Origin of the sequence: Nocardia sichangensis, from assembly GCF_047200615.1 — a bacterium.
GTDB lineage: Bacteria > Actinomycetota > Actinomycetes > Mycobacteriales > Mycobacteriaceae > Nocardia > Nocardia sichangensis.
The window spans coordinates 1-57671 of the sequence record NZ_JBJZOK010000005.1 but is presented as its reverse complement, the minus strand read 5'-3'; the positions used below and the strand labels follow the sequence as shown (position 1 = coordinate 57671).

Below are 57671 nucleotides of genomic sequence, written 5' to 3'. Positions count from 1 at the left end.
GGAGCGAGTTTTCGTTATCCTGACGGCTGCCGCCGCGCTGGCCGCGGCCCTCCGGCGGCGATCTGTTACCCGCGTGGACGAGCGAACCGGTCGTCGAGCCGTCGACGACCGATAGATCCTGTCGAACCAGCTTTTACCGAACACTCGGTTTGTTCTCGCCCCTACCGCCCCGAAAACGAAGGTGCGTAGTAAAGTTGCGCGCCGTTCGCCAGACAACTGAAGCGATCTGCGGAGTAGCATCGAACAGTCTGGTCAGGGCCCGTTTTGCTTCGGTTCGACCTAGTTGAGTCGCAATGTTTGCGGAAATGTAACCAACCAAAGTGGCCTTCTGCCAAGGACGTTGGATGTGAAACAAATCCAAAACGTCGGCAATCCGGCTGATGCGACGCTCCGAATCATAGGGCGTGGATTACGTCCTACGGCTGGCGCGCGTGCGCTTGCTGGGGCGGTGCTCGGGGAGTTGCGTCAACAGCGGCAGAACGGAGTGATTGATGAGTTCATTGGCCACGGATCGCGTCGACCAATGTTCATCCGGCGAATTCTCGGCCCAACCGTTTGCTCTGTCACCCGCGCAGACAGCTCTCTGGTACGCGCAGCGGATTCGCCCCGACGTACCGCTCACGATCTCTCAGTACGTCGAGATCCACGGCGACTTGGACGAGGGGCGGCTGCTGTACGCGATCGAGCGTTTCGGCGCCGAGACCCAGGTGGGTCAAGTGCGCCTGTTGGAAATAGATGGCACTCCGTATCAGATCGTCGACCCGGTGACACGGCCCGGCTGGCGCCGTATCGATCTGCGCGGCGAGGCCGACCCGCGCGCCGCGGCGCTGCGCTGGATGCACGAACACACGAGCTCGCCGATCGATCTGGAACGCGATCCGCTGACCTCCAACGCGGTTCTGCGGATCGGGGACTCCCATTACATCTGGTACTCGTTCGCCCACCACATCGTCATCGACGGCTACGGTGCGATGAACGCGCTCACCCGTACCGCGGAGATCTACACCGCGCTGGAGAGCCGGACCGAGCCGGTCGCGTCGCGGGCGACGCCGCTGGCCGAGATCTACGCCGACGAGGCGCGCTACCACGATTCCAGCCGTTTCCAGAGTGACCGCGAGTACTGGGCCGGGCAGCTGTCGGGCGTGGGCGAGCCGGTGAGCCTCGGCGGCGCCCGGCTCGGCGCCGCCACCCACGACGCGGGCCGCAGGCTGGCCACCGCCGTGCTCGACGACGAGCAGCATGCCGCGATCGACGCGGCGACCAGCGCGTGGAACACCACCGACTCGGCGGTGTTCGTCGCGGCGTTGGCCACCTACGTGCGTTCGGTGACGGGCAACGCGGACGTGGTGCTGAGCCTGCCGGTCTCGGCGCGCACCACGGTGTCGCTGCGCCGCTCGGCGGGCGTGATCTCCAACGTCGTGCCGATCCGGCTGCGTTTCGACGAGGCGACCACGATCGGCGACCTGGTGAAGGCGGCCGAGCTGCAGATCACCGGCGCCTTGCGGCATCAGCGCTACCGGCACGACGACATTCGGCGCGACAGCGGCTACTCCCGCGACGCGCGCGGATTCTTCGGCCCGATGGTCAATCTGATGCTGTTCCACGACGAGCTGCGTTTCGGCAGTCTGCTCGGCTCCATGCACGTGCTGGCCACCGGCCCGGTGGAAGACCTCTCGGTCAACGTCTACAACGGCGCGGGTGGCCGCCTGCACATCGACTTCGAAGCCAATCCCCGCCTCTACGGCGAGGCCGAAGTCGGCGTGCACCACGCACGCTATCTGGACTTCCTCGGCCGTTTCCTGGCCGCCGATCCCACGGTGCCCGCCGAGTCGCTCGGCGCGATCACCCACGCCGAGCGCGAGCAGGTCCTGCACGAGTGGAACGCCACCGCCGCGCCCCGGCAGGAGGGCACCCTCGCGAGCCTCTTCGCCGAACGCGTCGGGTCCGATCCGGACGCCATCGCACTCGAGTTCGGCGACGAGTCGCTGACCTACGCCGAACTCGACGGCCGCGCCAACCGCCTGGCCAGGCTTTTGATCGCGCGCGGCGCCGGGCCCGATACGACGGTCGCCCTGTGCCTGCGCCGCAGCCTCGACCTGGTGGTCGGCATGTACGCGATCGTGAAAGCGGGCGCGGCGTACCTGCCGCTGGACACCGAGCACCCGGCCGAGCGGATCGCGCAGATCGTGCGTCAGGCCGAGCCGTTGTGCGTGCTCACCGCCAGCCGGGACGACGTGGAGCTGCCCGCGACGGTCACCCGGCTGGACATCGACACCGCGCGGCTCTCCGGATTCGACGACGCGCCGGTCACCGACGCCGACCGCACTGGCGCGCTGCGCCCCGACCACCTCGCCTACGTCATCTTCACCTCCGGATCGACCGGAAAGCCCAAAGGCGTCGGCGTGACCCATGCCGCCATCGTCAACCGGCTGCGCTGGATGCAGCACGAGTATCCGCTCGGCCCCGACGACGCGGTGCTGCAGAAGACCCCGGCTACCTTCGACGTCTCGGTGTGGGAGTTCTTCTGGCCCTTGCAGGTCGGCGCGCGCTTGGTGATCGCCGCCCCCGACGGGCACCGCGACCCGACGTACCTCGCCTGGGTCATCGCCGAAAAAGGCATCACCACAGCGCATTTCGTGCCGTCCATGCTATCGGTGTTCGTCACCGAGGCGGATCTACGCGGTTGCGCCTGCCTGCACCGGGTGTTCTGCAGTGGTGAGGCGCTGCCTGCCGCCGCCGTGCGGGAGTTCTACGCGGCGCTGCCCGCCGCCGAACTGCACAACCTCTACGGCCCGACGGAGGCCGCCGTGGACGTCACCTACTGGGCGTGCCCACCCGATGCCGCCGCCGTGCCGATCGGCTCGCCGGTGTGGAACACCCAGACCTACGTGCTGGACGACCGCTTGCAGCCCGTTCCGCCCGGCGTGGTCGGCGAACTGTATCTCGCCGGAGTCCAGCTGGCCCGCGGCTACCTGAGACAGCCGCGGCTGACCGCCGACCGATTCGTTGCCGACCCCTTCACTCCCGGCGCGCGGATGTATCGCACCGGTGACCTGGCACGCTGGCAGATCGGCCGCTCCGGTGCCGAGCCAGGCGTGCTGGAATACCTGGGCCGCAGCGACTTCCAGGTCAAGATCCGTGGCCTGCGCATCGAGCTCGGTGAGGTCGAGGCCGCACTGCTCGAGGACGCGAAGGTGGCTCGCGCGGTATGCGTGGCGCACACCGGACGCGCGGGCGACGAGTTGGTCGCCTACGTGGTCGCGGCGAAGCAGGACGACGACGATGCCCCGCTGGACACGGCCGCGCTGTTGACCGCGCTGCGGCGCACGCTGCCCAGCTACATGGTGCCGTCCGCGCTGATGGAACTCGACGAGCTGCCGCTGAGCGCCAACGGCAAGATCGATCGGAAGGCGCTGCCCGTGCCCACGCCGGGCACGCGGTCGATCCGGCCGATCGCCGAACCCCGCACCGAGGTCGAGCGGGTGCTCGCGGGCATCTTCGCCGAGGTGCTCGACACCGAGGTCGGCATCGAGGACAACTTCTTCGATCTCGGCGGCAACTCGCTCATCGCCGCGCGGGCGGTATCCAGGATCAACGCCGCCCTCGGCACCGCGCTGACCATCCGTGACCTGTTCGAGTCCGGGACGATCGAGGCGCTCACCCGGCGATTTGCCATGCAGACCACCGACGTCGCCTCGCCGCGGCTGACGCCCGCCGAACGACCGGAGCGGATCCCGCTGTCGCAGGCGCAGCAGCGGCTGTGGATCCTGAACCGGTTCTCCGAACACGCCGCCGCGTACAACATGCCGCTCGCGGTGGAGGTGGAAGGCCCACTGGACGTGGCCGCGTTGCGTGCGGGCCTGGTGGACGTCATCGAACGGCACGAGAGCCTGCGCACCACCTTCCCGGAGTCGCCGGAGGGGCCCTACCAACTGATCCACTCGGCCGAGGCGATCCCGCTGACGCTCGACCCGATCGATGTCACAGCGGCCGACGTGGCGGACCTGGCGACCGAGTATGCCGGGTACGGCTTCGATCTGCGCAGCCAAGCCCCGATCCGGGTGGCGCTCTACCGCACCGGCCCGCAGCGCCACGTCTTCCTCGTCGTGCTGCATCACATCTGCGGTGACGGTTGGTCCATCGCACCGCTGGCCAAGGACCTGATGACGGCGGTGGCCGCGCGCGCGAACGGCGTGGAACCGCAGTGGACGCAGTTGCCGGTGCAGTACGCCGACTTCGCCCTCTGGCAGCGCGAGCTGCTCGGCGACGAGTCCGATCCGGCCAGCGCGCTCAGCCGTCAGCTCACGCACTGGCGCACGGCGCTGGCCGGGCTCCCCGAGCAACTCGATCTGCCGCTGGACCGCCCGCGCCCACTGCGCAGGTCGACCGTGGGCGGCCGGGTCGAGTTCACCATTCCGGCCGAGATCCGCCGCGCGGCGGTCGAACTCGCGGCCGGCCGGGGCGTGAGCATGTTCATGGTGCTGCACGCGGCGCTGGCGACCCTGCTGTCGCGGCTGTGCGCGAGCGGCGACATCGCGATCGGCACCCCGATCGCGGGTCGTTCCGATCCGGCGCTCGACGACCTGGTCGGCATGTTCGTCAACACCCTCGTCCTGCGCACCGCGGTCGACCCGGCGGCCGGGTTCGACCGGATGCTCGACGTGGTGCGCGAGACCGACCTCAACGCCTTCGCCAACGCCGACGTACCGTTCGAGCGGCTGGTCGAGGTGGTCAACCCGGAGCGTTCTCCGTCGCGGCATCCGTTGTTCCAGGTGATGCTGTCCTACGACCACGCGCCGGATCTGCGGATCGAGCTGCCCGGGGTCCGCGCCGCGGTGCTGCCGATCGCCTCGGACGTCGCCAAGTTCGACTTGCAGTTGGTCGTCCACGACGACTCCGGCGACGGACCGCTGTCGGCCGAATTCGGCTATACGACGGACGTTTTCGACCACTCCACTGTGCAGTCGTTCGCCCGCAGGTTCATCGCCGTGCTGGCGGGCGGCGTGGCCGCTCCCGAGCTGCCGGTCGGCGACCTGCCGATCCTCGACCGCAGGGAGTCCGAGAATCTGGTGCCCATCGGGGGCGCGCCCGCCGAGCCGTCGATCACGCTGGCCGCCTTGCTGTCCGGCACCGCGCGCAGGCTGCCGGACGCGGTGGCGGTTCGTTATCTCGGCGCCGACACCACCTACCGCGAACTCGACGAGCGATCGAACACGCTGGCGCGCGTGCTCATCGAGCACGGGGCCGGTCCCGAGACGGTCGTCGCGATCGCGCTGCCGCGCGGGCTCGACGCGATCACCGCGGTGTGGTCCGTCGCCAAAACCGGTGCGGCCTATGTGCCGATCGATCCCAGCTACCCGGGCGAGCGGATCGCGCACATGATCGGTGACTCCGGGGCGACGCTCGGCATCACCGACCCCGAATGCCTCGACGCCATGCCCGCCCTGCCCGCGACGCGGGGCAGGCACCGCAAGACCCAGGTCGACTGGCTGGTCCTCGGCTCGGGTGAACTGACCGCCGAGCTGGCGGGCCACTCGGCGGATCCGATCACCGACGACGAGCGGCACCACCCGATGCGGGTGAGCCACCCGGCCTATCTCATCTACACCTCCGGGTCCACCGGCACGCCGAAGGCGGTCGTCGTGACCCACGCCGGTATCGCCTCCCTCGCCGGCGAGCAGAACTACCTGTTCGGCATCTCGGACGCGGCGCGCACGCTGCACTTCTCCTCGCCCAGCTTCGACGCCTCGGTGCTGGAGCTGCTGCTCGGCTTCGCCGCGGGCGCGACAATGGTGATCGCCCCGCCGGGCATGTACGGCGGCGCCGAGCTGGCCGCGCTGCTGCGCGAGGAGCGGGTCACCCACGCCTTCGTCACACCGGCCGCGCTGGCCACCGTGCCGAGCGAGGGGCTCGACGAGCTGGAGACGGTCATCGTCGGCGGTGACGCCTGCTCGGAGGAACTCGTCGAGACCTGGACCGCCGGGCATCGCATGCACAACATGTACGGTCCGTCGGAGGCCACCGTCGCGGCGACCGCTAGCGGGCCCATGCGGCCGGGCCGGCCCGTGCCGCTCGGTGCGCCGGTGCGTGGCATGCGTCTGTTCGTGCTGGACAGTCGCCTGCATCCGGTGCCGCCGGGCACGCCGGGCGAGCTGTACGTGTCGGGTCCCGGCGTCGCCCGCGGCTACCACGGCCGTTTCGGCCTGACCGCGCAGCGATTCGTGCCCAACCCGCACGGCAGGCGTGGGGAGCGGATGTACCGCACCGGCGACTTGGTCGTCATGGAGCGGTCCGGACAGCTGCGGTTCCTCGGGCGCGCCGACGATCAGATCAAGATCCGCGGCTTCCGTATCGAACTGCGCGAGATCGACAACGTGCTGCGCCTGCATCCCGGCATCCGGTTCGCGCTCACCGTGGTGCACACCGACGAGCAGGGCCAGGTACGGCTGGCGTCGTATGTGACGGCCGATCGGCCGGTCGAGGCGCGGGCCGTGCTGGAGACCGCGCGGCAGCGGCTGCCCGGCTACATGGTGCCCGCGTCGGTGGCGGTGCTGGACGAGATCCCGGTGACGCCCGCGGGCAAGCTGAACCGAAAGGCGTTGCCGCAGCCCGTGTTCGAGGCCGCGGCGACGTCCCGTCCGCCGAGCACCGCACTGGAGTTGGGTGTGGCGGGCGTGTTCGGCGGGGTGCTCGGTCGCCCGGTGACCGGAGCCGAGGACAGCTTCTTCGATCTCGGCGGCAACTCGCTGCTGGCCACCCGGCTCGCCGCCGCGCTGCACGCGGAGTTCGGTGTGGAGCTGCCGGTGCGGTCGATCTTCGAGGCACCGACGGTCGCGGGAGTCGCCGAGCAACTGGACCGAGCGCCCCGGACGCAGCGGCAGGCGCTGGCGGTGCAGACGCCGCGTCCGGGACGCATTCCATTGTCGCTGCCGCAGCAGCGTTTGTGGTTCATCAACCGATTCGCGCCCGAATCGAGTGCGTACAACATCGCTTTCGTGATCCGCGTGGCCGGCGATCTGGACGTGCCCGCGCTACGCGAGGCGATCACCGACGTGGTGGGGCGGCACGAAGTGCTGCGCACCGTCTTCCCCGAGGACGCCGACGGCGCGCAGCAGGTGGTGCTGCCGGTCGAGCGGGCGGTGCCCGAGGTGGTGGTCACCGACATCGATGACTCCGGCGCGAAGGCCGCGCTGGAAGCTCTGGCGCACAGCGGTTTCGATCTCACCAGGCAGCCGCCGCTGCGTCTGTCGCTGTTGCGCACCTCCCCGGAGCGTTACCTGCTCGGCGTCGTGCTGCACCATATCGCCGCCGACGGCTGGTCGCTCGGTCCGCTGACCAAGGACTTGGCCGCCGCCTACGCGGCGCGGCACGAGGGTGCGGCGCCGTCGTGGACGCCGCTTCCGGTGCAGTACGCCGACTTCGGGCTCTGGCAGCGTGCCTGCCTCGGCTCGGAAGGCGATCCGGACAGCATCGCGGCGACCCAACTGGAGTACTGGCGCACCGCGCTGGCCGACATTCCCGACCAGTTGCCGCTGCCTTATGACCGGCCGCGGCCGGAGGAGCCGACGCAGCAGGCGGGAACGGTGCGTTTCACGGTGCCGGAGCAGGTGCGGCGCGGGCTCGCCGCGCTGGCTCGCGATCGAGGTGTCAGCAAGTTCATGGTGCTGCGTTCGGCGTTCGCGGTGCTGTTGCGCTGTGTCACCGGCGGTCGGGACATCGTGATCGGCACCCCGGTGGCGGGGCGTACCGACACCAAGCTCGACGAACTGGTCGGCATGTTCGTGAACACGTTGGTGCTGCGCTCCGACGTCGACCCGGACCGCAACTTCACCGACCTGCTGCGCGCCGACCGGGATACCGAGCTGGCCGCGCTGGCGCACGCCGACATCCCGTTCGAGCGCATCGTGGACGAACTCGGCGCCGAGGCCCGCGCCACGGGCCGTCATCCGCTGTTCCAGGTTGCGCTGAGCGTGCAGGACGGTCCGGTGCCCGCGCTGGAACTGCCCGGCCTCGCGTTGCGCGCGGAGCCGTTGGACATCGCGCTGGCGAAGTTCGACCTGGAGCTGCGGGTCGCGAACGACACCGGCGCACCGGGATCCGCCGCGGACGAAACCGACAGCGTCTACGAGTTCGTCTACGCCGCAGAACTTTTCGACGCGACGACGATCGAGACGTTGGCGGACCGATTCCTGCGCGTGCTCACCGCCGTCACCGCCGACCCGCGCGTGCCGATCCGCGACGTCGACGCGCGTACCGACCACGAGCGCCGCACACTCGCCCCGGCGCGGGGCGGGAAGGCGGCCGAGCCGTGCACGCTGGCCGCATACTTCACCGCCACCGCGCAGCGGTTCCCGCACAACACGGCGCTGTGCGCGGGGACGACCTCACTGACCTATGCCGAGCTCGACCGGCGCTCCAACCGCTTGGCGCGGGCACTCATCGCGCGCGGACTCGGCCCGGGAACGCGGGTGGCGCTGGGGCTCATCCGCTCGATCGATTCGGTGGTGGCGCTGCTGGCGGCGACGAAGGCAGGCGCGACGTTCGTCCCGGTCGACCCCAAGTACCCCGCCGAGCGCATCCGGCACATGCTCGCCGACTCCGGTTGCGCGACCGGCGTCACGATCACCGCGCACGCGGAGCAGCTGCGCGCGGGCTCCCCGGCCGGGCGGGAGATCGAGTGGTTGTTACTGGATCGTCCCGAATTCGCCGCGGAACTCGACGGCCACGACGACGCGCCGATCCACGACCACGAACGCTCGCGCGCCAACCAGGTGGCCGACCTGGCCTACCTGGTCTACACCTCCGGATCGACCGGAACGCCCAAGGGCGTCGCGGTGACCCACGGCGGTCTGTCCAACCTGGCCGACGAGATCCGCGACCGCATCGGCGTCGACGAGCGTTCCCGCACACTGCACTTCGCGACGCCGAGTTTCGACGCGGCGATCCTGGATCTGCTCATCGCGCTGGGCGCGGGCGCGACGATGGTGATCTGCCCGGCCGACATCTACGGCGGTGACGAGCTGGCCGCGCTGCTGGAACGCGAGCGCGTCTCCCACGGCTTCATGACCCCGGCCGCGCTCGCCACGATCGACCACGAACGCTGGCCGCTGCCGCACCTGCGTGCGCTCATGGTCGGCGGCGAGGCGGTTGCGCCGGATCTGGTGGCGCGCTGGGCGCCGGGACGTGTGCTGTGCGATGTGTACGGACCGACCGAGACCACCGTGGTCATCACGATCTCCCGCCCGATCCGCTTCGGCGATCCGATTACGATCGGCAGCCTGGTGCGCGGAGCCAGGGCGTTGGTGCTCGATGAGCGACTGCGCCCGGTGCCGGTCGGTGTTCCCGGCGAGCTGTACCTCGCGGGGCACGGCCTCGCGCGCGGGTACTTCGACCGGTTCGGGCTCACCGCAACGCGTTTCGTGGCCGACCCGTGCGGGCCCGCGGGCGCCAGGATGTACCGGACCGGTGACGTGGTGCGCTGGAACGCCGCCGGCGAGCTGGTCTACCTCGGGCGCAGCGACCACCAGGTGAAGCTGCGCGGGTTCCGGGTCGAACTCGGCGAGATCACCACCGTGCTCGGCGAACACCCGTCGGTGCGGTTCGCGCACACCGAGGTGCGCCGCATCGCCGGCGCCGACCGGATCGTCGCGTTCGTACAGCCCGCCGACCGGGCGGCCGGGGTGGACACCGAGGAGGTGCGCGCCTTCGTCGCGGGCAGGCTGCCCACGCACATGGTGCCCTCCGGGCTCACCGTGCTGGACGCCATTCCGCTGACTCCGGTCGGCAAGCTGGACGTCAGCGCACTGCCCGAACCGCAGTTGCTCGGGGATTCGCCCGGCCGTGCGCCGCGGACCGACGCGGAGCGCTTGGTGGCCGCGGTGATGGGTGAGTTGATCGGGGCCGACGGCGTGCGTGCCGAGGACAGCTTCTTCGACATCGGCGGCAACTCCTTGCTGGCGACCCAGCTCGTCGCGCGGCTGGCCGCGGCGACGAACGTACGGCTCGCCGTGCGCACCGTGTTCGCCACGCCGACGGTCGCCGGGCTCGCCGAGCTGCTGGACGCGGGCGCGGCGTCCGATGCGGACCGCCCGGCGCTGGTGCGCCGGGAGCGCCCCGAGCGCATCCCGCTGTCGGCCGCTCAGCGGCGGCTGTGGTTCCTCAACCGGTTCAACGCCGGGTCGGGCGCCGGGCAGTCGTCGGGCGCCTACAACGTCCCGCTCGTGCTTCGGATGACCGGTGCCCTCGATGTCGGCGCGCTGGTCTCCGCACTGCACGCGGTGCAAGCCAGACACGAAACCCTGCGCACGGTGTTCCCGGAGACCGACGGCGCACCCGCGCAGGTCGTGCTCGACCCGGCCGAGGCGGCCATCTCGCTGTCGCGGATGACGGTGCGCCCGGACGAGGTCGAGACCGCCGTGCGTCGTTTCGCCGCACCGGGATTCGATCTGGCCACCACCGTTCCGATCCGCGCGGCGTTGGTCTCGGTGCAGACCGGAGAGGCCGCGGAGCACGTGCTCGTCGTCGTGGTGCATCACATCGCGATGGACGGCTGGTCGCTCGAACCGATGGCCGCCGACGTCGCCGTCGCCTACCGCGCCGCCTGCGGTGGCGGCGCGGCGGAGTGGGCGGAGCCCGAGGTCCAATACGCCGACTACACCCTGTGGCAGCAGGAGGTGCTCGGCAGCGAGGACGACCCGGACTCGGCGGTAACCAGGCAGCTGGAGTACTGGCGGCGCACCCTGGACGGCATCCCGGAGTTGCTGACCGTGCCCGCCGACCGGCCGCGTCCGCCCGCCCCGTCCTATCGGGGCGGCACCGTGGAGTGCGCGGTGGACCCGGTCACGCACCGCGAGTTGCAGATGATCGCCGGTAGCAACAACGTCAGCCTCTTCATGGTCCTGCACGCCGCGCTCGCGGTGCTGCTGCACCGGATGACCGCCACCGACGACATCACCGTCGGCACCCCGATCGCGGGTCGCGGTCATCCCGCGCTGGACCGCCTGGTCGGCATGTTCGTCAACACGCTGGTGCTGCGCACGCGGATCGACCCGGGCGCCCGGTTCACCGACCTGCTGCACGCCGTGCGCGAAACCGACCTGGACGCCTTCGCCCACGCGGACCTGCCGTTCGAACGTCTGGTGGAGGTGCTCAACCCGGCCAGGTCCCAGGCGCACCATCCGATGTTCCAGGTGATGCTCTCGGTCCGCAACGAGCCGGTCGGCGGTTTGGACCTGCCGGGGCTGCGCATCGAGGCGGCCGACATCGACACCGGGATAGCAAAGTTCGATCTCCAATTCACCCTGACCGAAACGCAGACCCCGCAACGTGATCCGGCCGGCATCACGGTGGCGGTGAACTACGCGAGTGACCTGTTCGACGAGCCGACCGCGCAGCGGCTGGGCAAGCGCCTGGCCCGCTTGCTGGCCGCGATCGCCGCGAACCCGACCACCGCGGTGGGCGATCTGGAGGTGCTCGATCCCGCCGAGTGGTCGGGGCTGGCTCCGGTGCGCGGGGCCAAACCGGACCGGCCGATCACCTTCCCCGAAGTGTTCGAGCTGGCGGCGAGCGTCGACCGGGCCGGCATCGCCCTGGTGGCCGACGGCACCGAGGTGACCTACGACGCCCTGGATCGCTGGACCAACCGGCTGGCGCGCGTACTCATCGCCCGTGGCGTCGGCCCGGAAACACTAGTGGCACTCGGCATCCCGCGGTCGATCGAGTCGGTGGCGACGGTGCTCGCGGTGGCCAAGGCCGGAGCGGCGTTCGTGCCGGTCGACCCGCTGTACCCGCGGCAGCGCATCGCGCACATGCTGTCGGATTCCGGTGCGTCACTGGGCATCACGCTGGCGGGCTACCGCGGCGAGCTGCCCGACGGCGCGGAGTGGATCGTGCTCGACGACCCGGCGTTCCGCCGCCTGGTGCTCGCCGCGCCGGACGCGCCGATCGCCGACGCGGAGCGCCTCGCCCCGCTGCGAATCGACAATCCCGCGTACGTGATCTACACGTCCGGCTCCACCGGCACGCCGAAGGGCGTGATGGTCACCCACGGTGGATTGTCGAACTTCGCCGCCGAGACCGCCCACCGGTTCGACGTCCAGCCGGGGTGCCGGGTGCTGCATTTCGCCACGCCGAGCTTCGACGCCGCGATGCTCGATCTGCTGCTGTCCCTCGGCGGCGCGGCGACCCTGGTGATCACGCCCAGCGGCGTGGTCGGCGGCGACGAACTGCGGCAGGTCTTCGCCGCGGAGGGAATCACCCACGCGTTCATCACCACCTCGGCGCTCGGCACGGTCGACCCGCATGGCCTCGCGGAGTTGCAGCACGTGCTGGTCGGCGGTGAGGCGCTGCCGCCGGACCTGGTGACCCGGTGGGCGCCGGGCCGCAATCTGTACAACGTCTACGGCCCGACCGAGACCACCATCGTCACGGTGATGTCGCAGCCGATGACGCCCGGCGAGCCGATCACCATCGGCGGACCCATTCGCGGCGTCAACGCGGCGGTCCTGGACGCGCGGCTGCATCCGGCTCCGCTGGGGGTGACCGGCGAGCTGCACCTGTCCGGAGACGCGCTGGCCCGCGGTTACCTGAACCGTCCTGGTCTGACCGCGCAGCGGTTCGTCGCCAACCCGTTCGGCAAACCGGGGGAGCGGATGTACCGCACCGGCGACCTGGTGCGCTGGTGGGCCGGGTCGCGCGAGCACGGGTCGTCGGCGGACGCCGCGCCGGAGATCCAGTACGTGGGCCGTACCGACCATCAGGTCAAGATCCGCGGCTTCCGTATCGAACTCGGCGAGATCGACGCCGCGCTCGCGCGCCACGGCGGGGTGGCGTTCTCCACCACCATCGGGCATCGCACCCCGGCAGGCGCGACAGCGCTGGTGTCGTACGTGAAGGCGCGCGACGGAGTGTCGCTCACCGCGGCCGAGCTGACCGGGCATGTGGCCGGACTGGTACCGAATTACATGGTGCCGCAATCGATCATGCTGCTCGACGAGGTTCCACTGAGCCCCGTGGGCAAGCTGGATCGGGCGAAGCTGCCGGAACCGGTGTTCACCACAGGTGAGGGCTATCGGGCCCCGTCCACCCCGACGGAGGAGGCGCTGTGCGCGGCCTTCGCCGAGGTGCTCGGCGTGGAGTCGGTGGGCGCGGACGACGGTTTCTTCGAACTCGGCGGCAACTCGCTGCTGGCCACGAAAGTCGTCGCGCACGTGCGGGAGACGGGCATCGACCTGCCGGTGCAGTTGATGTTCGGCGACGCGACGCCCGCCGCCATCGCGGCGCGGCTGGACGACGCGGGCGCGACCGCGGGCGCCGCGGTGGCGGCGATGCTGGCGCCGGTGCTGCCGATCCGGCCGGGTACCGCGGCGAGCCGGGCGCCGCTGTTCTGTGTGCATCCGGCGATCGGTCTGGCTTGGTGCTACTCGGGATTGCTCGCGCACCTGCCGGGGGACCGGCCGGTGTACGGGTTGCAGGCGCCGCACGCCGCCGGGCAGGACGGCTACGCGTCGATCGACGAGGCCGCGAGCCACTACGTGGCCGCGATCAAGGAGATCCAGCCCGAGGGGCCCTACCACCTGCTCGGCTGGTCGCTCGGCGGATTGATCGCACAGGAGATGGCCGTGCAGTTGCAAGAGGCGGGCGACGAAGTCGCGCTGCTGTCGATGATGGACAGCTACCGCCTGTCCGACGAACTGCTCGACCAGGCGACGCCGAGCGTCGCCGAGATCGTCGGGGAGTTCGGCAGCGACGAACTCGGTGCGGAGATCGATCCCGGCATGAGTCTGCGGGAGGCGGCCGAACTGCTGCGCGCCCGGTCCGGACCGTTCGCGGCGCTGACCGTCGAGCATCTGGAGCGGCTCTACGCGGGCTACGACAACGGCGCCGTGCTCGCACACAGCTTCCGGCCCCGCCCCTTCGACGGCGACCTGCTGTTCTTCAGCGCGGGCGACGACCCGATCAACCGGGCCGATCCCGACCGGCGCGCCGACGCCTGGGAGCCGTACGTCACCGGCGCCGTCCACGACCACGAGCTGCGCTGCGCGCACTCCGCGATGACCACCCCGGAGGCACTGGCGGTGATCGGGCCGGTGCTGCGGAGGTGGCTGGAGACGAAGGAGACGCACAGGTGAGTTTCGCGGTGGAAGTGACCGGCCTGGTGAAGAACTACGGCCGGGTCCGCGTGCTGGACGAGATCGACCTACGGATTCCCACGGGCACCGTGATGGGTCTGCTCGGCCCCAACGGCGCGGGCAAGACGACGACCGTGCGGATCGTCACCACGCTGCTGAAGCCGTCCGCCGGGTCGGTGCGCGTGGCGGGCGTCGACGTACTGCGCGACCCCGCGGCGGCGCGCAAACGGATCGGCCTGTCCGGTCAGTACGCCGCCGTCGACGCCAATCTGTCCGGCTACGAGAACCTGCGCATGGTGGCCAGGCTGTACGGGATGTCGCCGCGGCAGGCGACCGCCAGGGCCACCGAACTGCTCGGCGCCCTCGGGCTCGACTACGCCGCGCACCGCAGAGCGGGAACCTACTCCGGCGGCATGGCCCGGCGGCTGGACCTCGCGGGCGCGCTGGTCGCCCGGCCCACCGTGGTGGTGCTGGACGAGCCGACCACCGGTCTGGACCCGCGCGGCAGACTGGACATGTGGGGGGTGATCGGCGACCTGGTCGACGACGGCACCACGGTGCTGCTCACCACGCAGTATCTGGAAGAGGCCGACCTGCTGGCCGACCGCATCACCGTCATCGATCACGGGCAGGTCATCGCGCGCGGCTCGGCCGACGAACTGAAGACCTCGATCGGCGGCGACCGGCTCACCGTCACCTTGGCCGCCGGACAGGCCGCCGCGCCCGCGCTGGCCGTGCTGGCGCAGGTCGGCGTCGGCGAGCCCGGCCACGAGGCGGGCACCGACGAGGTATCGGTGGTGGTCGGCGACGGTTCGCGCACGATGGTGGAGGCGCTGCGCAGGCTGGATGACGCGGGCGTCTGCGTGGTCGACGCCAACGTGCACCGGCCGAGCCTCGATGACGTATTCCTTTCCCTCACCGGCAAACCGAGCGGAGCGACCGTCACGGAACCGGAGACCGACGACGTACAAGAGGAGATCATGTCGTGAGCACGGCAATCGTTGGGGAGGCCGCCGCGAAGGCGGAACAGGAGCCGAAAAAGGCCATGACGCAACCGAATTCCGCCCCGCGGCTGCGGTTGTTCCGGGACAGCGCGATCGTCGCGCACCGCAATCTGCTCACCATTCTGCGCGTGCCGACGCTGCTGGTGACGGCCACGATCCAACCGCTGATGTTCGTGTTCTTGTTCGCCTACATCTTCGGCGCCTCGCTGGGCGGCGGCCAATACCGCGAATTCCTGCTCGCGGGCATCTTCACCCAGACGGTGGCGTTCAACGCCGCGTTCACCACGGTCGGCCTGGCCGGGGACCTGCAGAAGGGCATCATCGACCGGATGCGCGCGCTGCCGATGTCGCGGCTGGCCGTGCTGATGGGCCGCACGCTGTCGGACCTGGTGGTCAACATCCTGAGTTTGGCGGTGATGGTCGGGTGCGGGTACATCGTGGGCTGGCGCATCCACGGCAGCGTCTCCGACGCCGTGCTGGCGTTCGCGGTGATCCTGCTGTTCGCCTTCGCGATGTCCTGGGTCGGCGCGCTGACGGGCCTGATGTCGCCGACCGTCGAAGTGGCACAGAGCGCCGGACTGATCTGGCTGTTCCCGCTGACGTTCATCTCCTCGGCGTTCATCTCGGCCGAGACGCTGCCGGGTCCGCTGCGCACGATCGCCGAGTGGAATCCGATCACCGCGGTCTCGGCGGCGGGACGAAAGCTGTTCGACAACGACTCGCCGCCCACCTTCGTCCCGCCCAGCGGCTGGGCCGCCGACCACAGCGTCGAATACGCGGCAGCCTGCTCGGTGGCGATCCTCGTGGTGGCCGTGCCGCTGGCGCTGCTGCGCTACCGCAAGGTGGCCAGTCACTGACCCGCACGACCACGCGAACAGCGAACGGCCGCCGCATCCGGACGATGCGGCGGCCGTTTCAGTATTCGCGAACCGTCAGGCGCGGCGGCGGGTCTTGAGCAGCTCCAAGCGCTCCTTGAGCAACTCCTCGAGCTCCTCCTTGCTGCGGCGTTCCAGCAGCATGTCCCAGTGCGTGCGCGGCGGCTTGACCTTCTTGGTCTCCTGGCTGGTGCCTTCGACCAGCACGCCCTCCTGGCCGTTGCGGCACAGCCAGGTCGGCGGGATCTCGGCGTCGTCGGCGAAGGGAACGTCGAATTCCTCGCCGTTGTCGGTCCGGTACCGGGCGATCCGACGCGGAGCCAGGTCGTGGTCGCGATCGGTCTCGTAGCTCACCGCTCCGAGCCGACTGCCTCGGAGTACGCGATCTGCCATGGTGTGCCTCTCCCTGTGTGCTCGAGTCTTCGTGCGCTGCGACCGTGTCCGCGCGAGTGCGCGGGGCACCCGCCGGACCTGATGTACAACGATCGGGCCTGCGCCGATAGTTCCCGACGCGGCCGCGGTGAACCGTTCCATTGTAGTGCCCGCGGCGCACAGGACTCGTCGCGCCCGATGGCGGGTGATTCGCCGGGGGTCGCTGAGTGGACCGCGGATGGCGAGCTATTAGTGTTCTGCGTCATGTCGCGCCGCTTGTCCTGCCAGTGGTGTGGGCGGGAGATCGTGGAATCGGAGGCCGGCCGCCGTCGCCGGTACTGCCGCCAGTCCTGTCGCCAACGCGCCTACGAACACCGCAACAGTCTGAAGGGAACGGGGATTCCCGACGACGCGGTGGTACTCAGTGCCCAGGAGGCCGCCGACTTGGCCGATCGCTGGTTCGCTGCCCGCTGCGCCGCCGAGGACGTCGCCACCGCCATCGCGGAGGGGGCGACGCCCGATGAGCTGGCCGTGCTCGGCAAGACGCTGGTCGCGCTCACCCGTGACGCGGAACGTCTGCGCTGACCGGGTCCGCCGGGTTCGCGTGTGCGGCGCGGTCGCGGTGGCGTAGATACACCGCGGCGAGCAGCGCGACGACGGTCGCGGCGAGTCCGCAGCCCGCCGACCAGGTGGCGGTGTCCGGGTGGACCAGCGACTGGCCGCGCATCGCCTGCCAGAAGACCAGCGCCAGCAGGCCGGCGTAGCCCGCCGCGAGCACACCCACGACGGCCGCGCGGGCGCGTTCGGGGCGCAACCAGCGGTACCGGGGAGCGAGCCAGGCGAGCGCGACGGCCACCAGCAGCAGCACCTGGATGCCGTGCAGCCCGACGAAGTGCGGAACGCGCAGGTCACCGCCGACCGTGCTCCAGTGCGTGATCGGCATGCCGCGCATGGCGTCGCGCGCGGCGAGATCGCCCGCGCCGGACAGCACCGTGTGCCCGGCGGCCAATTCGACGATTCGTCCGTCACTGTCGCGGACGAGTTGCTTGCCGGTGAAGCCCATCAGGTAGCCCAGCGCCATGCCCGCCACGGCCAGTGCCAGTCCGGCGTGGACAGCGCGTGCGGTCGGGCGGTCCACCAAACGCTGCCAGGACAAGATCAGCACGATGAGCAGGTTGGCCAGGAACAGGCCGGGCACGCCGGAGGCGAAGACCATCTGCCCGATCGAGTTCACCGGGTCGTCCTCGGTATTGAAGTGGCTGAACGTGCCGCGTGCGGCCTGCAGCACGATGAATCCCACATCGATGAATCCGGTCACCGCGAACACCGAGCCCAGCCACCAGGTGACCCGGCTGCCCTTGTGCGGCAACGACAGCAGCCACGCCAGGGTGAGGCTGTAGAGCGCGAACGCCAGGCCGAATTTCATCGGCTTGAGCCAGACCGATTCGCCGAGCAGCGTGCGGTCGTCGATCGGCATCGCCGCGAGGGAGAACAGGACGAGCGCCGTCATCGCGGCGACCGTGCCCAGCAGTGGCCGATGCAGTCGCCCGCGCGTCGCCGTCTTCGCGCTCGCCCGCGACCCGTCTTCGGGCGCGGTGGCGAAATATGTTGTGGACATGGACCGAACGTAGAAATCACGGACGCCGGAGGGCGTCCCGCCGCGGCGCTATTCGCGCCTAGTACCCGGGTATCGGGCGACACGATCGGTCGGTACCGCAGACGCACATGCTGCCGCATAGCTCGTGCCCCGGCTCGCTGTCACAGCTCGTCCGGTCGGCTCACACGATGTGATCCCGCGGCGAGATCGCGGGCCGTCGTGCCCGTCGTGCCCGGCCCGCCTGGAGAGACGAAGCGGGCCGCGAACGCGTCGTTGCGTTCGCGGCCCCTCGCGGGCGACGGCGCTGTCGCCGGGTCCGTTCGCGAGATCAGTCCTCCTGCGCATACCCGACGTCGATGCCGCGTCCGGCCAGCCAGGGCCGCGGATCGATCGGCGTGCCGTCGGGCAGACGGACCTCGTAGTGCAGATGCGGGCCGGTGGAGTAGCCACGATTGCCGACCGTCGCGATGACGTCGCCCGCGCGGACCTGCTGGCCGACGGTGGCGAGGATGTCGTTCACGTGGCCGTAGACGCCGATGGTGCCGTCGTCCTGCTGCACGCGCACCCACAGGCCGAAGCCCGAAGCGGGACCGGCCTCGATCACCACGCCGTCGGTGACCGCGGCGATCGGAGCTCCGAGCGGGTCACCGAAATCCAGGCCCGCGTGCATCGCGCCCCAGCGCGTGCCGAAATTCGAGGTGAGCACGCCCGCTGCGGGCCGGACGGTCATGGGGCGCGCGAAGTTCTGCGCGATGCGGTTCACGTCCGAGGGCGCGGGCATCGGGGCGGCCTGCGGCGCCGGACCGGTCGGCGGGGTGAAGACGGCGAATCGAGCCATGCCCTCGGCCGGGCGGATCTCGCCCGAGGCGATCTTCCCCGCGACGAGACGGGCGGACGCGTCGGTGTCCTCGTCCTGCTGCGCCGCGGCGAGGATGCCGAAGGAGGCGGTGACGACCGCGGAGGCGGCGACGACGCGGGCGGCGGCGCGATCACGGCGCAACCGCGTCGCGGCGCGACGGATCGGTAACGGAAAGGTCACGGGCATGCGTCGAACGTACGGCAGCCGTCTTGGGTATCCGCAATCCTGTGGCAACCGTCACCGCCGGGCAAAAACCCAGCTCGCCGGTCACAGAAAGGTGACGAAAGGCGCCGGATTCCCATGCGAGCTGGGAAGACGATGCCGTGTCGATAGTTGACCGGAGAAAAGCTGGGTGCGCAGACTGTGTGAGTGGCGACTAATGGAGTTCGTGCCATCACGGCGCTGGCGGACCCGACCCGCCGCGCGATCTTCGAGGCCCTGCCGCAGGCCGCGCGCTCGGTCGGCGAACTCGCTCGAGAACTCGGAGTGACCAGCTCGGCGGTCTCACAGCATCTGCGTGTGCTGCGCGAGGCGCGGTTGGTGATGATGCGGCCGGACGGCAACCGCAGGCTGTATTCCCTCGACCCGCGCGGTCTCGCCGACGCCCGCGACTACCTCGAGCAGTTCTGGCCGAGTGCGATCGCCGCCTATTCCGCGGCCCTCGAAACCGCCGCGACGGCGAACGCTTGACCGCGGCGGCGCGACCGCACCGAACCCTGTCATCCCACGCGTCGATACGCCGTCTTACGGCGGTCGGTACCCGTGCCGGGCCAATTGCGCTTGCTCAGCTGCTTGTCGACGGCGTTGATCACCTCGGTGACGCCGATCTGCAACAGACCGGGGTCGGGGGTGTCGGCGTCCGGATCGCCGACGTGGCCGGTCCACAGCACGGCGTGCCTGCCGAGCAGGTGCGCGGGCGGACCCGCCCACCGCGGCGGCGTCGGGCCGAACAACAGGACGGTGCGGGTGCCGAACGCCGTGGCCAGATGCGCCACGCCGGTGTCTCCGCAGATCACCAGGGCCGCCTCGGCGACGGTGGCGGCCAGATCGATGAGGTTCTGCTGCCCGGCGAGCACCCGGCCCACGGGCAGCCCTGCCCGCGCGGCGATGCCCAGCGCGAGTTGGCGTTCGTATTCGTCCCCGGTGAGAACCACCTCTCGCCCGAGGGCGAGCAGGTGCCGGACGACGGCGGCGAACCGGTCCGCCGGCCAGCGGCGAGCCGGTGCGCCCGCGCCGACGTGCACGACCACGCAGTCGCGGCGGCTGGTTGTCGACACCGGCGGAACCAGTCCGAGGTTGCGGCGATCCGCGCCGATGCCGTCGTACTCCAGCAGGTGACACCAGCGGTCCACCTGGTGCATGTCCGGTTCCCACTCCGGGCCGGACAACTCGGGGAACGCGGGATTGCGGAAGGTGAGTATGCGCTCGGCCCGGGTCTTGGACAGCGTGACGATACTTTCGGCGCTCGAGCCGTGCAGGTTGACCGCCAACTCGGGGGGAGGCGCGTCCCAGCGGAAGCCGCTCGGATCGGCGGTCGGCATCAAGGCGTCGACCGAGGCGATCAGGTCGACGATCGGTTTGAGTCGCAGCGGTGCCGCCAAAACGATGCGATCGTGCGGTTTGGCCCGGCGCAGCGCACGTAGAGCCGGGACCGCGGTGAGTAGATCACCCAGCCCACGCGCCTGCAACACGAGCAGAACCGCCACCCTCTTCTCCTAGCCACCCGAGTCTCACCGAACCCCGACCCACCCGTTCAGCCCAGGGGCGCCAAGGAAGAGTCACTAAGGGATAACTACCCGGACGTTCGAACAGCGAAACGTGAACACCGCGCAACGTTGTCGCGCCTACCGGAAAACCGCGAGGAATCCCACTCAGCAAATGTCCAGAGAACTCATGTGGAGCGGCTATAGCATCAGTGAATGACGACAAACAGCGTGGTAGAGGGTCCACTGCAGTCTCTTGCCCGCCGTGCGTGGCAAACCATCCTGCTTACCGGCGTTTTCGCGGTGATCCTCGGCATCCTGATCCTGGTCTGGCCCGACATCACTCTGGCGGCGGCGGGCATCGTCTTCGGCATCTACCTGGTGGTCACCGGCTTCCTGCAGCTGGTCGCCGCCTTCGGCGCACCGGCGAGCACCGGCCTGCGGGTGCTGGCGTTCATCATCGGCGTGCTGTCCATCGTGATCGGCGTGTTCTGCTTCCGCGACGAACTGGCCTCGTTGCTGCTGCTCGGGTTGTGGATCGGCATCGGCTGGCTGTTTCGCGGGATCGCGCTGCTGGTGGCCGGCATCTCCGAACCGGAGATGCCGGGACGCTGGTGGCAGGTCCTCTTCGGGGTCGTCACCGCGGCGGCCGGTGTCGTGCTGATCGTCTGGCCGGTGCGGTCGGTGGCCACGCTGGCCGTCCTGGCCGGAGTGTGGCTGATCATCGTCGGCCTCATGGAGATCATCGTGGCGTTCGGGGTGCGCCGGGAGGTCAAAGCCCTTCGCGCCGAGGGCGCTGTCGCCTGATCACGAGCCCGCTCGGCGGGGCGCCACCGGTGCCCGGCCGGGCGGTGCCGTGTTCGCGTGCGCCTGACCAGCGCGGTTCCCTCCTGCTGGAACTCGTGACAGAATCACAGGCGCATTTTCACCAGAAGTCGGCTTCGGGGTTGGTCGACATCGAAAAGAACTGGAGGCACGAATGATTCGTACTGCTGGGTTTGTCGGTGCGCTGGCCCTGGCGGGGGCCGCGGCCATGCTGTCGGCGGGGACGGCGCAGGCCGCGGTCGGCACGCTGGGGATCAACGGCGAACTGCACGCGGATCCGGTGGGCTGCCTGAACACCGACGGACTTTTCTACACCACGTTCCAGATCACCGTCGTCAACAGCACCGATCGTGCCGTCACGCTGTACTCCGGAAGGGACTGCACCGGTTCCGTGGTCGGCGAGCTGCCCGTGGAGAAGATCGGGTATCTGCCCAAGGGCGGCAGCGTCTCCGTCAGCTGAGCCGCTCGTCGCAATGGCGGCCGAGGCGTGGCGTCACCCATCGCACGAACTTCGTCGGTGTGGTGCGACCGCCTCGGCCGTTTCCGTGATCGCCTGCCGCGCCCCGGATCACCCGCCGACGTCGGTGGGAATCCGTTGTGAGGGCGACACGGTGTCGCGTGCCCACACCGCGTGGAGGCGCGCGTAGCGCCCGCCGCGTTCGAGCAGTTCGGTGTGGGTGCCGTCCTCGGTGATCCGGCCCTCGTGGAAGAGCAGCACCCGATCGGCGGTCTCGGCCGTGTGCATCCGATGCGCGATCGTGAGGGTGGTGCGGCCGCGGGTGAGGCGCGCCAGCGCGTGTTGCACCCGCACGTCGGTGCCTGCGTCGACGCCGCTGGTGGCCTCGTCGAGGACGAGCAGATCCGGATCGACCAGTGCGGTCCTGGCCAAGGCCACGAGCTGGCGTTCACCCGCCGACAAGGCCTCGCCGCGCTGGCCGACCGGAGTCTCCAGTCCCTGCGGCAGAGTCCGCACCCAGTCCCGCAACCCGAGCCGGGCCAGGACGTCGAGCACGGCGTCGCGGGAATCGCCCGCGCGACCGAGCGCGATGTTCTCGCCGACGGTGCGATCGAAGAGGAAGGCGTCCTGCGGGACGATCGCGACCCGCCGGGTGAGTGCTTCGTCGGCGATCTCGGTGAGGTCGACACCCCACAGGGTGAGCGTGCCGCTGGTCGGCAGCAGCTGCCGGGTCACGAGTTTCGCGAAAGTGCTCTTGCCGGAGCCGGTCTCGCCGACGACGGCGACGTGCTCGCCGGGCGCGATACGCACGTCCAGGCCGCGTAACGCGGGCCGGTCGGGGGAGTAGTGGAAGCCGACGCCGCGCAGTTCCACGATGGCCGGGCCGGATGGCAGCGTTGTGCGCCGAGCCGCCGTGGATTCCTCGGGGATGTCCAGGATTTCGACCACGCGCCGCAGGCCGGCCTCGGCATTGCGGGCGTCGGCGAGGCTGCTGACGGCGAACTGCATGGGTCGGACGAAGAAGGTCACCAGGAACAGGAAGGCGACGATGTCGCCCGCGCTGAGCCCGAGTTCCGGTCCCAGCACGCCCATTCCGGCCGCGGTGCCCGCCACCACCACCGAGGTGGTGATGAGCCCACTGGCGACCTCGCCGATGGAGACGTTGAATCCCATCGGCCACAGGGTGCGCCGCTGGGCGTCGAGAACGGCGTCGATCTGCGCGTCGGCGCGGGCGCGCATCCGTTCCTCGATGCCGTAACCGCGGATGGTGTCGATGCCGACGAGCACTTCCAGCAGGCCGCCGTAGAGTTCGCCGATGCTTCGGCGCACGGCATCGAAGCGGCGCGCCACCCACTGCTGCAACGTGTGGCCCGCGACCGGGACGCCGATGCCGATCAATAGCACGAGCAGCGCGAGCGGCCACGAGTAGACCAGCATCACCACGAGCGCCAGCAGCATCTGAGAGATGTTCTGCACCAGTGTGATTCCGCCGGACTGGGCGTACAGCGTGACCACGTCGACGTCGTTGGTGACGCGCGCGACGAGAGCGCCTGCGGAATCCGCGCGGGGATCGGCGGGGGAAAGGCGCAGGATGCGGGCGAAGGCGGCCACCCGCAGATCCAGCAGTGCCTGCTCGACGGTGCGGATGACCCGGTGGTTCATCAACGCGGAAGCGAGCATCGCCAGCAGTACCGCGAGTACTCCGGCGAACACGGCGCCGGTCACGACGCGTGCGCGGGTGGCCTGGTCGATCGCACCGAGCAGCGCGTGGTCGAGGGCGTATTGGATGGTGACGGGGATGACGATCCGGCCGGAGGCCGCGACGACGGCCAGTAGCAAGATCACCGCGAGAGTGCGGCGGGACAGCACGGTGTCGCGGCGCACCCGGCGCAGTAGACCGGTGGTTCGGTAGTCGGGTCCCGTCGGCTCGGTTGGACTCGTGTTCACCACGCCGGCTCCATGGTGTCGGTCTGCTCGGACGCGTGGTATGCGCCGAGCAGCGCGCGATACGCCGGTTCGGTAGCGAGAAGGTCCTCGTGCCGTCCCTGCGCGACGATGTGTCCACCGGCGAGGAAAACCACGGTGTCGGCGAGACCGACCGTCGCGGCGCGATGCCCGACCAGCACCACCGTGGTGCGGCGGTCGTCGCCCGCGTACTCGGCGCGCAGCGCCTCCACCACGGTCCGCTCCACCAGGGGGTCCAGCGCGGAGGTGGCGTCGTCGAGCAGGAGCAGGCCGGGGCGGCGGAAGACGGCGCGCGCCAGCGCCAACCGCTGACGTTGACCACCGGAGAGTTGCACGGTGTCGCTGAGGTAGGTGTCCAGGCCGTCGGGAAGGCGGCCGACGAACCCCGCGGCGTCGGCGATGCGCAGCGCGCGCTCGATCTCTTCGTCCGAGGCCGCGGCGCCGAGGGTGATGTTGGCGCGAGCGGTGTCGGCGAACAAGAAGGCGTTCTGGGTGACCAGCGCGGTCCGGCGGCGCACCGCGTCCGGTGCGAGGCGCCGGGTGTCGACCCCGGTGAGCGCGACGGCGCCCCGGTCGGCCTCGAGCAGATGCGCCAGCAGGGCGAGCAGCGTGCTCTTGCCCGCGCCGGTCGCGCCGACCACCGCCAGCACGGCGCCGGGACGTACCCGTACGGTCAGGTCGCGCACCGCGCGGGTGTCGCCGGTGTAGCCGTAACCGGCTCCGGCGAGCTGCACGGCGACGCCGCGATCGTGCGCACCGAGTGGGAGCTGCCCGTGCGCCGGGCGGTCGGCGGCGGTGAGTACGTGGTCGACTCGGGTCTGCCCCGCCACGCCCAGCGGTAGCACGCCGAGGAAGCGGGCGATGACGTTGAGCGGAATCGCGGTGGTGATGAGCAGGTAGATCACCTCCACCAGGGCGCCGACCCCGAGCAGCCCGGCGTCGACCCGTGCCACGCCGACGGCCAGGATGGCCAGCGCCGCCAGGGGCGGCATCAGCTCGATCGCGGGGTCGAAGACGGCGCTCGCGTTGCCCATGTGCCGGTTCGCCGCGCGGGAGGCGTCGGCGGCCGCCGCGAAACGATCGATCTCCCGATCGCAGATGCCGAGGGTGCGCACCACCTGCCGTCCGGCGATGGCCTCGTGCGCGAGCCCGCTGACCAGTGCTCGCTGCTGCTGAGCCGCCCGGGCCCGCGGTGCGAGCACCCGTTGGTAGAGCAGATTCGCGGCCAGCACCAGCGGGATGAGCACCAGCGCGATCAGAGCGAGCCAGAGGTCGGCGAGCGCGAGGTCGACCATGACCAACAGCAGCATGGCGGTCATACCGACCGCGAAAGGGAAGTGCTGCATGGGATCCCAGGCCGTCTCCACGTCGGAGATCGCGCGGGAGACCAGTTGCCCGGCCGGCCTGCGGCGATGCCAGGCGATGCCCAGCCGCAGGTATTGCGCGACCACGGCTTTGCGGGTCTGGGCCTCGTTGCGGTATTGCACCGTGCCGGTCGCCACACCGCGCAGGATGATCGTCGCGATGCGCAGCAGCGAGACCGCCAGCACGAAGGCCGCACCGGTCGCGGCGGCGCCCGCGAGGAAACGGCCCTCGGCGAAGCTCGCGACCACCACGTGCTCCGTACTCCATCCGACGGCTCTCGCGGCGAGCACCATGCAGCACGCGTTCACCAGGCCGGAGCCGATCGCGACCGCGGCGGCGCCCTGTGCCCGCCCGCACCCGCGCAGCATGATCGCCAGCCCGCTGCGCAGGGTGCGGGGGTCCTGCCCGGCCTCGCTGTCGGCGGCCGCGGCGAGCAGTGCGCCTCTCCCGTAGCTCATGACCCCGGACACCGGAATGTCCGGGCTGATCCGTTCGCCACCACGCCTCCAACCGCCTGCCTGCCCTGGACAACCGTGCCTCGGATCGTGGATCGGCAGCAATGGACTCGATCAGCGTGATCGGAAACTGCGGGGACGACGATGCTTCCCGGCAAAAGTTCGGCGGTGGTGCGGACGATCTTGCCGCCGGTGCGATCCCGATCCGGAGGAAGGCTACGACCGCACCTTCGTGCGAACAGAATGCGCCCGAGAGATTCCGAGTATGCCGCTGATGACGGAAGGTGCTAGAGCGAGCAATGCGGCCGCAAACGCGCCTCCGGCGACAGCGGCCGGCGCATCGTCGCTACCGCGCCCGTGCACTCGTCCGGGTATCCCTCTTGCGGGCCGGACATCGCGTTCACCGTGTGCGCGGCCACTCGCCCTGGTTCGGCACGGTGGACTCCGAGGTCACCGACACCGGAACCGGCGTAGCGGCGGCCGAGCGGCGACGCCCCCGCGGATCCCATGCCATCGCCGACGCCGCTCCTCCCAGCAGAACGACCACGATCATCGTCACAACACACCAGACCAACACGGTCCTTGCCTCCCTGGCATCACTATCCGGTTGACAGACTGCGTCGGCTTACCAAGGCGGACAGTTGTTTTCGAGTCGTCAACAGTATTCACCGACCGGATGGCGCGCGCGAGTCCGCGGCGCGGGGCCGATGCCTCCGCAATCGTGTCCGAAAGCCGCGACCGACCCCGCTGCGAACGGAATAACCAGCGCGAACGCCGATGCTTTTGCCGCCGTGGCTTTCGGTGCGCCGAACGGAGGAGATGCTAATCACGAAAGTGCCTCTGTCGCAAAGTATGTGGGTGGCGTCTCAGCACGACCATGTCTCGCTCGTTCGTCGCGATGAGTGGTGCGCGGACTCGGCCGCTCGCTGCGGGGCGATGTCGTCCCGCCGGGCTGGGCTGTCGTTGTTTGCCTCGTTGTCGCCCGGGTAGCACGGTGGGGACGGAGGTCCACCCACACCGAAAGGGCTGGTTCGGCGATGTCCAATTCCACACCGGGCGCGACAACGGATCGGCGGTCTCCTCTTCAGGTCGCCGCCATGGCGGTGGGAGCCGCGTTCCTCCTGGTCGGTATCCTGGGGTTCATTCCGGGGATCACGACCGATTACGGCGAACTCGATTGGGCGGGACATCACTCGCAGGCCCAGTTGCTCGGTCTGTTCAGCGTGTCGGTGCTGCACAACGCGGTCCATCTGGCTTTCGGCCTCGCCGGAGTGCTGGCCGCCCGCACGGCTCCGTCGGCGCGCGCGTTCCTCCTCGGCGGCGGCGCCCTCTATCTCGTGTTGTGGCTGTACGGACTCGTCGTGAACCCCGGCAGCGACGCGAACTTCGTGCCGCTCGATACGGCCGACAATTGGCTGCATTTCGTGCTCGGCGCGGGCATGATCGCCCTCGGTGCGGTCTTGGCGCGGCGGCCACTGACCCAGGCGCCCGGCGCGGGCAGGCAGACCGGAATTCTGGAATAGCCGACGCATCGGCCGCGTCGTCCATGGGAATGGACCGCCGGTTCGAAGGCTGTGTTCCGACACCACCCCGTGTCCGGTCTGTTACCGAAAAGTGTTGTGGTTCAACGAATCCCATCGCCAGGCGGCGCAACCGGCGCAGCTCGCCCTTCGGCGGTACGCTCGGTGCGGGCGATGCCGGAAAGTCGCTTTGTCGAACGCCTCACATGTTGACATCGACTGCTGTTGACAACATATGATGTCAATAACTTGCTCAGCCTGCAATTCGATGCGCCGACACCGCCCGAGCCGCAGGAGTGCAGGCGCTTCGACTACTTCGGCAACGCGGCAAGGGAGTACCGATGAGGGCCAAACCACCCGCACTGGGATATCTCCGCAAGGACGTCTCGGGTGTGTCCCAGGATTGGGACGAAGCGCAGATGCGGAGTCTGGCCAAACGCCTGGGTTACGAGTTGTGTAAGACGGTGACCTTCGGCGCCGGCACCGACGCACCGGTGGATCGCCTCGTCGACGTCGTCCGCACCTTCGGCGTCGACGCCGTGATCGCACCGGGTCTGCACCACTTCGGCAATGCGGTGCCGGGCGAACTCGTCGAGGTTTGCGACCTGATCACCGTGACGCCCCAGCAGACGTACTCCCGTTCGGCGCTGTCGCGAATCTGGGCATGAATCATCGGGCGCCGGTCGCCGCCGCATGTGCTGTACTGGCGGGGTGATCGAATCCGGTGCGGTGACCGACGTGGTCGACGCTGTGGTCGAGCAGTCGTTGCTCGGCGGCCCACGACGGTACACGCGCGCCCAGGTGGCCGAGCTTTCCGGAGTGTCTGTCGAACGTGCCAAGAAGCTGTGGGTGGCGCTCGGCTTCCCCGCCACGGCGAGTGACGACGACGTGGTGTTCACCGATGCCGACATCGCCGCGGTGCGCCACTTCACCGCGATGGACCCGGTCGCGGGGGCGAGCGAGCAGAGTCAGATCGCCGCCGCCCGCAGTGTCGGTCAGGCGATGGCGCGACTGGCCGAGTGGCAGGCGGATCTGATCGCCCGTGAGATCGGCAGCCGCATCGCCGCCGAAGGCGGGCAGTCGATGTCCGAATCGAACCGCCAGGCCACTGCCCGGACCATCGCGGTGCTCACCGATCTGCAGCAGTACGCGTGGCAACGACATCTCGCCGCGGCGCTGAGCCGCTCACTCGAATCCGATGGCGCCACACGCCAACTGCTCGTCGGCTTCGCCGATATGGTCGGCTACACCCGGCTCTCCCGTCACCTCGACCTCGACGAGTTGACGGATCTGCTGGAGACATTCGAGACCACCACCACCGAAGCGGTCACCGCCTACGGCGGCTGGGTGATTAAGAACGTGGGCGACGAGGTGATGTTCGCCGCCGAGAATGCCCGCGACGGTGCGCGAATCGCCCTGGCGATGCACGCGGCGGTCGCCCGAGCGGCGCAAACCGTTCCGGAAATGCCCCAGATCCGGGTGGGCCTGGCGTACGGGCCCGTCCTCACCCGCTTCGGCGACCTCTACGGCACGGTGGTCAACGTCGCCGCTCGGCTCACCGGCGTGGCCCGCCCTGGGACCGTCCTCCTCGACGACGGCGCCGCCGCGGCTCTGGATGACGACGACCAATTCCTCTTGCGCCATCTGCGCAGCGTGCGGGTCAAGGGATTCTCACGATTGCGTTCCCACGTGTTGCGAGAGCGGCAGCGCAAACAAAGCTGACCGGCTACCGGGCGTGCCCCGTGGCGAGATGATGTGGAGCTTCGATGAAAAGAACTGTCGCCGTACTCGCGCGGCTCGGCGTCGTCGGGATTCCGGTGCCGGCCTTCGTGGCGGTCGCCGGTTCGGGCCCGGCTCAGGCGACGCCGCGGGATTGCGTCGTCGAGCGGGATCTGTTCAGCGCTTCGGCGGTCTGCCAACCCGACGAACTCGAGGGAGCCGAATACATCTTGCCCTGGAATGCGTAGGCATCTACAGCTCGGGGCCGTTCCCGCTGTACGCGGTCGGTTCCTACGTCCAGCTCAGTTATCCCTTCACGCCGAACGGGCAGCGTACGACGACAGGGTGCATGAACTGGGGTCCCGGTCTCGTCGGGGTGGTCGGCAACGCCGTCGTGGAGATCTATCACCGTTGAGAGATCGCGAGCCAGGTCGACGAGTCGGCCGAATGAGCAAGCGGTCGGCCGGGCCGGTGCGGATAGGCTGGCGTCATGTCGGACACGGTGTCATCCAAGGGTTTCTCGGTCGCGCTGGTGCTGGGCGGGGGTGGTCCGGTCGGTCTGACGTGGTTGGCGGGACTGGCCACGGGGCTGCGGGACAACGGGATCGACTTGACGCTGGCCGACCGGTTCGTGGGGACCTCCGCCGGCTCGGTGGTCGGTGCGGTCCTGGCCGACGGTGGCGATCCGGCGCGCTTGTTGCGGCCGCCGTCCACGTCGGCGGCGCCGGTGCGGGCGGATCCGGCGCGAATCGCGGAGATATTCGCCGTGCTGCGCGCCCCCGGCCAGGATCCGGCCCAGGCACGCCGCCGGGCGGGGGAGCTGGCGCTGGCCGCGCAGGCCGGTGATCCGGACGAGCACATCGCGCGTATCGGCGGGCTGGCCGGTGTGGCGCAGTGGCCGGCGCGCGATCTCGTCGTGACCGCGATCGACATCACCACTGGTGAATTGCGCGCATGGACCAAGGCCGGCGCGGCGTCGTTGCCCGAAGCGCTGGCGTCCAGCACGGCGGTGCCCGGTGTCTTCCCGCCGATCCCGATCGACGGCCGCCACTACTTCGACGGCGGGTTGCGCTCGCCGGTCAACGCGGACCTGGCTGCGGGCGCGGATGTCGTGGTGATCCTCGAACCCTTGGCGCACATGTTCCCGCGCATCCCCAGCGATCGCGAGTTGGGCTCGGCGACAGAGGTTTCCATTGTCCCCGACGAGGAAGGCGTCGCCGCGTTCGGAATCGACGTGTTCGACTCGGCGGCGCTTGCTCCCGCGTATGCGGCGGGCGTGCGCCAGTCTGCCGATGCCGCGCTGCTGCTGAAGGACGTCTGGCCCGAAGGCTGACCGAGCCGTGGCGACCGCCGGCTGATCGGGCGGGCGTGTCCCGTCGCTCCACGCCCGGCGCCGCTGTGGACTGGAGACGTCGGTCCCTCTAAGTCACTGGGACAAAGGATTCCGCACGGTGCACGGCATCCTGTCGCACGGATTCCCGAACCACTTCGCCCCGTCCACCACCGTGTCGATCCCGGCGCCGCGCACCGAAACGGTCCGCCCCACACCGGTTTTGGAGACCAGAACGGTTCCGTCCGGGCCCAAGGCGACGCCCATCGGAGCGGCAGCCCGGCGGCCGGCGTTTCGACCTGACGGGACCGGATGGCCGGCACCCGGCCCGCGCCGAGTTCCGCGCTCGATCGGTCCCTGTTCGGTACGCCCGCGGAGCACCGGAGGCGGCTGGCCCGGCGATACGCCTCGGCGTGACGAGCGCCGGAGCGTAACGCCGGTCGGCCGCTCCGAGGCGCACCGCGAGGGCAGATCAGTCGTCCGGAGTCTCGGTGAAGCGCTGGAGGTACAGCGGCTCGCCGAGTTTCTCCACCAGATCGAGTTCGGTTTCCAGGTAGTCGACGTGCTGTTCTTCGTCTTCCAGGATCTGCTCGAAGATACGAGCGGAGGTGACGTCGCCGCGTGAACGCATCAACTCGATGCCACGGCGCAGCCGTTCGACCGCCTCCATCTCGATCTGCAGATCGGCCCGCAGCTGCTCGGGCACGCTCTGCCCGATGCGCAGCGGGTTGAGCTTCTGGTAGTTCGGCAGGCCCTCCAGGAAGAGGATCCGGTCGGTGAGGATCTCGGCATGTTTCATCTCATCGATGGACTCGTGCCGGGTGTGCCGGGCCAGCTTGGTAAAGCCCCAGTTCTCCTGCATCTTGGCGTGCAGGAAGTACTGGTTGATCGCCGTGAGTTCGGCCGTCAGCTGCTCGTTGAGCAGCGCAACGATGTCCTTGTCGCCGTCCATAGCAGCGATCGTGGCACAAAATGCGCGCAGCTGCGGACAGACCGCCTGGTGTGTCGGCTCAGGCGGCCGAGGGTTGCGCTCCGGTGGATGCCCGCGCGCGGCCGATCACCTCGGCCAACCGCGCCGTGCAGCTGCCGCAACCGGGCTTCCATCCGCAGGCGTTCTTCACCTGGCGGATGCTGTCAGCGCCCGCCGAAACGCAGGTGTGCACGTCACCTTCGGACATCGCGTTACAGATGCAGACATACATGAAGCCTCACAACCAGGTCACTTTATCGCTGAGGTTAGCCTCGACTAACGAGGTAAGCCTCCCCTAATGTATAGCAGCTCGGAGCAGCGGTGTGAAGTCCGGTGTCGACGCGAGTCGCGGCGCATCGGATAGGGGCGCTAGCCGGCCAGCCGCTTCGCGGCCAGCTGCCGCAACTCGCTGGACTGGAGCGCCCGGCGGACGTTGGTCAAACGCGGCGCCGAGTACGCGATGGTGCGCAAATTGGTGGACGCCGCGCTGACGGTGATCAGCGCGGCCGGTACCACCGGACGTCCACGGGTAACGGACATCGTGGCCGCCGCCGGGCTGTCCAACGACGCGTGCTATCGGCACTTCCCGTCCAAGGACGCGCTGGTGGCCAGCCCTGCTGGAGGGCGGAGCGGAGCGGTTGACCGGCTGTGTGGCCCACTCGATGGCCAAGGAAGGCGACCCGCGTGCGCGCGTCGGGCGCTGGGTCGCGGCGATCCTGGCGCAGGCCGAAGAGCGGACCGCGGCCGCGACACTGGCCGTGCTCTGGACCGCCGCTGGGCCGGGCCTGGGGTTGACGGCCTGACCTGATGTGGTGGACACCGCGCCTGCCGGGCCACTGCGCGACACGCTCGCGGAGTTGGTAAGCGCCGCAACGGATTCCGACGCGACGCTTACGCGATTACCGGCACGCTCGCCGAGCGGTTGCGCCGACGCGGCGAGCCCGCTCCCGGCGACGCCGAGCGCATCACGGCCTTATGCCTGCGCGCTCTGACTCCGCCGGGTCCGGGATGAATCCGCGCCTGTCGACGTAGGTGAGGGTGGGTGGTTCGTTCTGGTCGACAAACCATCCAGGGCTGAGACCCGGAATGCGCGGGAAGAGGGCGCCGGCCCGGCTCAGGCGGTGATCTCGACGACGTCGCGGATCCGGAAGCGGTCACCGGAGGTGATCTCGACCGCCTGCCGGGCGACCACGATCGCGGCGTCGCGATCGAAGCGGTAGCCGACCTCGAGCGAATCGGGCACGACGCTCGAGCGCGCTCCGTCGCGCAGGCATTCGGCCCGCGCGCTGGTCGCCGCGTCCAGAGCCGCCATGGCGTCGAAATCGTCGCCCGATGGCGGGCGGGTCTCGTCGGCGCCCGCGATCGGGACTGTCGTGTCCGATATCGAGCAGAGCCGACCGGCCGGGTCGAGCGTCACGCTCAGTTGACCATCGCCGCCTGCCACCGCGGCGACGCCGTCGTGGACCTGGCGGTAGTGCAGGGTGTACTCGGCCACCGATGCCGCTACCTCGTCGCCGTCGCGGCTGCCACCGCCGTGGAAGGTGGCCGACATGCCGGCCAACGCCAGGTCGTGGCCGAGGTCGAGCTGCCGGACCGCGCGATCGGCGATATCCCGAACCTCCTGTGGTGCGATGCTGTCGGCAGTGCGGTCCGGCTCGGCGTAGAAAACGTGGTACGCGCCGTCCGGATGCATGACCAGTCGCGGTTCGAATTCGACCGGGGCAGAATATTCCTCGGCTGTGGGTGACGCAGGCTCGGCGAGCACGGCCCGCAGACCGAACCGTTCGGCGAGTTCGGCGGCGGTATCCGCGTCGGCGCGACGGCGCGACAAGCGCAGCGCCCGCGGCCGGCGAGGAACGTGAAGGCCGAGGTCGACCTCGATGGGGACTTGGCCAGCCCATCGCCACCAGTACCAATTGTCCGACACCGGCTCGCCGAAGAAGAGACGCTCGTTCCACAGCCGGTCCTGTGCCTCCCGGTCGGTGGCGCCACATGCCGCCGAGGACACCCGGTGATCGTTGTGGAAGATCGACAGCGCCGCGTCCTGCCAGGCCTGGCTGAACGACTTGCCGGTGTTCCACTCCTTGAAGAACCGCGTTCCCTGCTGATCGGTGTCGAAGGTGAGGCTGTCGAACCCGAACAGCATCCGTGCGCCCAGGTTCGGCGTATGCCAGGTGCGAAATGGGCTGTGCCCGTCGTGCATTCGCAACGACTCGCATCCGTGGAGGAACAAGTAGCGCAACCGCTGGTCACCGAAACTCATTCGATCCGACCACGCGTAGATGGTGTCGTCCCAGGTCCGGCCCATCGCGGTGAGGAACACGCCGTCGTCCATGGTCGTGCTGTGCGCGTAGTGATAGAAGACCTTCACCGAGTCCATGCCGAGGCGATCCTGCCAGTTGTCGTACTCCTTGTCGTAACGCCATTCCCGGACGTCGTCGTCCTTGGCGTGGAAATTGATCGTGTTGAACTTCGCGACGTAGTCGAGGAAGCCGTTGACGCAGGCGTGCGGGTGACTCAGTGGGGCGTCCTGCGGGTAGACCTGAACCGACGCGCCGGCGTAGATGTTGTCTGACATGGCTGAATGGTCGCGGGCGTCGGCCATCGGAGCACGGGTAGCCGACTACTCGATTCGCGCGGGTCATCGGCCGTTTTCGACCTGGTTGAACGGAACGTCGCGATTACACCGAGTTCTCCGCGTACGTCGAGGACCGCAGGAGGAACCCAATATCCAGCGGTACCTGCGCGAGGACCGCAGCCGCATCCGGAACTTCATCGAGCACCCGACCACCTCCGAAGCGATTGTGACCTCTGCTACAGATCATGCCACTACCGGACATGCATGTCCGGTTATATTACTGTCCCGTAGCGGCCATGGTGGGCCGCGCGAGATCCGAGCTCGCGTCTGATCTTCGAGGGTGTGTGATGTCAGCAATTTCGCGCCGGTCACTGTTGACCGGAGCAGCCGCGGCGGGCGGTCTCGTGGTCGCCTCCCGCTACGCGAACACGACGAGTCCGATCGCCGCGCGGGTGAACAGCGTTCCGCTCACCCGCGAGGAGCATCGGGTGGTCGTCATCGGATCGGGGTTCGGCGGTGGTGTCACCGCCCTGCGCCTGGCCGAGGCCGGAGTTCGGGTCGTGGTGCTCGAACGTGGTCTGCGCTGGCGGACGGGCCCGAACGCGGAGACCTTCCCGCGCGCTTCGGCGCTGGACAAGCGGGTGCTCTGGTACAAGTCCAGCCCCGTATTGTTCGGCAAGCCGATGGTCTTCGAGCCGTACACCGGACTCGTCGAGGCGGTGCCCGGTACCAATATGACCGCGCTGTGCGCGGCGGGCGTGGGTGGGGGATCGCTGGTCTATCAAGGGATGTCCCTGCAACCGACGCGGGAGGTGTTCGATACCCACTTCCCCGAGGACTTGGACTGGGCGACGATGGATAGGGTGCACTATCCGCGGGTGGCACGCATGCTCGGCTTGGCCGTCGCCCCGGACGAGTTGATCGCCAGTCCCAACTACGCGGCCGCGCGGGCCTTCGCCGACCGTGTGCGCCGCGCCGGGCTTCCGCTGGCGAAGATCCCGATGCCCATCGACTGGAACTTCGCCCTGGCCGAACTGCGGGGCGAGATGAAGCCCTCCTACACCAACGGCGACGGCGCCATGGGGGTGAACAACGGTGGCAAGCATTCGGTCGACGTCACCTACATCGCCGCCGCCGAGGCGACCGGCCTGGTGACGGTCGAGCCGCTGCACCAGGTCACCGATGTCGAGCGTGCCGCCGACGGCAAGTGGATCGTCCACGTCGAGCGCCTGGACACCAGCGGCGCCGTACTGGAGAACAAGATCATCACCGCCGGTGCGCTGGTGCTGGCTGCCGGAAGCCTCAACACCACAAGACTGCTGGTGCGCGCCTCGGCGAAAGGCCTGATCCCCGATATGCCCGACGGACTCGGCCAAGGCTGGGGCACCAACGCCGACCGCATCTACCTGTGGACCGATCCGACCGCGAGTTTCGGTGCGGAGCAGGGGGGCCCAGTGATCTACGGCAGCAAGAACTGGTCCGACCCGCACTCCGCTCACACCCTGATCCAGGCGTCCATCCCGCCCATGGGCGCCGATGCCAACAGCACCATGATGGTCGGGTACGGCGTCAGCGACGGTCGTGGGCACTTCGTCTACGACGCGGCCCGCGACGACGCGATTCTGCAGTGGCCGCAGGACGGTGACAGCTACATCCAGGACAACTACATCGGTCCCGCGGCCCACCGGATCGCCGGTCCGGCGGGCATTCTCACCGACACCAACCTCCTGTTCCCGTCGACCTGGCACCCCTTGGGTGGTGCGAGTATGGGAGCCGTCTGTGATCTGGAGGGCCGGGTGCACGGCCAGCGGGGCCTGTACGTGCTCGACGGTGCTCTTATGCCCGGGAACACCGCGGCGTGCAACCCGTCGATGACGATTGCCGCTGTTGCCGAGCGCGCTTTGGACACCTTGGTGGCCGATGACGTCGGCACGGTCATCTGACCGTTGCCGCCGGGCCCAGGGCCGTGGTCAAGCGTCGGGCAGCACCGGGCGCACCGCCGTGGCCTCGGGGCCGCGCTTGCGCATGGCGGCGGTGAACACCACTGGCTGACCCGCGTACAGCGCTTTGTATCCAGTGGTCTCGATGCTGGTGTACTCGACGAAAACCGGCGTGGGATCATCTTCGGGCTGTAGAAACCCGAAGCCCTTCTCGATGTTGAACCAGACCACCGTGCCGCGGCGCCAGTATTCCGCCGCGGCACGGGGGCGGTAGGGCTGTTCGGTCACGAAAGTCAAGGATAGAGGCCGGATCACGCGGCGCTGCGGCGCACCGGATCGGAATGCATGATCCGCCGCCACCAAGCGTCCAGCGGACTGGGGTCGGGCCAGACGATCGCGGCGTCGGAGGAGATCCCGGCTCCGGTCTCGGTCGCGGTGAGCATGGGGTCGGGTGGATCGGTGGCTGCCATAATCGGATGCTCCATCGAGTACGCTCCATTCGCACAAAAACGCTTGTGCGACAACATCTTCCATATTTCGGCGAGAGGCGGGCCCGGTATTCCGGGCCCGCCCGAAAAAGCGGGAATGACACTCTTCGCAGATTTGACTCCGATATCACTGGCTGCGACATCACCTCGCTTTCGATTGTGCGGGAATCTTGCGGTTTACGCGGCTTCTCAGACGTCGATCGCCTTGTGCCCGTTACCGCGGCCGATTTCGATCTTGCGTGGCTTGGCCTTCTCTGCCACGGGAATCGTGAGGCGGAGAACGCCGTCGGTGTAGTCGGCGCGAATCTTGTCGGTGTCGAGGTTCTCGCCCAGGAACAGCTGACGGCTGAACACGCCGCGAGAGCGTTCCGCGGCGATCATCTCCCGGCCCGAGTCCAGTTCGGGACGACGCGCGCGTACCGTCACCACATTGCGCTCGATGTCCAGGTCCAGGGATTCGGGATCGATACCGGGCAGGTCGAACTCCACGACGAACTCCTCGCCGGCGCGCCAGGCATCCATCGGCATCACCGCGGGGTGCGCCTTCGTGCCGAACACCTGCTGCGTCAGACGGTCCAGATCGCGGAACGGATCGGTGCGCATCAGCATGGTCGCCACCTCCAACTCACTCCATTCTCCATAGTAGGGACCAGATAACCTCTGTTGTCTGGCATAGATTTTTTGTACCACCAGAGAAAGTTGAGCGCAAGGCGCTAAACTAGGAAATCTGTCGGCCGAAGTGAAGTGAGGATGGATGGCGCAGGAGAGGGGCGACTCGGTGCATCTGCCGGATCCCGACCGAGCGGTGTACGGGATTTCGGTCGCTGCCGAACTGGCTGGAATCGGGGTGCAGACGCTCCGGCTCTACGAGCGTCACGGATTGCTGACCCCTGCGCGCAGCGACGGGGGCACACGCCGCTACAGCGGCGACGATCTGGCCCGGCTGCGGCGAATCACCGACTTGGTCGCCACGGGAGCGAACCTGGCCGGCATCCGCCGCATCCTCGACTTGGAGGACGCGAACGCCGACCTGCACGCGGACAACGACCGGCTGCACGCGGACAACGACCGGTTGCAGGCCGACAACGTCCGGCTGCGAGACGCGCGGAACCATCGGCCCGGTGGCGCGTAGGTTCCGGGGCTATGCCGAAAAGGGTGTGCGCAGATCGACCACCGTGCCGGTATCGCCGGCGGTCACGGTGACCTCTGGAATGAGTGCGCGGATCAGTGGCATGCCCCGACCCCGCAGCGAATCCGCTTGCGGATCAGGTTGTTTCCATCGGCCGCTGTCGGAAATGGTCACCCGGAGTTCGTCGCCGTCGACCGACGCGCGCAAGCGGACCACGCCGCCGTCGCCTTCATGGCCGTGCTCGACGGCGTTGGTACACGCCTCACCGACGGCGAGCAGCACGTCGTAGGCCGGGGCCGCGGCCATGCCGCACTGGGTGAGCCAATCCTGCAAGGTATGCCGGACGGTAGCCAATTGCACCGCCTCGGCGGGGAAGTCCAGCTCCAGTGGCGTCACGGCGTTGGGTAGGGGAACCCGCTCGCCCGCGCTCACGAGCGCGTACCAGCCGCCGGGATCGCAGTGGGTCTGTCGCGGCCCGGTTTTCCCGTCGCCGTGCCTCGCCGATAGCGTCGATGCGCCGTCACCTCGTTACCTCCCTATCGGGGATCGGTGCGCTGTACTCGCCACGCCGAGCACGTGGACCGCCGTCGAGCTCGGCTGTCGTGTTCGCCGTGGATGTGCCGTTCTCCCCGAAGCTATACCCAGTTGATCATTCCCCAAGCAAGGCCGCGGTCCCGTCGGTCAGAGCCACCGGCACGGGCACCGCGGCGAACGTCATCACAGCATTTGGCGCGGCAGTCGGACGACCTGGACGAAGAACTCGTCGATCTGTTTGATGGCGGCGACGAACTGGTCGAGGTCCACCGGCTTGGTGACGTACGCGTTCGCGTGCAGCCGGTAACTGCGCAGTATGTCCTCCTCGGCCGCGGAGGTGGTGAGCACGACCACCGGGATGTGCGACAGATCAGGGTCGGCTTTGATTTTCTCCAGCACCTGCCTGCCGTCGTACTTGGGCAGGTTCAGGTCGAGCAGGATCAGATCAGGCCGCGGAGCGTCGGCGTGCCGTCCCTGGCGATAGAGGAATTCGAGCGCCTCCTCGCCGTCCCTGGCGACGTGCAAGGTGTTGCCGATCTTGTTGTCCTCGAAGGCTTCTCGCGTCATCAGCTCGTCGCCCGGGTCGTCTTCCACGAGCAGGATGTCGATGGGCTGGCCGGGATCGGTCATGCGGTGGCTCCTTCAGGGGCGGGTACGTCGGCGGTGCGGACGGTGAGGTCGGCTTCGGCGGTGCGCAGGGTGAAGTAGAAGCGAGCGCCCGCGGTGTACTCGGTGTCGATCCAGATCCGGCCGCCGTGATACTCCACGATCTTCTTGCAGACAGCCAGCCCGATACCGGTTCCGCTGTACTCCTCACGATTGTGCAGCCGCTGGAAGATGACGAACACCTTCTCGGCGAATTCGGGCGCGATACCGATGCCGTTGTCCGAGATCGACAGCAGCCAGCCGCTGCCGTTCTCGGCCGGTTCGCAGGTGATCTCGATCCGCGGTACGCGGTCGGGCTCGCGGAACTTGATGGCGTTGGCGATCAGGTTCTGCCACAGCATGGTCAGCAGGGTCGGATCGCCGATGATCTCGGGCAGCTCGTCGGGCCGCTGGATGCTCGCGGTGGTGTCGTCGATCACCGCGGAGAGATTGGTCAGGGCCTTGTCCAAGGCCGGGCCGAGGCCGGTGGGTTCGGTGCGGTCGGTGACGCGGCCGACGCGGGAGAAGGTGAGCAGGTCGTTGATCAGCACCTGCATCCGCTTGGCGCCGTCGACGGCGAAGTCGATGTACTGCTTGCCGCGCTCGTCGAGCTTGTCGCCGTAGCGCTTCTCCAGCAACTGGCAGAACGACGCAACCTTGCGCAGCGGCTCCTGCAGGTCGTGCGAGGCGACATAGGCGAACTGCTCCAGCTCGGCGTTGGACCGGCGCAGTTCCACGGCCTGCAGGTCCAGATCCGTCTTCTGCTCCGCGAGCACCGCTTCCTTGGCGCGGGAGGAATCCAGCTCGGCGACGATGCGGCGGCGCATGCTCTCCACCGCGTTCGCGACGGTCACCAGGTCTGCGGGGCCGTGGGCGTCGATGTGATGATCGAAGTCGCCGCCCGCCACCCGCAGCGACGCATCCGTCAAGGACCCGAGGGGACGGACGATCAAGCGCCGGATCAGCACGGTCAGCAGGACACCGGTCAACAGGAACGCCACGACCATCCCGGCCAGCACGGCGTCCCGGACCGCGCGAGTGTGGGTCAGCTCGTCTTCGTCGTGCGCGATGGTCGCCGCGAGACTGCTGTTCTGGGTGTCGAAACGTGTCCGGAGGTCGTCGAACAGCGGTTTACCGCGGACCGGCGTGGTGGGGTCGGTGCCGAGGGGTGATCCAGAGGCCAACCCCGCGACCAGCGGCTCCGCGTACTCGCCGCGCCACCGCTGTGCGGCCTGCTCCACGGCGTCGAGCTCGTCGAGCAGCGGCTCTCGATCGGCCAGCAGCTCGCGTAGGCGGGTCGCCGACTGCGCCTCGTCCCGGGTGCCGTCCCGGTAGGGCTGGAGGAACTGCGGGTCGGCGGTGATCCGGTAGCCGCGCAGACCGGTCTCCTGGTTGAACAGGGCACTCTGTAACCGGTAGGCTTCGGCCGCCGCGGGCAACGTCCTGTCGACGAGCCGATCGGTCACGCGGTTGGCCTGCGCGATCACCTGGGCTCCTGCCACGGTGCCGATGATCACCACCAGCACCATCGCGGCCAGTACCAGTTGGAACCAGGCCTGGGCGGTCAATCGTGCGCTGAGCGGCGCTCGACCGGTCGTCATCGTCATCGGTCCTGTCCTTGCCCGTCGCCGTTCCATCCCAGATACAGAATGGCGACATCGTCGTCCAATCCGCCGGACGCACCCGCCAGCGCCTCCACGCGACCGATCAGCTCGTCGACGAACCAGTCGGGATCCGCGGCTCGCACGGCGCGTGCGACCTCCATCAGCCCTTGCTCACCGAGTCGTTCCCGGTCGGTCCCGGCGTACCCTTCGAACAGGCCGTCGGTGAACACCATCAGCCCGGAGCCCAGCGGCAGCTCCAGATCGTGGACGGGCCACTCGGCGCGACCGGGCAGAAAGCCGAGGGCGGGCCCGCCGGGGACCTCGACCCAGGTCAATCCGGAAGCCGAGCGCAGCAGCATCCCCGGGTGCCCGGCCCGCAGCACCTGGGCGCGGCGGTCGCCGGGATACAACACCAGGCTCGTGACCGTCGCGAAAGTCTGCTTGCCGGTGCGTTCGGCCAGCAACACTTGCTCGAGCAGCCGCAGTTGCCGTGCGCCGGTGACGCCGCTCAGCACCAGGGTGCGCCAGGCCAGGCGCAGGGCCACGCCGGTCGCCGCCTCGTCCGGGCCGTGGCCCGACACGTCACCGATGACGGCGTGCACCGTGCCGTCCGCGTCCTGCACGACGTCGTAGAAATCGCCGCCGAGCAGTGAATGGGCCCGGCCGGGACGGTAGCGCGCCACGATGTCGACGACCCGCTGTCCCCGCAACAGCGGGGTGGGCAGCAGGCCGCGCTCCAGCCGCGCGTTCTCCTGCGCGCGCATATTGCTCGCCTGCAGGGCCGCGCTGGTGCGCTCGGCCTGCTTGCGCTGGATCGCGTACCGCACGGCGCGCCCGAACAGCTCCGGCTCGACCCGGCCTTTGACCAGATAGTCCTGGGCTCCCGCCGCGACCGCGGCCAACCCGGTCTGCTCCTGATCGAGCCCGGTCATCACCACGATCGCGACCTGGTCGGTGTGCCTGCGGATGCGCTCCACCGCCTCGAGCCCCTTCGCATCGGGCAGATGCAGGTCCAGCAGCACACAGTCGGGCTCGGCGGAGGCGAGGTGCTCGGCGGCCTCCGCCAGCGACCGGACCCAGTCCAGTCGCAGGCCCGGCGCGCCGTCCACGACCAGTTCCTCCACCAGCAGCGCATCCCCTGGATCGTCCTCGATCAACAGCACCGAAGGTTGCTGCCATGGCCAATCCGCGCCGACCATCACCTCGGGATCGTCGTCTGTCCCGTCACGCCGCACGGACACCGCCGGTCGTGGGTCCGGTTGCGACGGAACGACTGACAGCACTGATGCCGTCGTCGGCGAACACCGACAACCCGGCCTCCGATCCCCAAGGGCGGCACCAGCGCACGCCTACTGTCTCTGCGGCCGTTTGCTGGACCGAGAGGCAGGCAAGATCGTATCCGATCCGCTACCCGACCGAGACATGACGGTGTTCACCTGGGCAGAAGCGGAGGCTGGGCGCGGAGGGAGCCGGAAGATCAGACCATGGTGCCCGTCAGTCGTGCGGTGCTCCGCTCGTCGTCCCTGGTCGCGCCGTCGCGGCGCGGGGAGCGGACTTCCGCCAAGCTGCGTGCGACGACCGTGGCATGGACCGCGATGACGGCAAGGGAAGCCGAGCCGATCACAGCAAGAAGCACAACCACGACAGATACCGGTCCTTTCGGGTGCGAGCGGGCCGGTTGCCCGCTCGATCGAGTGCCGAGTTCGCGTCCACCGATCCCGGCGGGCGCGTGCTCCGCCTCCAACGTGCCCGCGTCGCTCCGGACCAAACGCACCGATGCGGCGGCGCGAACGGGTCGCGCGATCACGCGAGGACGACCTCGGCCGTCGCGCGACCGAAGATCTTGTGGCCGTCGTGCTCGGCGGTGATCGCGACGGTGGCGGTGCGCGTGTCCGCGTCCAGGTGTTTCACCCGGCCCGAGAACTCGATCCGGCCTCCGGTCGCGCCGACGTGCACCGGATTGGTCAGCCGGACGTTGTAGGAGCGCAGGGCCCCGGGGTCGCCCAGCCACGAAGTGAGCAAATCCACACTGAGCCCGATGGTGAACATGCCCTGCGCGACAACCGTTCCCATTCCCATCTTGGCCGCCGCCTCGGTGCTCCAATGGATGGGGTTCGGGTCGCCCGCCACTCCGGCGTAATTGACCAGATCGCCTTGGCTGACCGTGAGTGTGCGTGGGGGAAGTTCCGCTCCCGTACGCACGGCTTCGAACCGTCGTCCCCGCGGGTTCGCCGATGTGACGGGCGTCTCGCGGGCGGGCTCGCTGCCGTTCCCCACGCGGCGCGGGTCGGGGACACGGCGCTGCTGCCGGGCCTCCGGGCGTACTCCGTGCATCACCACAGCGTCCAACCAGGCAGGCAAGGCCTCGTCGGCCCGCCCGACCAAGCTGGTCCGAGACGTGAGGACCGGCCGATCATCCTGGTCCAGGATGGTCTGGCGCAGGACGATGAGGTCGCCGCCGAACGCGTGCCGGAACGAGTCCAGGGACATCTCGAAACAGATCCGGTCGCCGGCCAGGAGCGGACGGTGGAATTCGATCATCTGGTCGGTCTGGATGGTACGGCTCAGGTCGTAGCCGGGCAGGATCGTGTCGAACACCTCGGCATAGGCGAGATACCCGGGCACCGCGCCGAAGGTCGGCGGAGCGACCAGGTTGCCGTAGCCGAGGTCGGCAGCGGCGTCCTCCGACCAGTGCGCCGGGTGCTGATTGCGCACCGCGCGGGCGTACTCACGGATCTTCTCGCGGGCGACCTCGTAGTGATCGCTGCTGCGATACCGGCGCCCGACCATAGCGGCGGGCACCGCGGCGTCGGCCGCGTCGTTCGCACTCGATGTAGCAGGGATTCTGGACATCGCGGGGGAATCTACCCAAGGAGAGCCGAATTTCCGGTCAGCCCGCATCGCACGCCGTTTCGCGGCCGGAGACGTCCGCGGACCGGGTCGCCTCGCTCGCCGATCGTGCTGGTTCAGCACAGATTCCGCTCGGCGGCCACCACCACTGCGGCGGCCTCGTCCACCGATTGGTGCGCGCTCACCTGCACGACGATGTCGGCTTCGGGCGTTCCCGCCGCCAATTCCCGGCACACCGCGTAGCCCAGATCGAGCAGCGCCGCGGTCACGCCGTCGCCCGCGGTCCGCACCCCGAGCCGCTGTAGATCGGCGAAATAGCCTTTGGTGGCACCGCGCGGCGCGTGCGCCCGCGCTTCGGCGACGATGAACGCCGCCGCGACCGCGGAGACGGACAACGTACAGACGACCAGCACCCCGCACAGCGCGAGCTTCATTTCGTTTCCCATCGAAAGAATTTGTGGTCGGACGGAATTCGGCATGCGACAGCCGACGCAGCCTAGCCGGGCGCCGGTCGCCTCGCGAAAGAGCCCCCCGTGCCGGTCGTGCGCGTACCGATCGCGCGCCGCCGGTGGCGCGGCCCCGGTCGCTCGTCGTCGCGGAAGGCCTGGTCAGCGCTAGTTTGAGCAGTGGTCCCCTGGGAAGTCGATCGACAGGACCGACGGGACGGGTATCGGCCTTCGGCCGCGGCGGCGATGCCGTTCGTCGAGCGCGGGAGCCTACCCGCAGACCCCGTCGCGGTCGTGAAGCGATCGCGCCGCTCGTCTCTGCGGTCTCGTCGCCGGCCTCCTGCCCGCGGCTCGTAGGAGAGGAGAGAGATGTCTGGCCCGAACTACACCACCGATGACGCCGGGATCCCGGTCCCCAGCGACGAGCATTCACTGACCGTCGGCCCGGATGGGCCGATCTTGCTGCAGGACTGGTATCTGATCGAGAAGATGGCGGCGTTCAATCGGGAACGGGTGCCCGAGCGCCAGCCGCACGCGAAGGGCGGCGGCGCATTCGGCGTCTTCGAGGTCACCCACGACGTGAGTGCCTACACCATGGCCGAGGTTTTCCAACCGGGGAAGAAGACGGAGATGCTGGCCCGCTTCTCCACCGTCGCTGGAGAGCGCGGCAGCCCCGACACCTGGCGCGATCCGCGCGGGTTCGCGCTGAAGTTCTACACCGAGCAGGGCAACTTCGACATGGTCGCCAACAACACGCCGATCTTCTTCGTGCGCGACCCGATGAAGTTCCAGGACTTCATCCGTTCCCAGAAGCGCCGCGCCGACAACAATCTGCGCGACCACGACATGCAATGGGACTTCTGGACGCTGTCGCCGGAATCCGCGCACCAGGTGACCTGGTTGATGGGTGACCGCGGTATCCCGCGCACGTGGCGGCACATGAACGGATACTCCAGCCACACCTACATGTGGGTGAACGCCTCCGGGGAACGGTTCTGGGTCAAGTACCACTTCAAGACCGATCAAGGTATCGAGTTCTTCACCCAGGACGAAGGCGATCAGATGGCGGCGATGGACACCGACTATCACACCCGCGATCTGTGGGAATCCATCGAAGGCGGCGATTTCCCGAGTTGGACGTTGAAGATGCAGATCATGCCGTTCGACGAGGCGAAGTCATACCGGTTCAACCCCTTCGACCTGACCAAGGTCTGGCCGCACGGCGACTATCCGCTGATCGACGTCGGCAGGATGACGCTCGACCGCAATCCGGCGGATTACCATACCGAGATCGAGCAGGCGGCGTTCGAGCCGAGCAGTTCGGTACCCGGCACCGGGCCGAGCCCGGACAAGATGCTGATGGCCCGCTGGTTCTCCTACCCCGACGCGCACCGGCACCGCATCGGCGCCAATTACAAAGAGCTCCCGGTCAATACGCCGCACGCCACCACCGTCCGCTCGTACAGCAAGGACGGCGCGCTGCGTCACCACAACCCGGGCGATCCGGTGTACGTGCCGAACTCGAAGGGCGGCCCGCACGCCGATCCCGCCGTCGCTGGTCCGCCCGCGACGTGGCACACCGACGGAGAACTCGTGCGCTCGGCCTACACGCTGCACCGGGACGACGACGATTGGGGCCAGGCGGGCACCATGGTCCGCGACGTGCTCGACGACGCGGCACGGCAGCGGCTGGTGGACAACATCGTCGGGCACCTGCTGAACGGCGTCAGCGCGCCGGTGCTGGACCGGGCATTCGAGTACTGGCGCAATGTCGACAAGAATCTCGGCGACCGGGTCGAGGCCGGGGTGCGCGCGAAACAGGACGAACTCGACCCCAAGGCGGCCGGGCAAGCAAATCCGGCTCGCTCGTCGGCGCAAGCGAAAGCCTGACGGACGCCAACAAGCGGCCGGTACCGACCGGCCGCTTGTTCGTTGTCTTTTCGTGATCATTTCGTCGTGTGTCCCGCGCCAGCTCTTCGAATGTGTGCGGGAGCATGACTCTCCGGATCCAGTGGACCGCAAGCACCGTGGTGTTTCGAACGAATTCGAGGCTCGGTGACGTCCCCGTGGTACCGGATGGGTCGTACCGGGCCGGCCGACGCAGATCGGAGGACCGCATCATGGCGTCTGACGTCGATGTTCGACCTGATCAACGCGCACAACATAGTTCGTGGGCCGCCCGGACGATCGCCGCGGTATGTGCGGCCGCGGCAGCCGTGCTTCCCGCCGCCCCCGCCGTGGCGGAGCCGTCGTCCGTCGGCGAACCCGATCTCCCGCTGGAGGTTCCCATTCCCGGTGGATTCCGGGGTTTCTCCGAAATCCTGCGATTCGTTCCGCCCGCGCCGCCGGTGCCGCAGATGCCGCTCGGTCGACCTGTGCCGCACCACGGCGGGATATCGGCGCCGCATCAGGACGGTCGTTCGCTGCCACACCACGGCGGCGCGACCGGTCACACGGCGAAGGGATAGGTTCGGGCAGTTCCCCGGCTTCCCATCGGGAGGTTCCGTCGAGCGGTTGCAGTGCGCGGGTCTCCTCGATGTGAATCAGCGCGTCGAACCGGTGAGCGATCCGTACTCGGAAGTAGTGACTGCGCCGCTCGGCTCGCGGCCGGTGGCGACGCCCGGTGTGCGGGGTGGTCGCGCACACGATTCGGTCTCCAAGGCGCGACCCACTTCCTGGCACGTGGACTCGGAGCAGCGGGCACGGCCACCACGATTCGCGTCGGACCCGGTCGCCGCACCGCTCCGGCGCGGCGCGCATATTCGCGCCGGTAGCGATGTCGTCGACCAGGGGTATGGTCGTGCCCGCTACGTATCGCCCAATGGGTGCTGTCGGACGTAGTGCGTCTTCAACCCGCGCATGGCCGGACGAAGGCGGAGGGTACGCCTAACTCGGTTCCATGCGCCCATGTCGAGCCGTCGACGCCCTGGACATCGCGGGTCGCATCGCCGCCATGTCGGCCGGAGCGCGGCGCGGCACGCGGGCTCTTCGCCTCGGAAGAGCGCGGAGAGCGAGTCCGATCCCGCAGCCGACCGCGATGGCGAACGCCGCCCATTCCGAGCCCGACACCACGGTGACCGGGCCCCAATCGTGCAGATGGTGCGGCGACACCATCGTCCAGTCGAACGACTCGGTGCGGGTGGGCGCCACGGTCGAGGGGCGCCACAGGATGGCGATCGCCAGAATGCTGCCCGCCGTTCGTGGCTGGATGCAGACCGCGCAATACCCCGCGACGACGGCGAGCGCGGCCGTGACCACGTTGCGCGTGCCACCTGGTGGGGCAACGGAGGCGAACAGCGCGACGGCCGCGAGCAAACCGGCGCCTATCAGGGGATTCGAGGGTCGGATTCGGGTTCCGACCAGATACCCGAGCAGGATCAGGCCCAGCAGGAGCGGCACGCTCCATATCGGTCGCGGACCGTTGCCCACCGCGCTGCCTGTGGCGCTGAGCCCGACCGCGAGGTAGATCGCGATCCCGTCCCGGCGTGGTAGCAGCCAGGCGGCGACGGTCGTGGCCAGCAGCGTGCACAGTGCCGTCATGATCAGCGCGAGACTGCCGTCGCCGTGACGGAAGCGCCACTCCGCGACGGCCAATTCGGTCAGCACGAGCACGATCGCGGCGATGACCGGGCTGAGCGGCAGCTCCGGATAGATCGGTTCCGGCGTGAACCGGTGCCGGGTGACCACCTGGCACCCCAGGATGAGCCCGGCCACCGCCGCCAGCAACCACAGAGGTTGCGTTTCCAACACCGACCACACATGTGGCTCGGCCGTCGCCCGATGCGGGTTGCCCAGCAGCCCCGACGCCTGCGAGAGCGTGATGACCACGAAACAGCCGACAGCGCCCAGCACCAAACCCATCGCGGGCACGCGGCGGCCGAGTACGGCCACGCCCGTCGCGCCGAGCAGGATGCCGCTGCCGATCGCGTCGAGGTAGGCGGTGGTCGTCAGGACATCGGGCGAGGCGCTGTTCGCTTCGACCGTGTGCGTGACCAACAGTAGCGATGTCGCCGCCAGCGCGATCCACCACGCGGTACGCGCCCGGGCAAGGCTGACCGCGACCACCGCGGTGACCGCCGCGACCAGCACACCGATCGCTGCCTCCCGCGGCACGCTCAACACCAATCGGTTCACCTGATAGGGCGTGCAATGACAGGTCCTGCCGAAGCTGAGCGGCACGACCAGCAACAGCCCGGCCACCGCGGCGGCCAGGAACGCGGTGACGCCTTCGAGTGCTTCACGCCAACGCACCACTTCACAGTCCTACCCAGCCGGGACGAACCGAACATCACCGGCGCCGCGCCGCGCTGAAACTGGTACCAGCAGCACCTGGATACTTGTGTCCCGGTACGGGATGATCTCTGGAATGACCGAAGTCGTCGATGTGCGAGCAGTGCGCAGGGCGCGCCGCGCGGAACTAGGAGCCTTCCTCAAATCCCGGCGAGCGCGTATCGCACCCGAGGATGTCGGCATCCCCACCGGAACGCGTCGACGTACACCGGGGCTCCGTCGCGAAGAAGTCGCCCAATTATCAGGAATCGGCGTGACCTGGTATACGTGCGTGCAGTGCAGTTAGGGGTATCTATTGCTTAGCCTGGGGTGATGCCTCTGAGTCCGAAGGATTTCCCTGGTTTGGCGGCCGTCATCCAGGCCCGTGTGTCGAAGGTGGGGAAGCATAAGAACGAGCGTTCCCCGAAGGAGCAGATCGCGTGGGGGCGGGGGAGTGTGCCCAGTTCGGGTGGTCGGTGTGCAAGGTGATTGATGAGGGTGCGGTGGGGGCGACGCGTTATGCGCGTAAGGATCGTCCGGGTCGTGAGGTGCTGCGTCAGGAGTTGGCGGCGATAGCTGGCCGGGTGAAACGGGGTGAGGTGCCTGGGGGTGTGTGGGTCAACTGGTCCTCGTCGCGGGCCAACCGGAAGGTCGGCGACATGGCCGAGCTGCGTGAGTTGTGTGCGGAGTTCGGGGTGTACTGGTATTACGGCGGCGTGCTCTATGACATGAACGATCCCGACGATCGCAAGCGGGTCGCTCAGGATGCTGTCGAGGACGAGCACGCGCCGGAACGAAACCGGCTGGACTCGATGCGTGCTCTGGCGCAGAACTTCGCTGAGGGTAAGCCGCATGGCCCGGAGGCGTTCGGCTTCCAGATCGTCTATCAACGAGGCCGTGCGGTGCGGCGGGTGCCGTGCCCGCAGAACGGTCCGATCTTTCGTGAGATGGCCCGGCGGGCGCTGAACATGGAGCCGACGTACCAGATCGGAGTTGGCTGACGAGGGAAGAGGTGCAGGTTCCGAGCCACGACAAGTCTTTCCCGTGCAACCGGTGCTCGGTGAAGGACGGGCGTCGGGTGGTGCGGAAGGTCGATAGGAGATCGTGCCCGTGCCCGAAAACGTGGCGACGCAATGGGATAGCGACATGGTCAAGCGCGTGCTGTTGAGCGAAGCGGCGGCAGGACTGCGCGTTCATGTCGATGAGAACGGCGAGCGCTTGACGATCAAGGCTGCTTGGGAAGGCCTGATCTCAGTCGAGGAGCATGAGCGACTGAAGATGATCCTCAATGATCCTCGCCGGGGGACTTCTAACGGGAGTGCGCCGAAGTGGTTGCTGTCGGGGCTACTGCGGTGTTGGAAGTGCGACGGGCCGGTTGTGTCGCGGCGCAAGTGGGGTCCCGAGACTCGCTACTACGTGTGCAAGAAGAACAGCTGCGTTGGCCGCAAGGCGAAGTTGGTCGATGCCCTGGTCGAAGAGGTGGTCCTGCGGCGGCTGGAGGATCCCGCACTGCTCGGTGCTCTGGCTCGCACGGACGAGGACGCCGTGGCTGCGTTGACGGAGGCACGTGAACTGCGTGTCTCGTATGAGAAGTGGTTGAACGATGCTATTGACGCGGACCTGTCGCCAGCGGAAATCGCCGTCTACAAAGCGAGGAAGGCGCCGCTGATCGAGGCGGCGGAGCGGAGAGCCCAAGCGGCTCTGCCCATGCCGCACGTCGCTGCCGCGGCAGGCCCGGATGCGCGGGCGAAGTGGCACGATCCGGAGCTGACCCCGTTGGAAGCGAAGCGCGACATCATCCGGTCGCTGGTGCGGGTGACGATTCTGTCCGCCGCGGGAAAACGACGCGGGTTCGGTGTGGGCGCTGGCGTGGACACTATCGAGATCGAGCCACTTGTCTCGTGACGCGGCCGTGGACTCCCACTCAGGCTCCCGGTGCGACGACCCTCGCCACACCGACCGGGCCACGTATCGATCCAGATAGTGAACGTGACCGATGCAAAGCCGCTAGGCCTGCTCGGTCTCAGGAGAGTCCTCACCTATGCCGACACCGGGTCCGGCGGCCGTTGGCCGGTGGCGGCCGAAACTAGTACTGACAACAACTGGATACCTGTGGCATGGTGCGGAAGGATCAGAGGATGACCGATGTAGTCGACGTCCGGGCAGTGCGGAAGGCCCGACGCGCGGAATTGGGTGCCTTCCTCAAATCCCGGCGAGCACGTATCTCGCCAGAGGATGTTGGAATTCCGACAGGAACACGTCGGCGAACTCCCGGATTGCGCCGCGAAGAAGTAGCCCAGTTATCTGGAATTGGAATAACTTGGTACACTTGGCTTGAACAAGGTCGCGAAATCAATGTTAGTGTGCAGGTTTTGAATTCGGTGGCGCGGACGTTGTCGTTGGATGCGGCGGAGAAGGCGCATTTGTATCGGTTGGCGGATGTGCCGACGGTGCCTTCGGTGGATTCGGGGTCGGCGTTACCCGAGGAGTTGCAGGTGATCTTGGATCACCTGGAGCCGTTGCCGGGGGTGGTGTTGAGTGCCAGGTATGACGTGTTGGCGCACAACTCCTCGTACGAGGCGTTGTGCCCGGGATTTCTGGCAGGGGAGCGGAACGTGGCGCGTCGGGTGTTTTTGACTCCGGAGTGCTGTAACGCGTATCGGCATAATTGGGATGATCTGCGGCGGATGGTGGGGTATTTGCGTGGGGCGTATGCGAAGAATCTTGGCGATCCGGGGTGGGAGGAGTTCATCGCGGAGTTGTGTGCGGAGAGTGAGAGTTTCGCGTCGTTGTGGGCGTTGAATGATGTGGCGGTGCCGGTGAGTCGGACGAAGGCGGTGCGGAATTTGGCGGTGGGGGAGTTGGAGATGTTTTTGACGAGTATGTCGTTACCGTCGGTGCCGAATGCGTGGATGCAGGTGTATACGCCGACCGATGAGGTGGCGTGGGGGAAGTTGCGGGCGTTGTTGGCGATGAGTGCGGAGGAGCGGTCGCGTCCGTGGGCGGAGCATCGGGAGATGTATCACGCGGCGGCGGGGTGAGGACCAGGGTTGATTCGGTGACGTGAACAATGATTGTGGCGCGTGGGTGCACCCGGATGCATGCTCGCCGAGACGGCGCCCAGGTGCGCCCCGTCGTCTTCGTGTACGGAGTCAGGGGCAAGTGCGGTGGTTGTTGCTCGGTCGCGGGAATCTAGGTTTCTGGCTCGTCGGTGTGGTCTGTGGCGTAGCCGCCTTGCCACCATGGGCGCAGCACGGCGAGTTGACGTTCGGAGAGCGGACCGGAAAGCCGTTGGTGGACCTCGTTGATGCCGAAGGTCCTTGAATCGTGTCGTCGCGATGGTATGTGGTGCGCGATGTTGGATTGGGTAGTCGCAGTTGTTGGGCTCGGTTCGGCGGATCGAGCGTGGGCGTGCTGCTTTTCATGGGCCGTGGAGCTGATAGCGGCGTCGTCGACATCATCCGCTGGCGTGCGTACGTAGTACGCACAGACGTGCCCTTCAAGGCGGTACGACATGCGGGGCCGTGCGCGGAATCGGTCATTTGGGGCAGAGGCAAGCCACTTGGCCGCCATCTTTCTGCGCATCAGCCCCGATCCGGCAGCAGGCAGGCGAGTAAGCCGAGCAGCGCGAATCCTGAGGATTGTCAGTGCGGGAGTCGGGTTTCGATAGGCATGAGAGCCCTACCGATTCCGATCACCTTGGCCTGGTCCCATCACCAGAGCGATTTGTCCGGACTATGCGGGCTCCAGCCGTGGAGGAACGGTTTGAGGTCCTCAGGCTTCGGCTCTGACAAGCTGGGCGCGATACGTGACAGTTGGAGGATGGGGTCCAGCGCGTCGACTCTTCGTTCAGCCTCGTCGAGCTGCCGCAGGATCGCGTCACGGTCAACTCCGTTGTACTGTTCGGCGGCTTCTTTCGCCGCCACAAGGAACCGGCGGTGCTGGTTGACGAGTTCCCACTCGCGCGAGCGATCTTTGAAATGCTCCCACCGAGCATGCCCGAAGTATCGCTCTTTCGCGACCGCCATCGCCGCTTCCCAGCGACGCCGGCGTTCGGCCTCCTCACGCTCACGTTCCTGCTCCTGCCAGTCGGCGCGAAGCTTGTGGATCTCGAATGCCCGGAAGACCTCAGGGAGCTTGTCTTCGACAGTGATGGTCTTCGCGTCACGATAGTGGTCGCCGTTGTAGCTGCTTCCCGGTCCGCGAACGATGAGTTCGAGCTTTCCGGTGCTGATGAACTCCCATCCCCGGGTCCTGATCCACCCAGGCATCGCCCTGCGTTCTTTCCACCGCCCCGGTTCTACTTTCGGTGCGCCCCCGGCAGCGATCTCCTTGATCTGAAGGCCGTAGACTCCGGCCGGTGTCCGCAATGCCAGGTGGCACCTGTTCAGGTCACGCGCTTGGTACTGGTTCACGTCCTTCGCGGCAGCGTCGGGCGTCGTGGCGTGGATGCCGCGAGCGGCGGCCTCGGTAGCGATTGCCTGCAAGATTCGCGCAGCACGCGGAACGTGGTCGCTACTCACGAACTGCCAGTCCTTGTCCGCGACGAAGGCCTTCACTGCCGGATGATACTTCGCGATGTGTTCGGGGACAGCAACGGGACGAGCCTCGACCAGATCATCGAAGTGTTCGGTGAATACGATGGCTTTCGGGCCGCTGCCCCATTGCCCGGTCGAGATCATCTCCAGCTTCTTGCCCTTGGGGCGGGTAGGCGACTTCAAGCTCATAGCAACGAGCCGCTTATGAGATTCCTCAACCATGCGATCCTGCTCCAGGACGAGGCGTCCGTCCGCAGCCAGGACCCGCGCGATCAGTCGATCCCCCTCCGACTCGTCCGCTAGCACATCCGCGGGCGGCGCCGCATGCCACTGCCGACCAGCGTCTGTAATCGCTGCCGTCCAGGCGTGCCCCTTGCCACTGATGGTGATGAGCCCGCGACGTTCGAGCGCCCGTGCGGTTATCCGGTGCTCATGGTCGGTGAAGACGCCATCGGGGCACCCACTGAGTATCCATTCGAGGACGTCAACCTGCTTCTGGTTCAGTTGTGCGGGGTTCTTGCCCATCTGACCATCATCTCTGGAGGCTTCATTCCCAGCTGACGATTCTGGATAACTCGACGGTACCGCCACACCACACGCGGCAGCCAATCCGGAGACAGTCTCTGCGGCGCATATTGTGCTACTTGATCTTTCAGCTTGGGACCGGAGGACCTGTTGTCGCGGCCGGCCTCCACCGTCCTGGCGCGACAGGCAAGGGCAACCACCAGCGGAGAGAAAGTAGCTTGCGCCGTCAACGACCAGCAGGATCTCCAGATCACACCGATTCCCACACGGCTGGTCGCGATCGCAAACGAACGACCTGATGATCGCAATGCCTCAGACGGGCTTAGTGGAACCGAGGAATGCGATACCGTTTTCCTGCAACGCTTTACAGGGCGGTTTCCGGCTGCACAGGGTGGTTGCGCCGGATGCTAGGACCTCAAGGGACGACCGAGTCACAATGTGCACTTCGACCGGAGTCGTTCATGCGGCAGCGACTGGGAGGTAGCGGTGATGCGTAGAGACAAGTCCACTGCCGGACTGAACGCCGACTATCAACGGCTGCTCGAGGTGGTGGAGCTGTTCCCTCGGGGCGTGCAGGCGCGACGTCTTGCGGAAATCCTGGGCCGGATCCCGCGTGACGAGTTCGGTTCGGATATCACGAAGCGGATCAGGTCTCTGCGAAGTCAGCTGGCGAATCTGGAGAGAAAAGGCCACATCACGATCGAAGCGACGGCGGAGTACGGCAACATCTATCGCCCGGTGAACAGCCCTTTCGACATGTCGCTGTGGACCCTGGACCATGCCCGCGCCAACTTCGCGAACTATCGTGAAGGACGTTTCGGATCAGACCCTGTCCCAGTGGCCGCGTATTCGATGATGCTTACGATCTGGCGGAACACGATCGTGGAGGACGTACACGCTGGCGACGGTCTGAGCAGGATCCACGACGGTGAGATGTTCGCAGCCAACGTCACCGTGTTTCGGGTGATTCGGGACTTCCTCACTACGGTCGGTCACTCGCCCGCTGGCAGGGCAGAGTGGGATTTGCTGCGGCACACGCTGGTCGATCCGAATCGGATCGCGGCGGGTACCCGGACGGTTGCGGATCTGCTCGGCGAGCACTACGAGCGGTGGGCGGAGCACGCATCGGACACGTGTGCCTACTACGCGGATCTGACCGCTCCGGCGGATCGTGACATGGAATGGTTCGCCACAGGGAAGGCCTGCTCCGGAGCGGTGCAGCCGAATTGGTTCGGTCTGCCGTATTGGCCGGGTGTGGTGCAGCAGTTCTTGGCAGCAGAACATGACAGCGCGCTGCCTCTACCGGCGGAGCAGTTGCGTGCCGGACTGCTCGACGGCCCGGATCGGATGGATCCCGAGATCCTGCTCTGGTGTGTTGAGGCGGGTATCGGATACATGCGGCTTCGGGGCCATTAGCATGCCAGCGACGGGTTTCTACGTGTGGGCAACGTGTGCTGCTGCCAACTCGTCGGCCTCGACGCCGGTCCCCGTCGCGGACTGCCGCATCGACGAGCATCTGGGCCTTCCATCGAACGGGAGTCGGGCACATCCTCGACCAGATCACTTGGCTGTCAACGCCACAGACCAGATGAAGGGACCGCAACAACGCGAAACCCGCCTGGACATGGCGCTAGGTTTTTCTCCCAATGTTGCGCACCACCGAACCATCCCAACCTTGCAGCTCAGTCAATTGGGAGACGCAAACTAGAAAGGTAGTTCGGTGCGCGGCCCGGCGAAGTAACCCAGTGCTTCGTCCGAACGCGCTCGAAGCTGGGCATCATCCAGCCCTGCATACGCGGCTACGTCATTCAGAGCGGGTATCCACCTGTTGGTGAGCAGTTGGGCGAGACGAGGCGGGAAGTGCCGTTTCTTTCCTTCGGCGGTGAGAAAGGGCGGTAGAAAGCACAGTGCGATCATCTGAAGAGACGATGTGTGCGTGCTTGAAAAGAACAACCAATAGGGAAAATGTTCATCCAATGCATAAATGAATGCGCGAACGGACTCGATTTCGAACAGCTCGTCGCCGGTGTCATTGTATCCGTCGATACGGAGGTCGAGTATTCCTTGGGCGTCGCGGGCGTGTTCGGGAGAACTCAGTAACCGTTGGAGCACCCGTAGTGTCGGTTCGATGTCGCCGGATTCGATGTCGGTACGGGCGACTACGAGGTGCAGCGAGTCGAATGGTAGGCGGTTCTCGTCGGCGAGGTGTGCGGCCACGGCGAGCAGATCTTCGGCGAGATCGGCGTTATGGAATCGGGCGTATCGTGATTTCGACTTCATCAGTTCGCCGTTGAGTTGGCGCGCAAGACTTATGAACTCGGGGGTGGTGATCGGCGCATGCAGAGTCGAGAGATCGTCGACAAGATTGAACTGCCATGCCCAGACGGGCTGCTGGTATGTCATCGGTTGTCCGCGGACGGACTCGCTGGTGAAGTGCAGGTCCGATGTCGTTCGGTCGGGCGGGGCTGCGATATTACAGACGACGACAACCTGACGTGACCCGTTGGGTCGTGTTACCTCGGAGATGAACACGACTTCCTGGCCGCCGCAATTGATTGTCAGTAGCCTGCGACCGTTCGGCTGATTTGTAGACGGCAGTGCGGTGACATTCCAGCGATCTCGCTGATTGGCGTCCGCGTCGGGGATACACTCGCTGATGTACCAGCCGACGAGTCGCCGAATCATTGGATATGCCGGATGTGCGGACAGTTCGTGGAATCGGGCCCAGGGCGTGGCCGCCCGGACGGATCCGTCGGTCGAGTCGTTGTACCATGCCCGGTTCCTCATCAGCGCGAGTTCGCCGGTGCTGTCGACGCATTTGCGCTTTGGTTCCGACGCCCGACGCTCGACGAGGGCACGGCGCATGTGTTCGTATATTGTGTCGAGAGTCAGGTATTCCGGCCCGTCGGGCGCGCCATTGTCAAGCAGGTCGATCAGCGCCCCGGTGAACGCGGTGTACTGTTCGCCTTCGGGCGCGTGGGCGATCTGGTTTTCCGACGTCGACGTCAGCGTGTATGTGCCGCTCACGTCCATGGTTGCGATGACCGATTCGGCGGCGCCTGAGCCCATCGCTTCGAAGGCGCGCCCGGAGAAACAACAATCCAGGATCAGAACGCGGTTCCTGGCCGGGGACTTGGTCATGATGTTGCGGATATCGTCGATATCGATTGCTAGCCAGAACTTGTCGAGTGTGCGGGGCGAATTCGTGAGGCTGAGGAAGAGCCGATGACGCGGATCCAGTAGGCCGTGGCCGGCGTAATAGACCAGCAGCAGGTCTTCGGCTTCGTCCGCTGCTGAGAGCACGGCGGACAGGACGTCACGTGTATCCGTCGCATCGACGATGGATTCGCAATTCCGGGCCGGCAGTCCGAAACCATGATCACTGGTAAGGATGTCGGCCAGGTCTGGCACGTTACGGGCCACCGCGGGCAGGCCCGGCAGGGCTACGTCATCGTAATTGCTCGTGCCGATCAGGACCGCCCGGGAACGAAGGCCGTCCGGCAACCGCATTGCTGCTCTCCTCGTCAGGGTTATGTGCCTCGAATATCTTGGCGATCTGGTCTGCCGCTGGACCTGCGCCGGTGATCTCGACCCGAGTGCCGTCTGGTGCGGTGACTTCAACCCGGAGTTCGGACCGACGCTGCTGAAGCCACATCGCGATTGATCGCGCCAGCACCGTCGCGGCCCCACCGCTGCCGAGTGCGACGATCAGTACCTCTTCCAATCCGCCCATTTCGCCGGTGCAGATCGGTTGGTGCTCGGCGCGGACGTGGCCGCGCAGCAATGATTCTCGGCTTGTCCAGTCCCGCAGTGACACGAGTTCGTGGTGTAGATCGTGGCTGCCCGCCACACGAAGTTGCACATCCATGTGCTGCCTCCCCTCTCGACGTTCGGGAGCGTACCAGCCGGTGGCGTGACGTCTACCTTGATGGGTGCGCAATTGTACTGTCGCCCAGAACGTTCGGCTGTTGCGCTGAATCGCGATCGAGCGTGTGGTCTCGGCTGGGCTGTGTCTCCCAATGGCGAGCCGCTCGGCCACATACGAGCACACGTCGTCGCGGACACCGTCGATGTCCCAGTCCGCCCACCGCAACAACCGCTGCATCTGTCCGGACTCACCTCACCAGCCCGCTCGGCCAGCGTCCACCCGTTCTTCCGCTCGAGACCCGCCACCAGCCCCGTCACATACTCCCGGGCCCGGCCCCGCGGCTCCGACCGCGTGAACCGGCCACCAATCCGCGCGTACAACGAATCCAACTCCGCCCCAACAACGTCCTCCACCACCACACCAGCAAGCTACCGAACCGACTGTCGTTGCGGTACTAGCCCCCGTTCGAGGTCGGTGAGGTACAGCTCCAGATTGGAAGCTATCTTGCCCAGGACCTTTGGGACGTAAGCAGCAATTTCCTCGAACGTTAACTCAGCCGAGACTGGCCCGCCATGGTACTGCCGAAGATACCGCGCGATGTCCTCGCGTTCCTCCTGCGGCAGGCCATGAAACGGGTCGCGCGAGTGGTAGTCGTGCAGATTTGACAGGTGGATGAAGCTGCAACCGAAGCGATACACCAGTCGAATCCACCCATCATGAAGGGTATGTGCAAGATCGACCATGTCCCGGTCTGTCACCCTCCTCGACCTGCCATTGCTCGTGGGCAGTGTCCAGATCTCCCCAGAGACGGCTTGTCGTAGAAGCCGCGCCCGCAGCCGCGGATCGTGTTGTTTCAGAAGGAAGATGACTCGGACCATGGAGTCCAGCTCCTGGCGCAAGATCCCGACAGCAATGGACAACCATGTCCGTTGAGCCGCGACGGACATGGCTTCCTCGTGCTCCTGCGACCGTGCGCGCACCTGTCGGCAAAACCAAGCCACATCATCGGCAGAAGCTTCCTCGCTCATGTGGTGACGATAACGTTCACACCGTGATCAACGGAACGCGAATCCCGGGTCATGTACGATTTTCGCGAGTAACTCGGCTTGGAA

The 57671-nt window shown here is 67.8% G+C and carries 47 protein-coding genes and 2 pseudogenes (1 of these 49 running past the window's edge); 22 read left to right on the top strand and 27 right to left on the bottom strand.

Annotated elements, in window-relative coordinates; genetic code table 11:
* The 4 genes from lnt to ACL03I_RS08735 form a co-directional block, all read left to right on the top strand.
* Nucleotides 1-115, top strand: partial view of an apolipoprotein N-acyltransferase gene (lnt, locus tag ACL03I_RS08750; RefSeq protein WP_412805733.1) — the 3' portion only. It extends 1556 nt beyond the left edge of the window; 115 of the gene's 1671 nt are visible here — the last part of the coding sequence; the start codon falls outside the window, past its left edge; its stop codon occupies nucleotides 113-115.
* Nucleotides 116-491: 376 nt separating this feature from the next.
* The gene (locus ACL03I_RS08745) at nucleotides 492-14129 is read left to right on the top strand and encodes a non-ribosomal peptide synthetase (protein ID WP_412805625.1); all 13638 of its coding nucleotides are present in this window, start codon (nucleotides 492-494) and stop codon (nucleotides 14127-14129) included.
* Nucleotides 14126-15118 carry an ATP-binding cassette domain-containing protein gene (locus ACL03I_RS08740; protein ID WP_355077659.1) on the top strand — a complete coding sequence of 331 codons (993 nt, stop codon included), beginning with the start codon at nucleotides 14126-14128 and terminating at the stop codon, nucleotides 15116-15118. Before ACL03I_RS08745 ends, ACL03I_RS08740 begins: the two co-directional genes overlap by 4 nt.
* 89 nt (nucleotides 15119-15207) lie before the next feature.
* The gene (locus ACL03I_RS08735) at nucleotides 15208-15990 is read left to right on the top strand and encodes an ABC transporter permease (RefSeq protein ID WP_355077700.1); all 783 of its coding nucleotides are present in this window, start codon (nucleotides 15208-15210) and stop codon (nucleotides 15988-15990) included.
* 75 nt (nucleotides 15991-16065) lie between these two features.
* Here the strand turns inward: ACL03I_RS08735 and ACL03I_RS08730 are convergent, their stop codons facing one another.
* On the bottom strand, nucleotides 16066-16401 hold the full coding sequence (locus ACL03I_RS08730) for an RNA polymerase-binding protein RbpA (RefSeq protein WP_355077661.1): 336 nt from the start codon (nucleotides 16399-16401) through the stop codon (nucleotides 16066-16068).
* 243 nt (nucleotides 16402-16644) lie between these two features.
* On the opposite strand from ACL03I_RS08730, the gene ACL03I_RS08725 reads away from it, so the two are divergent.
* Nucleotides 16645-16965 carry a hypothetical protein gene (locus ACL03I_RS08725; RefSeq protein WP_355077663.1) on the top strand — a complete coding sequence of 107 codons (321 nt, stop codon included), beginning with the start codon at nucleotides 16645-16647 and terminating at the stop codon, nucleotides 16963-16965.
* Here the strand turns inward: ACL03I_RS08725 and ACL03I_RS08720 are convergent.
* Nucleotides 16937-17998, bottom strand: a complete 1062-nt coding sequence (locus ACL03I_RS08720) for a hypothetical protein (protein ID WP_412805624.1) — start codon at nucleotides 17996-17998, stop codon at nucleotides 16937-16939. The two genes, ACL03I_RS08725 and ACL03I_RS08720, sit on opposite strands and share 29 nt — an antisense overlap.
* 307 nt (nucleotides 17999-18305) lie before the next feature.
* On the bottom strand, nucleotides 18306-19022 hold the full coding sequence (locus ACL03I_RS08715; protein WP_364428162.1) for a M23 family metallopeptidase: 717 nt from the start codon (nucleotides 19020-19022) through the stop codon (nucleotides 18306-18308).
* A gap of 183 nt (nucleotides 19023-19205) precedes the next feature.
* Here ACL03I_RS08715 and ACL03I_RS08710 point away from each other — a divergent pair, with 183 nt between their 5' ends.
* On the top strand, nucleotides 19206-19526 hold the full coding sequence (locus ACL03I_RS08710) for an ArsR/SmtB family transcription factor (RefSeq protein WP_356962127.1): 321 nt from the start codon (nucleotides 19206-19208) through the stop codon (nucleotides 19524-19526).
* A 29-nt stretch (nucleotides 19527-19555) separates the two neighbouring features.
* Here the strand turns inward: ACL03I_RS08710 and ACL03I_RS08705 are convergent, their stop codons facing one another.
* Nucleotides 19556-20542: a glycosyltransferase family 9 protein gene (locus ACL03I_RS08705; RefSeq protein ID WP_356962128.1), complete on the bottom strand. Its 987-nt coding sequence runs from the start codon at nucleotides 20540-20542 to the stop codon at nucleotides 19556-19558.
* Between the two features lie 213 nt (nucleotides 20543-20755).
* Here ACL03I_RS08705 and ACL03I_RS08700 point away from each other — a divergent pair, with 213 nt between their 5' ends.
* Nucleotides 20756-21346, top strand: coding sequence for an HdeD family acid-resistance protein (locus ACL03I_RS08700; protein WP_355077672.1), 591 nt, complete (start codon nucleotides 20756-20758; stop codon nucleotides 21344-21346).
* Nucleotides 21347-21518: 172 nt separating this feature from the next.
* Complete coding sequence (locus ACL03I_RS08695; protein WP_355077673.1) at nucleotides 21519-21824, top strand: hypothetical protein; 306 nt, start codon at nucleotides 21519-21521, stop codon at nucleotides 21822-21824.
* Between the two features lie 108 nt (nucleotides 21825-21932).
* Here the strand turns inward: ACL03I_RS08695 and ACL03I_RS08690 are convergent, their stop codons facing one another.
* From ACL03I_RS08690 to ACL03I_RS08680, 3 genes are all read right to left on the bottom strand, one after another.
* Nucleotides 21933-23768, bottom strand: a complete 1836-nt coding sequence (locus ACL03I_RS08690) for an ABC transporter ATP-binding protein (RefSeq protein ID WP_356962130.1) — start codon at nucleotides 23766-23768, stop codon at nucleotides 21933-21935.
* Nucleotides 23765-25609: an ABC transporter ATP-binding protein gene (locus ACL03I_RS08685; RefSeq protein WP_412805623.1), complete on the bottom strand. Its 1845-nt coding sequence runs from the start codon at nucleotides 25607-25609 to the stop codon at nucleotides 23765-23767. Before ACL03I_RS08685 ends, ACL03I_RS08690 begins: the two co-directional genes overlap by 4 nt.
* Before the next feature lie 284 nt (nucleotides 25610-25893).
* Entirely contained in the window at nucleotides 25894-26115 is a 222-nt protein-coding gene (locus tag ACL03I_RS08680) for a hypothetical protein (protein WP_412805622.1), read from the bottom strand.
* 528 nt (nucleotides 26116-26643) lie between these two features.
* On the opposite strand from ACL03I_RS08680, the gene ACL03I_RS08675 reads away from it, so the two are divergent.
* The 5 genes from ACL03I_RS08675 (at nucleotide 26644) to ACL03I_RS08655 (ending at nucleotide 30178) form a co-directional block, all read left to right on the top strand.
* Nucleotides 26644-27129: a DUF4383 domain-containing protein gene (locus tag ACL03I_RS08675; protein WP_412805621.1), complete on the top strand. Its 486-nt coding sequence runs from the start codon at nucleotides 26644-26646 to the stop codon at nucleotides 27127-27129.
* 338 nt (nucleotides 27130-27467) lie between these two features.
* A complete protein-coding gene (locus ACL03I_RS08670; protein WP_355080913.1) occupies nucleotides 27468-27794 on the top strand; it encodes a hypothetical protein in 327 nt (108 codons plus the stop codon).
* Nucleotides 27795-27819: 25 nt separating this feature from the next.
* Complete coding sequence (locus tag ACL03I_RS08665; RefSeq protein WP_412805620.1) at nucleotides 27820-28848, top strand: adenylate/guanylate cyclase domain-containing protein; 1029 nt, start codon at nucleotides 27820-27822, stop codon at nucleotides 28846-28848.
* A gap of 44 nt (nucleotides 28849-28892) precedes the next feature.
* Nucleotides 28893-29093 carry a hypothetical protein gene (locus ACL03I_RS08660; protein WP_412805619.1) on the top strand — a complete coding sequence of 67 codons (201 nt, stop codon included), beginning with the start codon at nucleotides 28893-28895 and terminating at the stop codon, nucleotides 29091-29093.
* 242 nt (nucleotides 29094-29335) lie between these two features.
* Nucleotides 29336-30178, top strand: a complete 843-nt coding sequence (locus ACL03I_RS08655; protein WP_412805618.1) for a patatin-like phospholipase family protein — start codon at nucleotides 29336-29338, stop codon at nucleotides 30176-30178.
* A gap of 469 nt (nucleotides 30179-30647) precedes the next feature.
* Here the strand turns inward: ACL03I_RS08655 and bfr are convergent, their stop codons facing one another.
* The 3 genes from bfr to ACL03I_RS08640 form a co-directional block, all read right to left on the bottom strand.
* Nucleotides 30648-31127, bottom strand: coding sequence for a bacterioferritin (gene bfr, locus ACL03I_RS08650; RefSeq protein ID WP_039801806.1), 480 nt, complete (start codon nucleotides 31125-31127; stop codon nucleotides 30648-30650).
* Between the two features lie 58 nt (nucleotides 31128-31185).
* Entirely contained in the window at nucleotides 31186-31377 is a 192-nt protein-coding gene (locus ACL03I_RS08645; protein ID WP_412805617.1) for a (2Fe-2S)-binding protein, read from the bottom strand.
* Nucleotides 31378-31514: 137 nt separating this feature from the next.
* Nucleotides 31515-31685, bottom strand: a complete 171-nt coding sequence (locus ACL03I_RS08640; RefSeq protein ID WP_412805742.1) for a hypothetical protein — start codon at nucleotides 31683-31685, stop codon at nucleotides 31515-31517.
* On the opposite strand from ACL03I_RS08640, the gene ACL03I_RS08635 reads away from it, so the two are divergent.
* Nucleotides 31606-31953, top strand: coding sequence for a helix-turn-helix domain-containing protein (locus ACL03I_RS08635; RefSeq protein ID WP_412805616.1), 348 nt, complete (start codon nucleotides 31606-31608; stop codon nucleotides 31951-31953). The two genes, ACL03I_RS08640 and ACL03I_RS08635, sit on opposite strands and share 80 nt — an antisense overlap.
* A gap of 306 nt (nucleotides 31954-32259) precedes the next feature.
* Here ACL03I_RS08635 and ACL03I_RS08630 read toward each other — a convergent pair whose 3' ends face one another.
* Complete coding sequence (locus tag ACL03I_RS08630) at nucleotides 32260-33723, bottom strand: DUF6345 domain-containing protein (protein ID WP_412805615.1); 1464 nt, start codon at nucleotides 33721-33723, stop codon at nucleotides 32260-32262.
* 347 nt (nucleotides 33724-34070) lie between these two features.
* Here ACL03I_RS08630 and ACL03I_RS08625 point away from each other — a divergent pair, with 347 nt between their 5' ends.
* On the top strand, nucleotides 34071-35666 hold the full coding sequence (locus ACL03I_RS08625) for a GMC oxidoreductase (protein ID WP_412805614.1): 1596 nt from the start codon (nucleotides 34071-34073) through the stop codon (nucleotides 35664-35666).
* A gap of 27 nt (nucleotides 35667-35693) precedes the next feature.
* Here the strand turns inward: ACL03I_RS08625 and ACL03I_RS08620 are convergent, their stop codons facing one another.
* From ACL03I_RS08620 to ACL03I_RS08610, 3 genes are all read right to left on the bottom strand, one after another.
* Complete coding sequence (locus ACL03I_RS08620; RefSeq protein WP_356962144.1) at nucleotides 35694-35951, bottom strand: cold-shock protein; 258 nt, start codon at nucleotides 35949-35951, stop codon at nucleotides 35694-35696.
* A 23-nt stretch (nucleotides 35952-35974) separates the two neighbouring features.
* A complete protein-coding gene (locus tag ACL03I_RS08615; RefSeq protein WP_355080897.1) occupies nucleotides 35975-36148 on the bottom strand; it encodes a hypothetical protein in 174 nt (57 codons plus the stop codon).
* A 192-nt stretch (nucleotides 36149-36340) separates the two neighbouring features.
* Nucleotides 36341-36760 carry an Hsp20/alpha crystallin family protein gene (locus tag ACL03I_RS08610; RefSeq protein ID WP_355080895.1) on the bottom strand — a complete coding sequence of 140 codons (420 nt, stop codon included), beginning with the start codon at nucleotides 36758-36760 and terminating at the stop codon, nucleotides 36341-36343.
* Nucleotides 36761-36905: 145 nt separating this feature from the next.
* On the opposite strand from ACL03I_RS08610, the gene ACL03I_RS08605 reads away from it, so the two are divergent.
* Entirely contained in the window at nucleotides 36906-37283 is a 378-nt protein-coding gene (locus ACL03I_RS08605) for a MerR family transcriptional regulator (protein WP_412805613.1), read from the top strand.
* Nucleotides 37284-37292: 9 nt separating this feature from the next.
* On the opposite strand, the gene ACL03I_RS08600 is transcribed toward ACL03I_RS08605, so the two are convergent.
* The 7 genes from ACL03I_RS08600 to ACL03I_RS08570 form a co-directional block, all read right to left on the bottom strand.
* Entirely contained in the window at nucleotides 37293-37712 is a 420-nt protein-coding gene (locus ACL03I_RS08600; RefSeq protein WP_356962150.1) for an ATP-binding protein, read from the bottom strand.
* 285 nt (nucleotides 37713-37997) lie between these two features.
* Nucleotides 37998-38444, bottom strand: coding sequence for a response regulator (locus ACL03I_RS08595; RefSeq protein WP_355080889.1), 447 nt, complete (start codon nucleotides 38442-38444; stop codon nucleotides 37998-38000).
* Complete coding sequence (locus tag ACL03I_RS08590) at nucleotides 38441-40066, bottom strand: sensor histidine kinase (RefSeq protein WP_412805612.1); 1626 nt, start codon at nucleotides 40064-40066, stop codon at nucleotides 38441-38443. Before ACL03I_RS08590 ends, ACL03I_RS08595 begins: the two co-directional genes overlap by 4 nt.
* On the bottom strand, nucleotides 40063-41262 hold the full coding sequence (locus ACL03I_RS08585) for a PP2C family protein-serine/threonine phosphatase (protein ID WP_355080923.1): 1200 nt from the start codon (nucleotides 41260-41262) through the stop codon (nucleotides 40063-40065). The genes ACL03I_RS08590 and ACL03I_RS08585 overlap by 4 nt, the downstream gene beginning before the upstream one ends.
* A 278-nt stretch (nucleotides 41263-41540) precedes the next feature.
* Nucleotides 41541-41705, bottom strand: a complete 165-nt coding sequence (locus ACL03I_RS08580) for a hypothetical protein (RefSeq protein WP_355080886.1) — start codon at nucleotides 41703-41705, stop codon at nucleotides 41541-41543.
* Between the two features lie 161 nt (nucleotides 41706-41866).
* Complete coding sequence (locus tag ACL03I_RS08575) at nucleotides 41867-42916, bottom strand: fused (3R)-hydroxyacyl-ACP dehydratase subunits HadA/HadB (RefSeq protein WP_412805611.1); 1050 nt, start codon at nucleotides 42914-42916, stop codon at nucleotides 41867-41869.
* A 113-nt stretch (nucleotides 42917-43029) separates the two neighbouring features.
* Nucleotides 43030-43359, bottom strand: coding sequence for a DUF732 domain-containing protein (locus tag ACL03I_RS08570; RefSeq protein ID WP_355080882.1), 330 nt, complete (start codon nucleotides 43357-43359; stop codon nucleotides 43030-43032).
* Nucleotides 43360-43728: 369 nt separating this feature from the next.
* Here ACL03I_RS08570 and ACL03I_RS08565 point away from each other — a divergent pair, with 369 nt between their 5' ends.
* Complete coding sequence (locus ACL03I_RS08565; RefSeq protein ID WP_355080880.1) at nucleotides 43729-45249, top strand: catalase; 1521 nt, start codon at nucleotides 43729-43731, stop codon at nucleotides 45247-45249.
* Between the two features lie 996 nt (nucleotides 45250-46245).
* Here the strand turns inward: ACL03I_RS08565 and ACL03I_RS08560 are convergent.
* Nucleotides 46246-47610, bottom strand: coding sequence for a hypothetical protein (locus ACL03I_RS08560; protein WP_412805610.1), 1365 nt, complete (start codon nucleotides 47608-47610; stop codon nucleotides 46246-46248).
* A 115-nt stretch (nucleotides 47611-47725) separates the two neighbouring features.
* On the opposite strand from ACL03I_RS08560, the pseudogene ACL03I_RS08555 reads away from it, so the two are divergent.
* The 4 genes and pseudogenes from ACL03I_RS08555 to ACL03I_RS08540 all read left to right on the top strand — a co-directional run.
* Nucleotides 47726-47926, top strand: a pseudogene (locus tag ACL03I_RS08555) (transcriptional regulator); the annotation flags it as partial.
* Between the two features lie 187 nt (nucleotides 47927-48113).
* Entirely contained in the window at nucleotides 48114-48629 is a 516-nt protein-coding gene (locus ACL03I_RS08550; protein ID WP_412805609.1) for a serine integrase family protein, read from the top strand.
* A gap of 109 nt (nucleotides 48630-48738) precedes the next feature.
* A complete protein-coding gene (locus tag ACL03I_RS08545; RefSeq protein ID WP_412805608.1) occupies nucleotides 48739-49533 on the top strand; it encodes a recombinase zinc ribbon domain-containing protein in 795 nt (264 codons plus the stop codon).
* 233 nt (nucleotides 49534-49766) lie between these two features.
* Complete coding sequence (locus tag ACL03I_RS08540) at nucleotides 49767-50669, top strand: helix-turn-helix transcriptional regulator (protein WP_412805607.1); 903 nt, start codon at nucleotides 49767-49769, stop codon at nucleotides 50667-50669.
* 672 nt (nucleotides 50670-51341) lie between these two features.
* Here the strand turns inward: ACL03I_RS08540 and ACL03I_RS08535 are convergent.
* Nucleotides 51342-52691 carry a hypothetical protein gene (locus ACL03I_RS08535; protein ID WP_412805606.1) on the bottom strand — a complete coding sequence of 450 codons (1350 nt, stop codon included), beginning with the start codon at nucleotides 52689-52691 and terminating at the stop codon, nucleotides 51342-51344.
* Nucleotides 52692-53180: 489 nt separating this feature from the next.
* On the opposite strand from ACL03I_RS08535, the gene ACL03I_RS08530 reads away from it, so the two are divergent.
* Nucleotides 53181-54107: a hypothetical protein gene (locus ACL03I_RS08530; RefSeq protein ID WP_412805605.1), complete on the top strand. Its 927-nt coding sequence runs from the start codon at nucleotides 53181-53183 to the stop codon at nucleotides 54105-54107.
* Between the two features lie 288 nt (nucleotides 54108-54395).
* On the opposite strand, the gene ACL03I_RS08525 is transcribed toward ACL03I_RS08530, so the two are convergent.
* The 4 genes and pseudogenes from ACL03I_RS08525 to ACL03I_RS08510 all read right to left on the bottom strand — a co-directional run bounded on the left by ACL03I_RS08525 (nucleotide 54396) and on the right by ACL03I_RS08510 (nucleotide 57587).
* Nucleotides 54396-56201 (bottom strand): caspase family protein, encoded by a 1806-nt coding sequence (locus ACL03I_RS08525; RefSeq protein WP_412805604.1) that lies wholly within the window; start codon nucleotides 56199-56201, stop codon nucleotides 54396-54398.
* The gene (locus ACL03I_RS08520; protein ID WP_412805732.1) at nucleotides 56140-56559 is read right to left on the bottom strand and encodes an effector-associated constant component EACC1; all 420 of its coding nucleotides are present in this window, start codon (nucleotides 56557-56559) and stop codon (nucleotides 56140-56142) included. Before ACL03I_RS08520 ends, ACL03I_RS08525 begins: the two co-directional genes overlap by 62 nt.
* A 156-nt stretch (nucleotides 56560-56715) precedes the next feature.
* Nucleotides 56716-56975, bottom strand: a pseudogene (locus ACL03I_RS08515) (IS701 family transposase); the annotation flags it as partial.
* Nucleotides 56976-56987: 12 nt separating this feature from the next.
* Nucleotides 56988-57587 carry a hypothetical protein gene (locus ACL03I_RS08510; protein ID WP_412805603.1) on the bottom strand — a complete coding sequence of 200 codons (600 nt, stop codon included), beginning with the start codon at nucleotides 57585-57587 and terminating at the stop codon, nucleotides 56988-56990.
* Between the last annotated feature and the right edge of the window lie 84 nt (nucleotides 57588-57671).

Bases quoted from the DNA above. Each gene is read 5' to 3' on its own strand.
- ACL03I_RS08745 (WP_412805625.1), top strand. From the start codon at position 492: ATGAGTTCATTGGCCACGGATCGCGTCGACCAATGTTCATCCGGCGAA.
- ACL03I_RS08730 (WP_355077661.1), bottom strand. From the start codon at position 16,401: ATGGCAGATCGCGTACTCCGAGGCAGTCGGCTCGGAGCGGTGAGCTAC.
- ACL03I_RS08725 (WP_355077663.1), top strand. From the start codon at position 16,645: ATGTCGCGCCGCTTGTCCTGCCAGTGGTGTGGGCGGGAGATCGTGGAA.
- ACL03I_RS08720 (WP_412805624.1), bottom strand. From the start codon at position 17,998: ATGTCCACAACATATTTCGCCACCGCGCCCGAAGACGGGTCGCGGGCG.
- ACL03I_RS08715 (WP_364428162.1), bottom strand. From the start codon at position 19,022: ATGCCCGTGACCTTTCCGTTACCGATCCGTCGCGCCGCGACGCGGTTG.
- ACL03I_RS08700 (WP_355077672.1), top strand. From the start codon at position 20,756: ATGACGACAAACAGCGTGGTAGAGGGTCCACTGCAGTCTCTTGCCCGC.
- ACL03I_RS08695 (WP_355077673.1), top strand. From the start codon at position 21,519: ATGATTCGTACTGCTGGGTTTGTCGGTGCGCTGGCCCTGGCGGGGGCC.
- ACL03I_RS08685 (WP_412805623.1), bottom strand. From the start codon at position 25,609: ATGAGCTACGGGAGAGGCGCACTGCTCGCCGCGGCCGCCGACAGCGAG.
- ACL03I_RS08680 (WP_412805622.1), bottom strand. From the start codon at position 26,115: ATGGGATCCGCGGGGGCGTCGCCGCTCGGCCGCCGCTACGCCGGTTCC.
- ACL03I_RS08675 (WP_412805621.1), top strand. From the start codon at position 26,644: ATGTCCAATTCCACACCGGGCGCGACAACGGATCGGCGGTCTCCTCTT.
- ACL03I_RS08670 (WP_355080913.1), top strand. From the start codon at position 27,468: ATGAGGGCCAAACCACCCGCACTGGGATATCTCCGCAAGGACGTCTCG.
- ACL03I_RS08665 (WP_412805620.1), top strand. From the start codon at position 27,820: ATGTGCTGTACTGGCGGGGTGATCGAATCCGGTGCGGTGACCGACGTG.
- ACL03I_RS08660 (WP_412805619.1), top strand. From the start codon at position 28,893: ATGAAAAGAACTGTCGCCGTACTCGCGCGGCTCGGCGTCGTCGGGATT.
- ACL03I_RS08655 (WP_412805618.1), top strand. From the start codon at position 29,336: ATGTCGGACACGGTGTCATCCAAGGGTTTCTCGGTCGCGCTGGTGCTG.
- bfr (WP_039801806.1), bottom strand. From the start codon at position 31,127: ATGGACGGCGACAAGGACATCGTTGCGCTGCTCAACGAGCAGCTGACG.
- ACL03I_RS08645 (WP_412805617.1), bottom strand. From the start codon at position 31,377: ATGTATGTCTGCATCTGTAACGCGATGTCCGAAGGTGACGTGCACACC.
- ACL03I_RS08635 (WP_412805616.1), top strand. From the start codon at position 31,606: ATGGTGCGCAAATTGGTGGACGCCGCGCTGACGGTGATCAGCGCGGCC.
- ACL03I_RS08640 (WP_412805742.1), bottom strand. From the start codon at position 31,685: ATGTCCGTTACCCGTGGACGTCCGGTGGTACCGGCCGCGCTGATCACC.
- ACL03I_RS08630 (WP_412805615.1), bottom strand. From the start codon at position 33,723: ATGTCAGACAACATCTACGCCGGCGCGTCGGTTCAGGTCTACCCGCAG.
- ACL03I_RS08625 (WP_412805614.1), top strand. From the start codon at position 34,071: ATGTCAGCAATTTCGCGCCGGTCACTGTTGACCGGAGCAGCCGCGGCG.
- ACL03I_RS08615 (WP_355080897.1), bottom strand. From the start codon at position 36,148: ATGGAGCATCCGATTATGGCAGCCACCGATCCACCCGACCCCATGCTC.
- ACL03I_RS08610 (WP_355080895.1), bottom strand. From the start codon at position 36,760: ATGCTGATGCGCACCGATCCGTTCCGCGATCTGGACCGTCTGACGCAG.
- ACL03I_RS08605 (WP_412805613.1), top strand. From the start codon at position 36,906: ATGGCGCAGGAGAGGGGCGACTCGGTGCATCTGCCGGATCCCGACCGA.
- ACL03I_RS08595 (WP_355080889.1), bottom strand. From the start codon at position 38,444: ATGACCGATCCCGGCCAGCCCATCGACATCCTGCTCGTGGAAGACGAC.
- ACL03I_RS08590 (WP_412805612.1), bottom strand. From the start codon at position 40,066: ATGACGATGACGACCGGTCGAGCGCCGCTCAGCGCACGATTGACCGCC.
- ACL03I_RS08585 (WP_355080923.1), bottom strand. From the start codon at position 41,262: ATGGTCGGCGCGGATTGGCCATGGCAGCAACCTTCGGTGCTGTTGATC.
- ACL03I_RS08575 (WP_412805611.1), bottom strand. From the start codon at position 42,916: ATGTCCAGAATCCCTGCTACATCGAGTGCGAACGACGCGGCCGACGCC.
- ACL03I_RS08570 (WP_355080882.1), bottom strand. From the start codon at position 43,359: ATGGGAAACGAAATGAAGCTCGCGCTGTGCGGGGTGCTGGTCGTCTGT.
- ACL03I_RS08565 (WP_355080880.1), top strand. From the start codon at position 43,729: ATGTCTGGCCCGAACTACACCACCGATGACGCCGGGATCCCGGTCCCC.
- ACL03I_RS08540 (WP_412805607.1), top strand. From the start codon at position 49,767: ATGACCGATGTAGTCGACGTCCGGGCAGTGCGGAAGGCCCGACGCGCG.
- ACL03I_RS08535 (WP_412805606.1), bottom strand. From the start codon at position 52,691: ATGGGCAAGAACCCCGCACAACTGAACCAGAAGCAGGTTGACGTCCTC.
- ACL03I_RS08530 (WP_412805605.1), top strand. From the start codon at position 53,181: ATGCGTAGAGACAAGTCCACTGCCGGACTGAACGCCGACTATCAACGG.
- ACL03I_RS08525 (WP_412805604.1), bottom strand. From the start codon at position 56,201: ATGCGGTTGCCGGACGGCCTTCGTTCCCGGGCGGTCCTGATCGGCACG.
- ACL03I_RS08520 (WP_412805732.1), bottom strand. From the start codon at position 56,559: ATGGATGTGCAACTTCGTGTGGCGGGCAGCCACGATCTACACCACGAA.
- ACL03I_RS08510 (WP_412805603.1), bottom strand. From the start codon at position 57,587: ATGAGCGAGGAAGCTTCTGCCGATGATGTGGCTTGGTTTTGCCGACAG.